This is a genomic window from Promicromonospora sp. AC04 (assembly GCF_003058225.1).
Taxonomy (GTDB): Bacteria; Actinomycetota; Actinomycetes; order Actinomycetales; family Cellulomonadaceae; genus Promicromonospora.
On sequence record NZ_QBUG01000003.1, the window covers coordinates 55941 to 113611 of the forward strand.

Annotated in this window: 50 protein-coding genes and 1 pseudogene (2 of these 51 cut by a window edge); 21 read left to right on the forward strand and 30 right to left on the reverse strand. The window is 72.2% G+C overall.

All coding sequences use genetic code 11. From position 1 onward, the window contains the following. Positions 1–835, forward strand: partial view of an acetylxylan esterase gene (locus C8K30_RS09405; protein ID WP_108492654.1) — the 3' portion only. The gene continues 224 nt to the left of window position 1, outside the view; 835 of the gene's 1059 nt are visible here — the last part of the coding sequence; its start codon lies beyond the left edge, outside the window; it ends in the stop codon at positions 833–835. 89 nt (positions 836–924) lie between these two features. Here the strand turns inward: C8K30_RS09405 and hisC are convergent, their stop codons facing one another. After that, positions 925–2013, reverse strand: coding sequence for a histidinol-phosphate transaminase (hisC, locus tag C8K30_RS09410; RefSeq protein WP_108492655.1), 1089 nt, complete (start codon positions 2011–2013; stop codon positions 925–927). A gap of 14 nt (positions 2014–2027) precedes the next feature. Between hisC and C8K30_RS09415 the strand changes: the two genes are divergently transcribed. Further along, positions 2028–2435: a phage holin family protein gene (locus tag C8K30_RS09415; protein WP_108492656.1), complete on the forward strand. Its 408-nt coding sequence runs from the start codon at positions 2028–2030 to the stop codon at positions 2433–2435. A 64-nt stretch (positions 2436–2499) separates the two neighbouring features. On the opposite strand, the gene C8K30_RS09420 is transcribed toward C8K30_RS09415, so the two are convergent. Continuing rightward, entirely contained in the window at positions 2500–4056 is a 1557-nt protein-coding gene (locus tag C8K30_RS09420) for a hypothetical protein (protein WP_108492657.1), read from the reverse strand. Then, on the reverse strand, positions 4053–4295 hold the full coding sequence (locus C8K30_RS09425; protein WP_108492658.1) for a hypothetical protein: 243 nt from the start codon (positions 4293–4295) through the stop codon (positions 4053–4055). Before C8K30_RS09425 ends, C8K30_RS09420 begins: the two co-directional genes overlap by 4 nt. Before the next feature lie 229 nt (positions 4296–4524). Between C8K30_RS09425 and purB the strand changes: the two genes are divergently transcribed. From purB to C8K30_RS09445, 4 genes are all read left to right on the forward strand, one after another. Next, entirely contained in the window at positions 4525–6021 is a 1497-nt protein-coding gene (gene purB / locus C8K30_RS09430) for an adenylosuccinate lyase (RefSeq protein WP_108492659.1), read from the forward strand. Positions 6022–6077: 56 nt separating this feature from the next. Continuing rightward, positions 6078–7442 carry an amidohydrolase gene (locus C8K30_RS09435; RefSeq protein ID WP_108492660.1) on the forward strand — a complete coding sequence of 455 codons (1365 nt, stop codon included), beginning with the start codon at positions 6078–6080 and terminating at the stop codon, positions 7440–7442. 181 nt (positions 7443–7623) lie between these two features. Then, complete coding sequence (locus C8K30_RS09440) at positions 7624–9000, forward strand: acetamidase/formamidase family protein (RefSeq protein WP_199230424.1); 1377 nt, start codon at positions 7624–7626, stop codon at positions 8998–9000. A gap of 44 nt (positions 9001–9044) precedes the next feature. Then, positions 9045–9428 carry a hypothetical protein gene (locus C8K30_RS09445; RefSeq protein ID WP_108492661.1) on the forward strand — a complete coding sequence of 128 codons (384 nt, stop codon included), beginning with the start codon at positions 9045–9047 and terminating at the stop codon, positions 9426–9428. Between the two features lie 53 nt (positions 9429–9481). Here C8K30_RS09445 and C8K30_RS09450 read toward each other — a convergent pair whose 3' ends face one another. After that, positions 9482–11791: a YhgE/Pip domain-containing protein gene (locus C8K30_RS09450; RefSeq protein WP_108492662.1), complete on the reverse strand. Its 2310-nt coding sequence runs from the start codon at positions 11789–11791 to the stop codon at positions 9482–9484. After that, entirely contained in the window at positions 11788–14619 is a 2832-nt protein-coding gene (locus C8K30_RS09455; RefSeq protein WP_108492663.1) for an MMPL family transporter, read from the reverse strand. The genes C8K30_RS09450 and C8K30_RS09455 overlap by 4 nt, the downstream gene beginning before the upstream one ends. Positions 14620–14746: 127 nt before the next feature. Between C8K30_RS09455 and C8K30_RS09460 the strand changes: the two genes are divergently transcribed. Next, positions 14747–15442, forward strand: coding sequence for a TetR/AcrR family transcriptional regulator (locus tag C8K30_RS09460; RefSeq protein WP_108492664.1), 696 nt, complete (start codon positions 14747–14749; stop codon positions 15440–15442). A 54-nt stretch (positions 15443–15496) separates the two neighbouring features. On the opposite strand, the gene C8K30_RS09465 is transcribed toward C8K30_RS09460, so the two are convergent. Both C8K30_RS09465 and pgm read right to left on the reverse strand, forming a co-directional pair. After that, positions 15497–16465, reverse strand: a complete 969-nt coding sequence (locus tag C8K30_RS09465; RefSeq protein ID WP_108492665.1) for a glycoside hydrolase family 6 protein — start codon at positions 16463–16465, stop codon at positions 15497–15499. Positions 16466–16640: 175 nt separating this feature from the next. Then, the gene (gene pgm / locus C8K30_RS09470) at positions 16641–18332 is read right to left on the reverse strand and encodes a phosphoglucomutase (alpha-D-glucose-1,6-bisphosphate-dependent) (RefSeq protein ID WP_108492666.1); all 1692 of its coding nucleotides are present in this window, start codon (positions 18330–18332) and stop codon (positions 16641–16643) included. A gap of 75 nt (positions 18333–18407) precedes the next feature. Between pgm and C8K30_RS09475 the strand changes: the two genes are divergently transcribed. After that, on the forward strand, positions 18408–18743 hold the full coding sequence (locus C8K30_RS09475) for a rhodanese-like domain-containing protein (RefSeq protein WP_108492667.1): 336 nt from the start codon (positions 18408–18410) through the stop codon (positions 18741–18743). Positions 18744–18757: 14 nt separating this feature from the next. Here the strand turns inward: C8K30_RS09475 and C8K30_RS09480 are convergent, their stop codons facing one another. Together C8K30_RS09480 and C8K30_RS09485 are read right to left on the reverse strand one after the other, a co-directional pair. Beyond that, on the reverse strand, positions 18758–20425 hold the full coding sequence (locus C8K30_RS09480) for a glycoside hydrolase family 10 protein (protein ID WP_233257078.1): 1668 nt from the start codon (positions 20423–20425) through the stop codon (positions 18758–18760). Between the two features lie 278 nt (positions 20426–20703). Beyond that, on the reverse strand, positions 20704–21012 hold the full coding sequence (locus tag C8K30_RS09485) for a GNAT family N-acetyltransferase (protein ID WP_233257079.1): 309 nt from the start codon (positions 21010–21012) through the stop codon (positions 20704–20706). A gap of 130 nt (positions 21013–21142) precedes the next feature. On the opposite strand from C8K30_RS09485, the gene C8K30_RS09490 reads away from it, so the two are divergent. Then, positions 21143–22378, forward strand: a complete 1236-nt coding sequence (locus tag C8K30_RS09490) for an MFS transporter (RefSeq protein WP_108492669.1) — start codon at positions 21143–21145, stop codon at positions 22376–22378. Here C8K30_RS09490 and C8K30_RS09495 read toward each other — a convergent pair. From C8K30_RS09495 to C8K30_RS09510, 4 genes are all read right to left on the reverse strand, one after another. After that, entirely contained in the window at positions 22375–23685 is a 1311-nt protein-coding gene (locus C8K30_RS09495) for an MFS transporter (protein WP_108492670.1), read from the reverse strand. The two genes, C8K30_RS09490 and C8K30_RS09495, sit on opposite strands and share 4 nt — an antisense overlap. 290 nt (positions 23686–23975) lie before the next feature. Next, entirely contained in the window at positions 23976–25148 is a 1173-nt protein-coding gene (locus C8K30_RS09500; RefSeq protein WP_108492671.1) for a hypothetical protein, read from the reverse strand. 81 nt (positions 25149–25229) lie between these two features. Beyond that, positions 25230–26666 (reverse strand): hypothetical protein, encoded by a 1437-nt coding sequence (locus C8K30_RS09505; RefSeq protein WP_108492672.1) that lies wholly within the window; start codon positions 26664–26666, stop codon positions 25230–25232. A gap of 245 nt (positions 26667–26911) precedes the next feature. Then, a complete protein-coding gene (locus C8K30_RS09510) occupies positions 26912–28057 on the reverse strand; it encodes a VIT1/CCC1 family protein (RefSeq protein ID WP_233257127.1) in 1146 nt (381 codons plus the stop codon). 261 nt (positions 28058–28318) lie between these two features. Between C8K30_RS09510 and C8K30_RS09515 the strand changes: the two genes are divergently transcribed. Beyond that, on the forward strand, positions 28319–28927 hold the full coding sequence (locus C8K30_RS09515; protein WP_199230425.1) for a ribonuclease H: 609 nt from the start codon (positions 28319–28321) through the stop codon (positions 28925–28927). Between the two features lie 57 nt (positions 28928–28984). Here the strand turns inward: C8K30_RS09515 and C8K30_RS09520 are convergent, their stop codons facing one another. The 6 genes and pseudogenes from C8K30_RS09520 to C8K30_RS09535 all read right to left on the reverse strand — a co-directional run bounded on the left by C8K30_RS09520 (position 28985) and on the right by C8K30_RS09535 (position 35173). Then, positions 28985–30469 (reverse strand): adenylosuccinate lyase family protein, encoded by a 1485-nt coding sequence (locus C8K30_RS09520; RefSeq protein ID WP_233257080.1) that lies wholly within the window; start codon positions 30467–30469, stop codon positions 28985–28987. A 553-nt stretch (positions 30470–31022) separates the two neighbouring features. Then, positions 31023–31163 (reverse strand): hypothetical protein, encoded by a 141-nt coding sequence (locus C8K30_RS30670; RefSeq protein WP_158280971.1) that lies wholly within the window; start codon positions 31161–31163, stop codon positions 31023–31025. A gap of 167 nt (positions 31164–31330) precedes the next feature. After that, complete coding sequence (locus tag C8K30_RS09525) at positions 31331–32269, reverse strand: intradiol ring-cleavage dioxygenase (RefSeq protein WP_233257081.1); 939 nt, start codon at positions 32267–32269, stop codon at positions 31331–31333. Beyond that, a complete protein-coding gene (locus C8K30_RS31785; RefSeq protein ID WP_369939817.1) occupies positions 32262–32678 on the reverse strand; it encodes a hypothetical protein in 417 nt (138 codons plus the stop codon). The genes C8K30_RS09525 and C8K30_RS31785 overlap by 8 nt, the downstream gene beginning before the upstream one ends. A 302-nt stretch (positions 32679–32980) precedes the next feature. Continuing rightward, positions 32981–34147: pseudogene (locus C8K30_RS31790) on the reverse strand (FAD-dependent oxidoreductase); the annotation flags it as partial. 33 nt (positions 34148–34180) lie between these two features. Then, complete coding sequence (locus C8K30_RS09535) at positions 34181–35173, reverse strand: helix-turn-helix domain-containing protein (RefSeq protein ID WP_158280972.1); 993 nt, start codon at positions 35171–35173, stop codon at positions 34181–34183. A 178-nt stretch (positions 35174–35351) separates the two neighbouring features. Here C8K30_RS09535 and C8K30_RS09540 point away from each other — a divergent pair, with 178 nt between their 5' ends. After that, positions 35352–36074: a histidine phosphatase family protein gene (locus C8K30_RS09540; RefSeq protein ID WP_108492677.1), complete on the forward strand. Its 723-nt coding sequence runs from the start codon at positions 35352–35354 to the stop codon at positions 36072–36074. A 47-nt stretch (positions 36075–36121) separates the two neighbouring features. Continuing rightward, positions 36122–36613 carry a PH domain-containing protein gene (locus tag C8K30_RS09545; protein ID WP_108492678.1) on the forward strand — a complete coding sequence of 164 codons (492 nt, stop codon included), beginning with the start codon at positions 36122–36124 and terminating at the stop codon, positions 36611–36613. A 76-nt stretch (positions 36614–36689) separates the two neighbouring features. On the opposite strand, the gene C8K30_RS09550 is transcribed toward C8K30_RS09545, so the two are convergent. Further along, positions 36690–37481, reverse strand: coding sequence for a MerR family transcriptional regulator (locus C8K30_RS09550; RefSeq protein WP_108492679.1), 792 nt, complete (start codon positions 37479–37481; stop codon positions 36690–36692). A 45-nt stretch (positions 37482–37526) separates the two neighbouring features. Here C8K30_RS09550 and C8K30_RS09555 point away from each other — a divergent pair, with 45 nt between their 5' ends. Further along, a complete protein-coding gene (locus tag C8K30_RS09555) occupies positions 37527–37988 on the forward strand; it encodes a DUF6194 family protein (protein ID WP_233257082.1) in 462 nt (153 codons plus the stop codon). 275 nt (positions 37989–38263) lie between these two features. Here C8K30_RS09555 and C8K30_RS09560 read toward each other — a convergent pair whose 3' ends face one another. Further along, positions 38264–38836, reverse strand: a complete 573-nt coding sequence (locus C8K30_RS09560; protein WP_108492680.1) for a TetR/AcrR family transcriptional regulator — start codon at positions 38834–38836, stop codon at positions 38264–38266. A gap of 85 nt (positions 38837–38921) precedes the next feature. Here C8K30_RS09560 and C8K30_RS09565 point away from each other — a divergent pair, with 85 nt between their 5' ends. Next, positions 38922–39869 carry a ketopantoate reductase family protein gene (locus C8K30_RS09565; protein ID WP_108492681.1) on the forward strand — a complete coding sequence of 316 codons (948 nt, stop codon included), beginning with the start codon at positions 38922–38924 and terminating at the stop codon, positions 39867–39869. A gap of 9 nt (positions 39870–39878) precedes the next feature. On the opposite strand, the gene C8K30_RS09570 is transcribed toward C8K30_RS09565, so the two are convergent. After that, complete coding sequence (locus tag C8K30_RS09570) at positions 39879–40616, reverse strand: MOSC domain-containing protein (protein ID WP_108492682.1); 738 nt, start codon at positions 40614–40616, stop codon at positions 39879–39881. Between the two features lie 36 nt (positions 40617–40652). After that, positions 40653–41891, reverse strand: a complete 1239-nt coding sequence (locus C8K30_RS09575; protein WP_233257083.1) for a metallophosphoesterase family protein — start codon at positions 41889–41891, stop codon at positions 40653–40655. Between the two features lie 212 nt (positions 41892–42103). Here C8K30_RS09575 and C8K30_RS09580 point away from each other — a divergent pair, with 212 nt between their 5' ends. The 4 genes from C8K30_RS09580 to C8K30_RS30930 all read left to right on the forward strand — a co-directional run bounded on the left by C8K30_RS09580 (position 42104) and on the right by C8K30_RS30930 (position 46477). Next, on the forward strand, positions 42104–43477 hold the full coding sequence (locus C8K30_RS09580) for an NAD(P)/FAD-dependent oxidoreductase (protein ID WP_233257084.1): 1374 nt from the start codon (positions 42104–42106) through the stop codon (positions 43475–43477). Positions 43478–43630: 153 nt separating this feature from the next. Then, complete coding sequence (locus C8K30_RS09585; RefSeq protein WP_233257085.1) at positions 43631–44692, forward strand: glycoside hydrolase family 5 protein; 1062 nt, start codon at positions 43631–43633, stop codon at positions 44690–44692. Positions 44693–44731: 39 nt separating this feature from the next. Continuing rightward, positions 44732–45136: a helix-turn-helix transcriptional regulator gene (locus C8K30_RS09590; protein WP_108492684.1), complete on the forward strand. Its 405-nt coding sequence runs from the start codon at positions 44732–44734 to the stop codon at positions 45134–45136. 48 nt (positions 45137–45184) lie between these two features. After that, the gene (locus tag C8K30_RS30930) at positions 45185–46477 is read left to right on the forward strand and encodes a low molecular weight phosphatase family protein (protein ID WP_199230426.1); all 1293 of its coding nucleotides are present in this window, start codon (positions 45185–45187) and stop codon (positions 46475–46477) included. Here the strand turns inward: C8K30_RS30930 and C8K30_RS09600 are convergent. Next, complete coding sequence (locus C8K30_RS09600; RefSeq protein ID WP_108492685.1) at positions 46459–47637, reverse strand: hypothetical protein; 1179 nt, start codon at positions 47635–47637, stop codon at positions 46459–46461. The genes C8K30_RS30930 and C8K30_RS09600 overlap by 19 nt on opposite strands. A 196-nt stretch (positions 47638–47833) precedes the next feature. Here C8K30_RS09600 and C8K30_RS09605 point away from each other — a divergent pair, with 196 nt between their 5' ends. After that, positions 47834–48607 (forward strand): VOC family protein, encoded by a 774-nt coding sequence (locus C8K30_RS09605; protein WP_108492686.1) that lies wholly within the window; start codon positions 47834–47836, stop codon positions 48605–48607. A gap of 3 nt (positions 48608–48610) precedes the next feature. Here C8K30_RS09605 and C8K30_RS09610 read toward each other — a convergent pair whose 3' ends face one another. Then, positions 48611–49273, reverse strand: a complete 663-nt coding sequence (locus tag C8K30_RS09610) for a uridine kinase (RefSeq protein ID WP_108492687.1) — start codon at positions 49271–49273, stop codon at positions 48611–48613. 196 nt (positions 49274–49469) lie between these two features. Here C8K30_RS09610 and C8K30_RS09615 point away from each other — a divergent pair, with 196 nt between their 5' ends. Next, complete coding sequence (locus C8K30_RS09615; protein ID WP_146197403.1) at positions 49470–50270, forward strand: hypothetical protein; 801 nt, start codon at positions 49470–49472, stop codon at positions 50268–50270. Here the strand turns inward: C8K30_RS09615 and C8K30_RS09620 are convergent. From C8K30_RS09620 to C8K30_RS09635, 4 genes are read right to left on the reverse strand one after another with little or no spacing between them, the layout of a single operon-like run. Continuing rightward, positions 50245–50736 (reverse strand): CoA-binding protein, encoded by a 492-nt coding sequence (locus C8K30_RS09620; protein WP_108492689.1) that lies wholly within the window; start codon positions 50734–50736, stop codon positions 50245–50247. The two genes, C8K30_RS09615 and C8K30_RS09620, sit on opposite strands and share 26 nt — an antisense overlap. Beyond that, positions 50733–52130, reverse strand: a complete 1398-nt coding sequence (locus C8K30_RS09625) for an O-acetylhomoserine aminocarboxypropyltransferase/cysteine synthase family protein (RefSeq protein ID WP_108492690.1) — start codon at positions 52128–52130, stop codon at positions 50733–50735. Before C8K30_RS09625 ends, C8K30_RS09620 begins: the two co-directional genes overlap by 4 nt. Further along, entirely contained in the window at positions 52127–52333 is a 207-nt protein-coding gene (locus C8K30_RS09630; protein ID WP_108492691.1) for a hypothetical protein, read from the reverse strand. The genes C8K30_RS09625 and C8K30_RS09630 overlap by 4 nt, the downstream gene beginning before the upstream one ends. Then, positions 52330–53142 (reverse strand): ABC transporter permease, encoded by an 813-nt coding sequence (locus C8K30_RS09635; RefSeq protein WP_233257086.1) that lies wholly within the window; start codon positions 53140–53142, stop codon positions 52330–52332. Before C8K30_RS09635 ends, C8K30_RS09630 begins: the two co-directional genes overlap by 4 nt. Before the next feature lie 266 nt (positions 53143–53408). On the opposite strand from C8K30_RS09635, the gene C8K30_RS09640 reads away from it, so the two are divergent. Next, complete coding sequence (locus tag C8K30_RS09640) at positions 53409–56855, forward strand: S41 family peptidase (protein ID WP_108492692.1); 3447 nt, start codon at positions 53409–53411, stop codon at positions 56853–56855. A gap of 86 nt (positions 56856–56941) precedes the next feature. On the opposite strand, the gene C8K30_RS09645 is transcribed toward C8K30_RS09640, so the two are convergent. After that, on the reverse strand, positions 56942–57671 hold the 3' portion of the coding sequence (locus C8K30_RS09645) for a class I SAM-dependent methyltransferase (RefSeq protein WP_108492693.1). Its footprint extends 140 nt past the window's final position; 730 of the gene's 870 nt are visible here — the last part of the coding sequence; its start codon lies off the right edge, out of view — the gene reads right to left on this strand; the stop codon is at positions 56942–56944.

The following is a 57671-nucleotide window of genomic DNA, read 5'->3' on the forward strand; positions in this document are numbered from 1 at the left end:
CACGGGCGCCGGCGGGCTGCGGCTGCGCGGCTGGCTCGCCCTCCCGTCCGACGGCGCGGCCCGGGTCGGCGTCGTGCGCAGCCACGGGTACGGCGGCCGGGACGAGCCGGGCTTCGACCGCGTGCCCGACGACGCCGCCGTCGTCTTTCCCGTCGCGCGCGGGCTCGGGGCGCTCAACGTCGGCGTCGGCGCCCCGGACACGGCGGCCGAGCACGTGGTGCACGGCATCGGCTCGGTGGAGACGTACGCGCTGGGCCGCTGCGCCGTCGACCTGTGGCACGCGGCCGACGCCCTCGTCGAGGTCGCCGGCGACCTGCCGCTCTACTACGTGGGCGAGAGCTTCGGCGGGATCGGGGCGCTGGCCGTGCCGTGGGACCGACGGTTCGTCGGCGCGACCTTCGTGGTGCCCAGCTTCGGGCAGTACGACGTGCGGCTCGGCGTGGAGTGCACGGGCAGCGGCGAGGCCGTGCGCCGGTACGTCGCGGAGCACCCCGAGGCCAGGGACGTGCTGCGCTACTTCGACACGTCGACGGCGGCCGGGTACCTCCGCATCCCCGTGCGCTGCGAGTGCGCGCTCTGGGACACGGCGGTGCCGCCGCCCGGGCAGTTCGCCGTGGCGAACGCGGTGGCTGTTTCGGCACGGGCCGGTTCGTCCGGAGCAGGGGTGGCCGGGGCTGCTTCGTCCGGAGCGGGCGCATCCGGGTACGGGGTCGGCGCCACGCTGGAGCTGCAGGACCTGCCGGCCGGGCACGCGGAGTACCCGGGCAAGGACGACGACAACGCTCGGGCCGCCGCGGCGACCCGGGCGCACATCGCGCGCTGCCTGGAGCGCTGACCAGCGCGCGGCCGGGATGCGGCCGGGATCAGGCCGCGCTGATCAGCTGAGCTGCCGGTGGCTCGACCAGGTGATCGGGTGACCGAATCTCAGCGCCAGGCCGAGGCGACCGCCAGGAACGCGTCGTTCGCCTCGGGGTCGCCGATGCTCACGCGGATGCCGTCACCGGCGAACGGGCGCACCAGGACGCCGGCCGTCTTCGCGGCGGCGGCGCGCTCCGTCGTCGCCTCCCCCAGGCCGAACCAGACGAAGTTCGCCTGCGTCTCCGGGAGATCCCAGCCCTGGTCGCGCAGGGCGCCGGTGACCCGGGTGCGCTCCGCGACCAGTGCCTCCACGCGTGCCATGAGCTCGTCCTGCGCCGTGGGCGCCAGCGACGCCAGAGCGGCGACCTGCGCCACGTGCGAGACGCCGAACGGCGTGGACACCGCGCGGACGCCCGCGGCCAGGCGCGGTTCGGCGACCGCGTAGCCGACCCGCAGCCCGGCCAGCCCGTACGCCTTGGACAGGGTGCGCAGCAGCACCACGTTCGCGTGCCGCCGCAGCAGGTCGACGCCGTCGGGCACCCGGGGGTCGCGGACGAACTCGAGGTATGCCTCGTCCACCACGACGAGCACGTCCTTGGGCACTGCCGCGAGGAACGTCTCGAGCTCGTCGGCGTGTACCGCGGGGCCTGTCGGGTTGTTCGGCGTGCAGACCAGCACCACGCGGGTGGCGGGCGTGACGGCGGCCGCCATCGCCGGCAGGTCGAGCCGGCCCGTGTGCTCCTGGACCGGTACCGTTACCGCCTTGCCGCCGGCCACCGCCACCGCTATCGGGTACGCCTCGAAGGACCGCCACGGGAACACGACCTCGTCCCCGTGCTCGACGACCGCCTGCAGCACGTGCGCCAGCACCGCCACCGAACCGTTGCCGACCACCACGTTCTCCGGCGCCACCCCGGTGTGCGCGGCGAGCGTCTCGACGAGCTCACTCGCGTACATGTCCGGATACCGGTTGACCTCGGTCGCAGCCCGCGCTATCGCGTCCAGCACGGACGGCAGCGGCGGATAAGGGTTCTCGTTCGACGACAGCTTCCAGGCTTGTGCGCCGGCGGCGACCCGCGCCCCCGGAACGTAGGCGGGGAGTGCCGACACGGCGGCGCGGAGCGGTACGAATGCGTCTTCCACGAGGGTCAGCATGCCACGATGACTGGATGAAGCTTGTGGTTCGCATCCTCATCACCGCACTCGCGATCGGGCTGTCGGCCCTGATCCTCGGCTCCCACATGGACGTCGTGAGCAACGGCACCGCGCTCGGCACGACTCTCGCCGTGCTGGTGGTGGCTGTCGTCTACGGCCTGGTCCACATGATCGTGAAGCCGATCGTCCAGCTCATCTCGCTCCCGCTCTACATCCTGACGCTCGGCCTGGTGGGACTGTTGATCAACGCGCTGATGCTGTGGATCACCACGCTCATCACGAACCAGACCTGGTTCTCCGACACCCCCAACTGGGGTCTGGAGGTGAACGGCGGCTTCTGGTGGTACCTGCTGGCGGCGCTCGTGATCTCGCTCGTGCAGACCATCCTGCTGGCGCTGCTGCCCCAGAGGGTCTCGGACTGAGCCCGATCGCGGGCTGAGGCCCGGCCCGAACCCGATCGCGGGCTGAGGCCGGGCCCGAACCCGGTCACGGGCCGGCCCGTTCGGCCCGGTAGAACACGGTGCTCGCGGCCTTCCCGTCCAGCCGCGACCCGATCCGGTCGGCCACCTCGGTCACCCGCGGGTCGCCCGACCCGATCGCGAGGTCCAGCGTGCGGACGTGTGTGGTGAGCGAGTGCGCCAGCGACACGTTCTCCGACGCCGTGCGGTCGCCCGCGTAGGTCGAGTCCCGCAGCGACCGGACCACCGTGACGCGGTCGCGGGTGCGCGGGTTCTCCGCCGCGGACCGGCCGTCGGTGTGCGCGACCACCTCCTCCGGCGTCTCCAGGTGCAGCACCGGGACGCCGGGCGGCGTGGCGAGCAGGCCCGTCGGCGACCCGGCAGTGACCAGCCCGCCCACCCGGTAGCGCTCCGCGAAGCCCGCCCGCGACACCAGGGCGGCGGCCGCGATCCCGCCCAGGCTGTGCCCGACGATGGTGACGGGCTCGTCGGGCCCGCCGCCGGAGTCCGCGAGCGCACGCTCGATCGCCTCCGTCCCGCCGTCTGCCTGGCCCGCGACCAGCTCGAGGTCGGTCCGGCCGTCCAAGGGATGGTCCGCGGGCAGCGCCGACTGGGTACCGGGGACCAGCACGGTCCAGGACACCGCGCCGTCGGCTCCGGTCACCCGCTGGACCGCGATGGTGGCCTCGGGTGCGCCACCCTTGCCGGGGTACAGGTCGTCGATCCTTGCCAGTGCCTCCTGCACGGACCACGCTCCCGTATCGGACCATGCCGGGACGGCGCCGTACGCGAAGTCCTCGGGGCCGAGGCGCGTGACCCGGAGCCCGCTGTCGTCGTTCCCGAGCACCGGGGTCTCGCGGGCGACGTGCGCGAGCACACCGGCTCCTCCGGCAACGCCCGGGCGGCCGTTGCCGAGCCCGGGCTGGGCCAGCCCGATGCCGCTCCCCAGGCCGGCGAACGCCTCGTCCGAGAACGGGGCCAGGCCGCGCGTCGCGTAGGCCCCCACCCGCCTGGTGACCGCCGCCGACGCGCCGCCGGTGAGCACTCCACCGGCCAGGCGCACGGCCACCTCCGCACCGCCCGCGACACCGGCCCCCACGAGGCCTGCCCAGCCCAGGCTGCCGAACGCCGCCCCGACGCCGAACGTCCCTGCGGTGACGAGCGCGCCGATCGCCCGCTCCGCGGTCGACTCCGCCTCCTCGTACAGGCCGGCGGCTCGCAGCAGGCGCCAGCCCAGCAGGTCGCACAGGTCGGCGTGGGCAGCGAGGTTTCGCGCCGCCTCGTGCGCGGCCTCCTCCAGCGCCCGGGCCGCCGGGGCGAGCAGGGCACCGGCCCAGCCGAGGCCGCCGTCCGGCAGCCAGGACGTTCCGGCGGCTCCGGCGATCCCGGGCAGGACGACGTCCCCGCTCGCCGCCAGGACCTGCGCCGCGGCAGCGCGCAGGTCGTCGGCGGCGCCCGCCACCCGGGCGGCCGCACGGCGCACCGAGTCCGACTCGACAGCGGTGGCCCCTGCTCCCCCGAACACCGTGACGGTGTCCGCCGGGGCACGCGGGCCGTCCGGCGGCGTGATCCCGAACGGCGTCATCGCGGTAGGCCCGCAACACGGATGAGATCGGCCCGCCGCATCGCCTCCTTCAGCAGCAACAGGTCCTGCGCGACGGCGAGCGCCGCCTCCGCCACCTCCTCTCGGTACAGCCGAGCCGCGGGTGCCTCCCAGTCCACCTCGACGGCGGCCTGCAGCTGGTTCACTGCCCGGATCAGGAGCTCCACCGCCGCCGCGAACGCGGCCGTCGGGTCCCCTGGCGGCACACGTGTGCCGTTCATGGGGTCTTCCTCACTGCTCGTTCGGCTGTGTCCATCTCTCGCGTTCCTCTCCCCTGTCCCTCGTTCCCACGACGCTAGACATGGACCGGGCACCACCGTCGGCCACGAATGCCCGCCTGTGCACAAGTCGTCGAGAAGGCCGGCTGTGGTCGGGCTCGCACCCGCGGAATGGCGTCGCAAGGGTCTGTGCCGTTTCTCGACGAATCTTCGACGGGACTCCCGTGGGAGAATGGAGCACGTGCCTGAGACCACCGCCCCTGCTGCCAGCTCTGCCGGCTCCGTCACCCGCGTCGCACTCGCGGAGGTGAGCCCGGCCATCGCGCTCGGCCCGCTGGACGGCCGGTACCGCAAGGCCGTCGCCCCACTCGTGGACCACCTGAGCGAGGCCGCGCTGAACCGTGAGCGCATCCACGTCGAGGTGGAGTGGCTCATCACGCTGTGCAACGGCGCGCCCGGCATCGAGGCGCCAGTGGTCCCCGGCGCCCCCACTCTGTCGCCGCAGGAGATCGACTACCTCCGCGCGATCCCCGCGACGTTCGGCGCGGACGAGATCGCCGAGCTGGCCGAGATCGAGCGCGAGACCGTGCACGACGTCAAGGCAGTCGAGTACTTCATCAAGCGCCGCATCGCCGCCGCCCCTGAGGCCCTGGGCACTACCAGCCTTCCCGCGGCGAGCGAGCTGGTGCACTTCGCCTGCACCAGCGAGGACATCAACAACCTGTCGTACGCGCTGATGGTGCGGGGTGCGGTCCGCGACGTCTGGCTCCCGGCCGCGACCGCCGTCGTCGACCAGCTCGCCGGCATGGCGCGCGAGCACGCCGCGGCGCCGCTGCTCAGCCGCACGCACGGCCAGCCCGCGACGCCGTCGACCCTGGGCAAGGAGCTCGCGGTGCTGGCGCACCGCCTGCGGCGTCAGCTCCGGCGCGTCGAGGGAGCCGAGTTCCTGGGCAAGCTGAACGGCGCCACCGGCACCTACGGCGCGCACACGGTCGCCGTCCCCGGGGCCGACTGGCCCGCGGTCTCGAAGGCATTCGTCGAGGGTCTCGGGCTGGACTGGAACCCGCTGACCACGCAGATCGAGTCGCACGACTGGCAGGCCGAGGTCTACGCCGACATCGCCCGCTTCAACCGGATCCTGCACAACCTCGCGACGGACGTGTGGACCTACATCTCGCTCGGCTTCTTCACGCAGATCCCGGTCGAGGGCGCCACCGGCTCGTCCACGATGCCGCACAAGGTGAACCCCATCCGGTTCGAGAACGCCGAGGCCAACCTCGAGATCTCGTGCTCGCTCCTGGACACGCTCTCGGCGACGCTCGTCACCAGCCGCCTGCAGCGCGACCTCACCGACTCGACGACGCAGCGGAACATCGGCCCGGCGTTCGGGCACAGCCTGCTCGCGATCGACAACGTGGCGCGCGGCCTGGACCGGCTCGCCGTGAACGAGACCCTGCTGCGCGAGGACCTCGACGCCAACTGGGAGGTGCTGGGCGAGCCCGTCCAGTCCGCGATGCGCGCGGCGTCCGTCGCGGGCGTGCCCGGCATGGAGAACCCGTACGAGCGCCTCAAGGACCTTACGCGCGGCCAGCGGGTGGACGGCGCGCGCATGCGCGAGTTCGTCGCGGGCCTCGGTCTGCCCGACGACGTCGCCGCTCGCCTCGCGGCCCTGACCCCCGCGACCTACACGGGGCTGGCCGAGCAGCTGGTGAAGGACTACCTGGACTGACGCCCGGATATCTGCCACCCACCCGGCCCCAGGGCGCGGGCGCACTACTCCATACGATGGAGCGCATGAATCGCTCCGCCCCGCCCAGCACCGCGTACCTCGACCATCTGGTCGCCGAGACCGAGGGCCGGCGGAAAGCCGTGGCCGGGCCGGCATCCGCGGCTGACGGCGGGAGCGCTTCGGCGGACGCCGGCGGGGCGCCCGCCGCGCTGCACTCCGCCGTCGAGCGAGCGGCGGAACGGCTCGAACCCGAGCTCGCGGAGATCGTCCGGCGGCTGCACGAGCACCCCGAGCCTGCGTTCGAGGAGCACCGCAGCGCCGCGACGCTGGTCGAGGTGCTCGCGCGGCACGGCGTCGAGGCGGAGCTGGGCGTCCACGGGGTGCCGACCGCGTTCCAGGCAGAGGTCGGCGACCCCGCCGGGCCCACCATCGCGATCTGCGCGGAGTACGACGCGCTGCCCGGCATCGGCCACGCCTGCGGCCACAACGTCATCGCGGCGGCCGGCGTCGGCGCGTTCCTCGCCCTGCACCAGGTCATGACCTCCGGCGCCGCCCCCGCGGGCCGCGTCGTCCTGCTCGGCACACCCGCCGAGGAAGGGCACACCGGCAAGGAGGTCCTCGCCCGCAACGGGGCGCTCGAGGGCATCGACGCGGCGATCATGGTGCACCCGTACGGGCTCGACGTCGCCGACCAGGTCTGGCTCGGCCGCCGTCTCCTGACCTGGACGTTCACCGGGCGACCGGCGCACGCCTCCGCCCAGCCGTACATGGGCCGCAACGCCCTGGACGCAGCCAGCCTGGCCTACCAGGGCATCGGCCTGCTGCGGCAGCAGATGCCGCCGGTCGACCGCGTGCACGCGACGATCGCCGAGGGCGGCACGCGGCCGAGCATCATCACGGAGCGCGCCGTCGTGCACCTGTACGCGCGGTCCAAGTACGCGGACACGCTGCGCGACCTCTCGCGCCGCCTCGACGACATCGCGCAGGGCGCGGCCCTCATGACCGGCACCGACGTCGAGATCGCCTGGGACGACGGCGCCCACCCGAGCCTCCCGGTACGCACCAACCGGACGCTCACCGACCGGTGGGTCCTGGCCCAGCGCCGACGTGGCCGCGACCCGCTGCCCGCCGGAGTGCTCTCGGAGACGCTCGCGGCGTCCACCGACTTCGGCAACATCTCGTTCCGCATCCCCGGCATCCATCCGTTGGTGCAGGTGTCGGACCCGGACGTCGCGCTGCACACCGCGGAGTTCGCGGCAGCCGCGGCGACGCCCGCGGCGGTGTCCGCCGCCGTCGACGGCGCGGCCGGGCTCGCGGCGACGGCCCTGGACTACCTGTACGACGCCGGGCTGCGCGCCGCCGTCCATGAGGAGTTCGCCGCGGAGGGCGGCGCGGTCGACGTGGTGCGCTACTTCGACTGAAGGACGGCGGTCGAGCTCGTCGAGACCCGTCCGCCGTCGGGCCGCAGCGCCCGCGCTGTGCCCAACGATCCGGACACCGTAACGGCGGGCACACACGGGTGAAATATCCAGTTCCTAGCGTCGGGGCCGTGCGGTGCCCGACCGCGCGCGATCTCGAACGTCATCGAAGGAGCGTGGACCCGTGACTCTTCCCGGACACCGAACCGGACGCGCGACGACAGCGGCCCTGGTCTCAGCACTGGGCCGACGCCGGTTCCTGCAGGCGGCGCTCGGCGTGGGGGCGGGGTCGGCGCTGGCGGCCGGGTCCGCGGTTCCTGCCGCGGGCGCGGCGTCGGCCGCGGCCCGGGGAGCCGGAGCCACGCGCGGCTCCGGGAGGTTCTCCGGCGTCCTGCAGCCCGGCCGCGGACGGATCCCGGGCGACGTCTACCTGGGCTCGGACGTCGACGACGTCCTGTGGGGGTACGTCCCGTCCGTGCACGCCGACGCCGTAGCGCGGGTGCGCTCGGGGCAGACCGTCACCATCGACTCCGTGTCCCACGAGGGCATCCTCGAGGACCAGGGCCGCGACCCGGTCGCCTGGTTCGCCGAGCACGGCGTCCGACGCCGAGAGGTGCTCGACGACGCCGCCGCGATCGCCGCCGGGTACTCCCGGACGGCGCGGAACTTCGACGTCGACGGTCCGCACGTCGTGACCGGTCCCGTGTTCGTGGAGGGCGCCGAACCCGGCGACGTGCTGAAGATCGAGACGCTCGAAGCCACGCCGCGTGTGCCGTACGGCGTCGTCTCGTCGCGGCACGGCAAGGGCTCGCTGGCCGTCACGGCCACCGGCGCCCCCGCGGGGATCACGCTCGGCGAGGTGATGCCACCCGTCGAGACCGACGGCCGCGAGTCCGGCGTCCCGACCGAGTACGGGAATGTGTCCGTGTTCGCCGAGGTACGGGGCGACCACGCGACGCTGGGTTCCGGCCGGGGCCGGGTGCGGTTCCCGCTGCGGACGTTCTTCGGGATGATGGGCGTCGCCTTCGCCGAGACGACCAACCTGACCGCGCCCGAGGCCAACTCGATCCCGCCGACGCTGGGCGGCGGCAACATCGACATCAGCCACCTGGGCGCAGGTTCCACCTTCTACCTTCCGGTCAGCGCCGAGGGCGCGCTCTTCTACGTCGGGGACCCGCACATGGCGATGGGCGACGGCGAGGTCGCGCTCACCGCGATGGAGGGCTCGCTGCGCGGGACCTTCCGGCTCACCGTCTGCAAGCCCGGCTCCGGGGACGCGCCGTCGGTCGCGTACTCGTACCCATTCGCCGAGACCAGGGACGCATGGATCCCGATCGGGCTGTCCGACCCGGACGGATCGGTGGACGGGCAGCTCAGCGATCTTGATGTCGCGATGCGCCGGGCCGTTGTCAACGCGCTCGACTTTCTCCAGCACGACCACGGCCTGGACCGGGCGGTCGCCTACGCCTACCTGTCGGCGGCGGCCGACTTCGCCATCTCGCAGGTCGTCGACCGGACGGTCGGCGTGCACGGCCTGATCCGGAAGTCCGACCTGGGCTGAGAAAGAGCGGGCCCCGAGGCGGCCGGCGACCTTATGGTCGGGCCATGACGATGCCAGAGATCGCCCCGGTCGACACCTGGCTCGCCGTCACGCGGGAGGACGGCGAGACCGTTGGCTACCTCGAACCCGTGACCGACGACTACGCCGACGTGATCCCGCGCAACCGCCTCGGCCACGCCGTCGGCGATGTGCACGACTATCACGCGGCCGAGGAGCTCGTGCTCGATCGCGGCCTGCGCGAGCTCGCGGAGCACTGGCTGCTCGACGGCGAGGGCGCCGAGCTCACGGTCATCGAGCTCTCCCCGGCAGGCATCGTGCTGCGCGACGCGTTCCTGTCCAAGGCTCTGGCCCCCACGAAGCGGGTGGACGTCCCGTGGCCGGACACGGCGGGACGCCTGCGCCGGGTCCGGCCTGACCAGGCCATGTGAGATCGGTCCGCCGCCCGCCGATCCCAACGGCTTCGTCCGGGCTGCGGCCTGGGTCAGGCGGTGCGGAGGAGCTCCGCTACCCGGACGGTGCGTTGGCGTGCCACCGTGATCGTCGTGATGGCCAGGCCCGCGATGCTCCACAGTGCGAGCGCGGCGATCGCCATCCCGACGCCGCCCGTGCCGGGCTCGATGAGCCGCACGAGGCCGACGAGGCTCGGACCCACCGGGAGGAACCCGGCCAGGCCTTCCAGCACAGTCGGCACCGTCGACACCACGCCCGTCGCGATGACGAGCACCGCCACCAGCAGGCTGATTCCCCGGCCGACGTGCCCGAGCGCGGCGGCCAGCGCCTGGTTGACCGCGACGAAGGCGACCGAGACCAGCGCGCCGAAGGCCATGGTCGCCGCCCAGCCTCCGGCGTCGAGGCCCTCGACACCGGCCAGGACCGCACCCGTGGCGAGACCGGTGACCAGGCCGATCGCGGCCGGGACGGCGAACGTCCCGAGCACGAGCCTGAGCGCCCCGCGCGTCGACCCGCGAGCGTGCAGCGGCACCGGCGAGAACACGATCATCACCGCGAGCGCGCCGAGCCAGAGCGCCAGCACCGCGAACATCGGGCCCGTCGTGCCGGTGTTGAGGTCGGTGACGTCGCCGTCCGTCGCGACCGGGTCGGCCACGACGGAGGCCAGGGACTGCCGCTCCTGCTCCGTGTACGTCGGGATCTCCTTGGTGGCCTGGCCCAGTCCGTCGGAGAGGTCGGTCGCACCGCCGGCCAGCTCGCCGACGCCGTCGGCCAGGCCGTCCACGCCGGTGGCGAGCTGGCTCGCACCGGTCTCCAGCCGGCCCGCGCCGGCAGCGAGCTCTGTCGCACCTGAGGCGATGCCACCGGCACCGCCGGAGAGCTCACGAGCGCCGGACGCGAGACCGGAGGCGCCGCCCGCAAGCTGCGCCGACCCGTCAGCCAGGCCGGAAGCGCCGGACGCAACCTGTGTCGCACCGTCCTCGAGCTGGCCGAGCCCGGAGGACAGCTGCCGGCTGCCCGTCGAGAGCTTTTTCGCACCACTCGAGAGTCCATCGGCGCCACCGGCAAGCTTGTCCGCACCCGCCGAGAGCTCGGAAGCTCCCGCAGCGAGGCCGTAGAGGCTCTTGTCGCTGTTCTTGTCAGACATCGCATTGAGGCCGTACTCGACGGTGCCGGCATCAACCGGGAGGTCGCTGTGCTCGGCCATCGCGGCACACAGGTCCGGGACCTGGATCGCCAGCGCCGGGTTCGCGCAGACCTTTGCCGCCTCGGTGAACAGGGCAACGGCCCCCTTCGATGCGTCGGCCGCGCTACCGGCAAGCCGCTGTGCACCGTCAGCGGCAGTCGTCGCGCCCGCCGCAAGCTTGCTGGACCCAGTGGCAAGACCGGCAGCTCCGCTGGAGAGCTCGGAGACCCCATCGGCGAGCTGCCCGGCGCCGTCGGCCAGTCCCGCAGCACCGTCAGCGCTCTGCCCGACGCCTTCGGCGACCTGATCGGCGCCGTCCGCGAGTCCCGAGGCACCCGAGGCCAGCCCCGCGACGCCGGTCGACACCTGGTCGGCGCCCGCTGCCCACTCGTCCGCGCCCGACGCCCACTGCCCAACGCCGCCGGCCAGGCCGGTCACGCCGTCGCCGATCCCGGCAACGCCATCAGAGGTCTGGTACGCGCCGTCGGCCAGCTCCTGCGCGCCCTTGCCCGCCTCGGTGGCGCCGTCGGCGAGCTGGTCTGCGCCGTCGGCGGCCTTGCCCAGCTCCTCCGACAGCGTGGAGAAGCCCACGAGCACGTTGTCCACGTAGGTCTCGGTGAGGGTGCTGCCGAGCACGCCGGTGGCGGTCTGGGCGACGATCTGCGCGAGGGCGTCGTCGAGCACACGACCGTCGGGGGCCGTGGCCACGTCGATCGTCGCCTGCTCCGCCTTCTCCGGGTCGTCGCCGCTGAACGACGTCGCCGCCGCCGAGAAGCCCTCCGGGATGGTGATGACTGCCGCGTAGGTGCCGTCGGCCAGGCCGTCGGCCGCGCTCGACGCGTCGGAGATCTCCCAGTCGTAGCTCGCGTCGGACGCCGGGACGGCTGCCGCCTCACCGGCCTCGGCGTCGGCCGTCTCGCCGCCGCTCACGAGGCCCGCCGCGAGCTGGCGGCCGAGCGGCACGGTCTGGCCGTCGATCTCCACCGGCTCGTCGAGGTTCACGATCGCGGCCTTGACGGTGTCGAGCCGGTCCTGCGGGTTCCACAAGGCCGAGATGAGCAGCCCCAGGATCATCAGGGGCAGGAGCGCCACCGCAACGGCGCGCCACGGGTTACGGAAAGGTTCGGGCCGGAGCCACCTCGTTGCGGAAGTCATGCCCGCACCTCCTGCTCGATCACTTCAGTGTTCTGGTCAAGGTGGGCGCCACCCGTGGATCTCTCGCCGGCGCCCGGCGTCACGTCCAGCACCGGTGTGCCGGACGGCGCCAGGTCGGTCGCGGCCGAGCCCGTCGAGCCGAGCAGCACCGCGATGCCGGCCGTCTGTGCGCCGGCGACGGCCTGCGCGAGCTCGGCCCGCGCCGCCAGGTCGCCCACCGTCTCGGTGGCGTCCACCACGAGCACGCTCGGCCTGTCGCTCAAGGCCCGGCGGACCGCCTCGGCGGGATGCCCGCCCTCGGCCGCCGAGTCGACCACCGCCACCTTGTGCCGCACGGACGACGCGCGCTCGGGCAGCACCAGCCCGGCGGTCTTCGCCACGCCGCCCGTCACCTTGAGCCGCCCGGCGACGGCCAGCAGGAACGCGCTGACCGGTGCCGTGGCGTCGCCGCGGACGAGCAGCGTGCCGCCGTCGGGCACCCGGACGCTCACCGGGCCGACGATCAGGCCGGACCGGCCGCTCACCTCCAGGTCTCCGGCTGCCACCGCGTCGGTCGCCCCCGGCTCGGGCCAGTCCGCGAGCGACAGCTCGCGGGTCAGACCCTCGCCCTCGACGTCGAACGAGGGCAGCAGCGCATCGAGCCACTTCGGCATGTACCAGGCCTTCTCGCCCAGCAGCGCTAGCACCGCCGGGACAAAGATCATGCGCACCACGAACGCGTCCACGGCCACACCCACGGCGAGGCCGAGCGCGATCGGCTTGAGGTTCATGTCGCCGTGCGGCACGAACGCCACGAAGACCGCGATCATGATGATGGCCGCGGCGGTGACCACCTTGGCGGACCCCTGGAACCCGGTGGTGATTGCATGCTTGGCGCTGCCGCCGTGCACGTAGTCCTCGCGCATACGGGACACCAGGAACACCTCGTAGTCCATCGCGAGGCCGAACAGGATTCCCATCAGCACGATCGGCATGAAGCTGATGACCGGCCCCGTGCGGGTCACATTGAGCGCCTCGGCGAAGACGCCGTGCTCGAACACCAGTGAGACCACGCCGAACGCCGCGCCGACGGAGAACAGGTAGCCCACCGTTGCCTTGATCGGCACCGCGATCGAGCGGAACACCATGGTCAGCAGGATCAGCGACAGGCCAACGACAACCAGGGCGAACGGCAGCAGCGCGGCACCGAGCTTGTCCGACACGTCGATGCCGACGGCGGTGAAGCCGGTGACGGAGAGGTCCACGCCGTACTCGTCGAGGAAGTGGTCGTGCTGCGCGCGGATCTCGCGCACCAGGTCCTCGGTCTGGGCGGACGTCGGGCCGCCCTCGGGGACCACCTGGATGATGCCGGTGTCCGCTGTCGGGTTCGGCGTCGCGAGCGGTACGTCGGCCACGCCCGGCAGGTCCGCGATCTCGGCACCGATCTGGTCCATGAGCGCCACCGGGTCGGTGCTGGTCACGATGGACCCGGTAACGATCAGCGGCCCGTTGAAGCCGTCCCCGAAGTGCTCCGAGACGAGGTCGTACGTGACACGCGCGGGGTCCTCCTTCGCCATCACTCCGGCGTCGGGGAGCGCGAGGCGCAGGTCGAGCGCTGGGTAGCTCAGCGCACCCATGGCGGCGATGACCAGCACGACGGTCAGTGCCGGGACCTTGGTCACCACCCGCACCCACCTGGCGAAGAACCGGTTCGGCTTCTGCTCGGGCGAGGCCACGGCGGCGGCCCGCGAGCGGGTCACCTCGGGGTCCTCGCCGGCGGCCGCAGCGGCAACCTCGGCCGCCGCGCGCCGGGCCTTGCGCGACGGCTTGGGCCGCAGCCGCTCCCCCGCGAACCCGAGCAGCGCGGGCAGCAGGGTGAGCGACACCAGCACGGTGACACCCACCGTCACGGCCGCGGCGACGCCCATGATCGTGAGGAACGGGATCCCGGCCACGCCGAGCCCGACCAGCGCGATCATCACGGTGAGACCCGCAAAGACGACGGCGGAGCCGGCAGTTGCGGTCGCCCGCGCGATCGACTCGTTCACGGCGAGGCCCTTGCCGAGCTGTTCTCGGTGCCGGGACACGATGAACAGGGCGTAGTCGATACCGACCGCCAGGCCGAGCATCACCGCCAGCATCGGCGTCGTCGAGTTGACCGGGCCGAGCGCGGTGGCGGCGAAGAGCAGCCCCATCGACGCACCGACGCCGAGCAGCGCGTTGAGCAGCGGCAGGCCCGCGGCCACGAGGGAACCGAGGGTCAGGACCAGCACCACGAGCGCGACCAGCAGGCCGACGCCCTCGGTGAGCGTCATCTCGGGGAACTTCGAGGAGAAGAGCTGGCCGCCCAGGTGCGCCTCGGCACCGGCGGGCAGTGCCTGCGCGAGCGCGTCGGTCTCGACGCCCAGCGCGTCCTTGGTCTCGTCGGTGATGGACCCCTGGTCACCGTCGAGCTGGATCGTGAGGAGCGTGGCGCGCTCGTCGTCGGACACCGAGGCCGGCATCTGCTCGTCGTACGGCGAGGTGACCACCTCGACCTGCGAGACGTCGCCGAGCGCCTCGACGCCGTCGGTGATGGCCGAGCGCATCGGCTCGTCCTTGATGGACCCGCCCTCGGGCGCGACCACTATCACCTGCGCCGAAGCGCCACTGACCTGCGGGAATGTCGCCGCCAGGCGATCAAGCGCCTCCTGGGACTCGGTGCCGGGGATGGACACCTGGTTGTCGAGACCTTGCTGCAGCAGGCCGGCCGCACCGCCAACGAGGACGAGCGCCACGATCCAGCCGGCCACGACGAGCCGGCGGGCACGGACGGCCCAGCGGCCGAGCGAGTAGAGAACGGAGGACACGCACACTCCTGGACGAGGCGGGGTACGACGACGGGACGTTCGATGCACCACTGTATCCGATACGCTGGTGCATCCAATACAGGCCTGCATTGATAGACTTGGCCTCTTGACCGCCCAAGGAGTTTCCGTGACCACTGAGCCCGCCACCGACGTCGGCTCCAGGTCGTCCGTCGAGCGTGCGCTCACCACGGCCCTGACCCCGCGCCGCGAAAAGACCCGCGAGCGCCTGCTCGACGCCGCGTTCACCGTCTTCGCGCACCACGGCATCCATGGCGCGTCCATCGAGGCCGTCTGCGAGGCCGCCGGGTTCACCCGCGGTGCCTTCTACTCGAACTTCAGCAGCAAGGAGGAGCTGTTTCTCGCGCTCGCTGAACGCGCGATGCGCCGGCAGCTCGCCTCGCTGGAGTCCATCGGCGAGGAGCTGGAGCCGGACCTCGTCCAGGACGGCGCCGTGGACTATGAGGCGATCCGCAGCGTCCTCTCCGTGGTGATCACGGATCCTGGGGACGCCCGGCAGTGGGCGCTGATGCGCGCCGAGCTGGAGCTCCTCGCGATGCGTGACCCCGCCGTCGGCCGGCCGTTCCTCGCCCAGGAGGAGACGCTCCGCGCCGAGCTCGGCGCCGCGATCCGCCGGATCCTCGCCAGCTGCGGCCTGCAGTTCGCCGTTGACGAGCGCACCGCGGTCGACCTGTTGCTCTCTGTCTACGAGTCGTCGGCCCGGGCCGCCGTGGTCGCGAAACCCACGCCGGAGGACGGCGATGCCTCGCCGGACACCGCCGTCCTGAGCCGGCTGATCAAGCTCCTGATGATCCCGGTCGACTGACGCGGCGCGGCCCCGCTCCGGCTCGGCCCACCCGGTCAGGTCACCGACCTCGAGTCACCAGCTCGCGTTGGCCGCCAGCTCCAGCGCGATCTCCTGCCACCACGCGCCCGCCGCGGGGCCGCCGTTGCACGCGCCGTCAGACTCGCCGGGCAGCTTGACCCACAGCAGCGCGTCGAGCGACGTCGCGTCGTCCACGAACCGCGGCCGCTCGCCCAGCGCACGACCGCGCGGGTTGCACCACTCGCCGTTGGACCCGTTGCCGTTGCGGGACGTGTCGATCACGTACGGACGTCCGCCCACCTGTGCCGACACCTGCTCCGCGTAGGCCTGCGTGTCCGCCGTCGTCTGGTAGTTCGACGTGTTGAGCGCGAACCCGACGGCGTCCGAGAAGCCGATCAGCTGCAGCCGCCGCGCGGCCTCGCTCGCGCTGAGCCACCCCGAGTGCCCGGCGTCGACGTAGACGCGCGCGCCGGCGTCGGTCAGCGAAGCCGCCGCGTACCGCAGGTATCCGACGCGGTCGCCCTGGCCGTCGCAGTCGCCGAGCTGGGCCAGCGCGTCCGGTTCGAGGATCACCGTCGGGCTGCCCACGATGCCCGACGCCACCGTGTCCACCCACCGCGCGTACTCGCTCTCGGGAACGCCGCCGCCGGAATGGTTGCCGCAGTCGCGGCCCGGGATCGCGTACACCGTCAGGACGCCGGCCTGTCCCGCGGCGGCCGCGCGGCCCGTGTAGTCGGCGACCTGCTGCCGGGTCTGCTCGGCATCCGCCCAGTCGCCCACCCAGTACGCCTGCGGCGTCAGGGCGATCTTCGCCAGCAGGTCCTTGTCAGCGCCGCTCGCGGCCTCCCAGGCGGCGTACGCCTGAGTGGTGGGGTCGATGTACAGGGCCGACGCCGCGGGCGCCGCCTCCAGGCTGGTCACTCCTGCCGTGGCGCTCTGCGACACCGCGACGGCGCCGGTGGTCATGAGTGCGAGGGCTGCGGCCAGGGCCGCCGTTCGGGTACGACGTCGTACGCGAGGCATGGCGCTCTCCGTTCAGTCGGGTTCACCTCGCCCGGACCGGCCGAGGTGTACTCGCGTGACGCTAGAAAACACGCCGGTGCCGGGGAACCGAGCGAATCGTTTAACCCCCTGGTCGTGGGCGCGATCGTGGCGCCCAGGACGGACGCGCGGTCGCCAGGATCGCGCCCACGACCGATCAGCCGAGCGCCTCGCCGACGAGCTTCTTCGCGGCGTCCTGCACCTGCGTGAGGTGCTCCGCCGAGACGAACGACTCCGCATAGATCTTGTAGACGTCCTCGGTGCCGCTCGGCCGCGCGGCGAACCACGCGTCCGCCGTCGTGACCTTGAGCCCGCCGATCTTCGCGCCGTTCCCGGGCGCCTCGGTGAGCTTCGCCCTGATGCCCTGCCCGGCGAGCGTGGTGGACGTGACGTCCGACGGCGACAGCGCGCCGAGCCGGGCCTTCTGCTCACGCGTGGCGGGGGCGTCGACCCGGGCGTACCAGCTCTCGCCGTAGCGCTCGACCTGGGCCGCGTGGTGCTCCGACGGCGACTTGCCCGTTGCCGCGAGGATCTCCGAGGCGAGCAGCGCGAGCAGGAGCCCGTCCTTGTCGGTGGACCAGACGCGGCCGTCCTTCCGCAGGAACGACGCACCCGCCGACTCCTCGCCGCCGAACCCGACCTCGCCCGAGAGCAGGCCCGGGACGAACCACTTGAAGCCGACCGGCACCTCCACGAGCCGGCGGTTCAGGCCGCCGGCCACCCGGTCGATGAGCGCGGACGACACGAGCGTCTTGCCGATCGCGGCGCCGGTGGGCCAGCTCGGCCGGTTCCCGCCGTAGAGGTACTCGATCGCCACCGCGAGGAAGTGGTTGGGGTTCATCAGGCCGTCGGCCGTGACGATGCCGTGCCGGTCGGAGTCGGCGTCGTTGCCGGTCGCGATGTCGAAGGGCACCGGCTCGCCGGCCGGGGCGCCCGTCATCCGCTGCACCAGCGACGCCATCGCGTACGGCGAGCTGCAGTCCATGCGGATCTTGCCGTCCCAGTCCAGCGTCATGAACGCCCAGCGCGGGTCGACCCGCGGGTTCACGACGGTGAGGTCGAGGTCGTACCGCTCGGCGATCGCGCCCCAGTACTCGACCGACGCCCCGCCCAGCGGGTCGGCGCCGATGCGCACCCCGGACGTGCGGATGACATCCAGGTCGAGCACGTTCGCGAGGTCGTCCACGTAGGTCGACAGGAAGTCGTGGCGGTGCGTGGTCTCGGCCGCGAGCGCCTCGCCGAGCTGCGCCCGCTTCACCTGTCCGACGCCGGTGCGCAGGATCTGGTTGGCCCGGTCCGCGATCCATCCGGTCGCGTCGGAGTCGGCGGGGCCGCCGTGCGGCGGGTTGTACTTGAAGCCGCCGTCGCGCGGCGGGTTGTGCGACGGCGTCACCACTATCCCGTCGGCGAGGCCGGACCCGGGCGCGCCCAGGCCGGGTGTCCCCTCGGCGAACCGCGTCTGGTTGTGCAGCAGGATCGACTGGCTGACGGCGGGTGTCGGTGTCCACGAGTCGCGCGCGTCGACCATGACGTCGACGTCGGCCGCGGCGAGCACCTCCAGCGCCGTCTGCCAGGCCGGGAGGGACAGTGCGTGCGTGTCCCGGCCGATGAACAGCGGGCCGTCCGTGCCCTGACCACGGCGATATTCCACTATCGCTGCGGTGATCGCGACGATGTGGGCCTCGTTGAAGGCATGGTCCAGGCTCGACCCACGGTGGCCGGACGTGCCGAACGCGACCTGCTGGGCAGGGTCGTCCGGGTCCGGGGAGAGGTCGTAGTAGGCGCCGACCACCCGGTCGACGTCGATGAGGTCGCTGGGCTGGGCAGGAGTTCCGGCACGCGCATCCATGCAGCCGATACTGCCAGGTGCCGGGCAGGTCCGTCGCCGTCAGGGCCGCCGCGTCACCGTCGTAGGCTGGGCGGCATGTTCCCGCCGATGCTGCCCGAGGTCCCCTCGGTCCACCCCAGCGAGCTCGACTCGACCGCCCCCGTCCCCGCCGGGTCCACCCTGCTGGACGTGCGCGAGCAGGACGAGTGGGACTCCGGCCACGCCCCTGGCGCGGTGCACATCCCGCTGGGCGACCTGCCCGCGCGGTACGGCGAGCTCGACGCCGACTCGAAGATCCTGGTCATGTGCCACTCCGGCGCCCGCTCGGCGCGGGCCACGCAGTGGCTCAACGACGCCGTCGGCTTCGAGGCGACGAACGTCGACGGCGGCATCGTCGCCTGGGCGGGCGCTGGGCTGCCCGTCGAACGGTGACGCCTGGGTGACGGCTACTCGGTGGCGCGCGGCTGGCTCGGGTCGGTCTCGTTCCAGACCCGGTCCAGCGCGGTGACGGCGTAGGTGTAGTCCGTGCCGGGCGCGGCCGAGGTGTCGAGCCACGACTGGACCCGCCCGCCCGCCGAGCGGAACGTCCCCACGAGGTTCGCCGGGTCGTTCGTGTCCACGGCGTCGGCGGCACCCGCCACGCGGTACACCGCGAACGACGTCGCCCTGGCGTCCCTGGTGCCGATGTCGGCCAGGTGGATCCTGACGCCGTCAGGCACCCTGCGCGCCTTCGCGAGGACCGGGGTGACCACTGGCGCCGCCGGCAGGTGCGGCATCGGCGGGATCAGGGCGGGGTACTGGTAGTGGTCCGCGACGACCTTCGACATGGCGCCCTGCGGATCGGCGGGCACGTGCTTCGCCGAGTAGTAGACGTTGCCGTGGATCGGGCCGACGTCGTGGCTGACCTCGCGGCAGAGGTCGAGGTGGTTGGTGAGCTCTTCCGGGTCGGTGAAGACCCCGCTCGTCACCTTGTACAGGGCCTCGCCGACGTAGAGCTGCGTGCCGGACTGCGCGGCGACCTCGGCCCACCACGGTACGAGGGCCGCGTAGTCGGCGACAGCGAGCCCGATCTGCCAGTAGATCTGCGGGTTGATGTAGTCGAGCCAGCCCTCCAGCACCCACTTGCGGGTGTCGGCGAACTGGTCGTCGTACGACTCCGAGCCGGCGGTCTCCGAGCCCAGCGGGTCGGTGGTGGAGTTGCGCCAGATGCCGAACGGGCTGATCCCGAACTTCACCCAGGGCTTGGCCTCCTTGATGCGGCCGCTCATCGTCTCGACGAAGCGGTCCACGTTCCCCCGGCGCCAGTCCTCGATCGTGTCGAAGCCCGCGCCGTACTGCTCGTACGTCCCGGCGTCGGGCAGCACCTGGCCGGCGACCGGGTACGGGTAGAAGTAGTCGTCGAAGTGCACGCCGTCGATGTCGTAGTTCTCGACCGCGTGCAGGATCGCCCGCTGGATGTGCTCCTGCGCCTCGGGGATGCCCGGGTCGAAGTAGAGCTTGCCGCCGTACGCCCAGACCCAGTCCGGGTGCTGCCGCGCGGGGTGGTCGGCGACGAGCTGCGCCGGGTCGGTCTGCATCGAGACGCGGTACGGGTTGAACCAGGCGTGCAGCTCGATGTTGCGCTTGTGCGCCTCGGCGACCATGAACGCGAGCGGGTCGTAACCCGGGTCCTGCCCCTGCGTGCCCGTCAGGTACTGCGACCACGGCTCGTACGGGCTCTCGTAGAACGCGTCGGCCGTTGGCCGGACCTGGACGAACACGGCGTTCAGCCGGTTCTCCTCCGCCACGTCGAGCCAGCGCAGGAACTCGGACTTCTGGGCGTCGGCGTCGAGGCCGCTCGCCGAGGGCCAGTCGATGTTGACCACGGAGGCGATCCACATGGCGCGCAGCTCGCGCTTGAGGGTCAGGTCCGACGACGGCTCCGGCGTGGCGTTTCCCGTCATTGCCGGAGCCCCGAGCGCCGTGGCGGGGTCGAGGGCCGCGATCGTGACGCTGATCGCCGCGGCTGCCGTACCCGCCGTCGCCATCGTGAGGAACTCACGGCGACCGATACCCGACATCAACCCCGACAACTTGGCCGGCGGAAGCGACTTCGTCCGCGCGTAGGCGGGCATGGGTGTCGCCTCATGGCGGGCGGGTTGCCTCACGTGCTTGACCTCCGGTGCTGGCTGCTGGGGGTTGGTGCCGTGGTGCTCGATGATGTGGTTTTGCTAGGTTGGCCGGCGTCGATCGGCACACTGAGGTGACGAACAATGCCACCGGGCGACGCCGTGGGGAAACTCTCGCACATGTCGCGTCCGATGTGAAGTTTGCAGTGTGGTCGAGATTGTGAAACTTACTTTCACGCACGGCGCACGGCCCTTCCGGGAGCCCAGCAGCCCTCGCGAAGCGCTCAGTCCACCGCGGGCACGCGCAGCAGGTCGTCGTACTCTGGCGCGTGCTTGCGCACGTAGGAGCGGATGTAGGGGCACATCGGCACGATCTTGTCGCCCGCCTCGCGCACCATGCCGAGGGCCGACTTCGCGAGGTGCGCCGCCAGTCCGCGACCCTCGTACTCGTCGAACACCCTCGTGTGCACGAAGGTCACGACGCCCGATTCCTTCTCGTAGGCGGCGAAGCCCGCCAGCGCGCCGTCGACACGCACCTCGAAGCGGGACTTCTCGGGGTCGTCGGTCACCGTCACCTGGTTCTCTCCGGTCATGGGGACAATCGTGAGCCCTCGGGGCCGCCGTCTGCCACCCCCTCCCCCACCTGTCCTTCGCCGAGCCGGGGTGACCCAGGTCATCAGAAACAGCAGGGCCAGTGTCAGTGGTCGGTGCGACACTCGATCCGTGCCCAAGACCGCCACTTCACCCCGCTCCAACCCGTACGCGACGGTGCTCCGCACACCCGGTGCGCTCAAGTTCTCCGCGGCCGGTGCACTGGCCCGTCTCCCGATGTCGATGGTCGGGATCGGCGCCGTGCTCATGGTGCAGGGCCTGTACGACAGCTACGCCATGGCGGGCCGGGTCGCGGCGGTGCTGGGGCTGGCGCAGGCGTTCCTCGCCCCGCAGATCGCGCGCTGGGTGGACCGGCGCGGCCAGCGGACGGTGCTGCTGCCGACGCTTGCCGTGTCCGTCGTCGGCCTGGGCGGCCTGATCACCGCGGCAGTGCTCGGCGCACCCGAGTGGGTGCTGTGGCTGTTCGCCGCTGTCGCCGGCGGAAGCCAGGGCTCCTACGGCTCCATGGTCCGCGCGCGCTGGAACCACGCGCTCGACGACCCGCGCCACCTGCACACCGCATACTCGCTGGAGTCCTCGATCGACGAGCTGGTCTACATCGTTGGCCCGGTGCTCGCCACCACGCTCGCGACTGCCGTCGCGGCGCCGTCGGCCCTGGTGCTCGCCGGGGTGGCGACCTTGGTGGGCGGCCTCCTGTTCGTGGTGCAGCGTGCCACCGAGCCGCCTTTCGTGGTGCCCGACGCCGGGGCGCGGCACCGCCCGGTCGTCCTCGTCCCCGGTATGCCGGTGGTGGTGCTCGTCTTCGTGGCGATGGGCGTCATCTTCGGCTCCACGGAGGTCTCCACCGTGGCGTTCGCGGAGGAGCAGGGCAGCAAGGGCTTGTCGGGTGTGGTGCTCGCGGTGTTCGCGCTCGGCTCGTTGCTCTCCGGCCTCACCTACGGGGCCCGGCACTTCACCAGCCCGGCGTCGCGCCGGTTCGTGACCGGGATGGCCGCGCTCGGACTGGGCGTGTCCCTGTTCCTCCTGGCCCAGTCGCTCTGGGCGCTGGCGGCCGTGATGTTCGTGGCCGGGTTCGCGATCGCGCCGACCATCATCACCGGCAACGGCCTGGTCCATGACATGGTCGGCAAGCACCAGCTCACCGAGGCCCTGGCGTGGGTGGCAACCTCGATCGGCATCGGTACCTCGATCGGCGCGTCGATCGCCGGGGCTCGCGTGGACGCCGCCGGCGCCGACGCGGGGTTCCTGGTCGCCGTCGTCGCGGGCTGGTTCGCCGCACTGCTGACCGTGGCGGCGAGCCGCACGCTCAGACGGCAGTCCGCGGCAGCCCGAGCCGGGGGGCGCTAGGGCTCCGGGTGCCGCGCGTCGTACCGCCAGAACCGCGGCGTCAGCCGGACGATCACCCAGAGCAGCGCCACGCACGTGAGCCCGCCTGCGACGGCCGCCCAGCCCTCGCCGAACCACGTCGCCTCGGTGCCGAGGACCATCTCGCCGAGGCGCGGCCCACCGGCCACCACCACGATGAACACGCCCTGCAGCCGCCCGCGCATGTGGTCCGGCGTCGCGGTCTGGAGGATGCTCTGCCGGAACACGGACGAGATGCTGTCGGTGCCTCCGGCGAACGCGAGCGCGATCCCGGCCGCGACGACGGCCCAGACGATCGCCGAGTCCGGTGAGCCTCGCCCCACCAGCACGAGGACCAGCCCGAAGGCGGCGATCGACAGGCCCCAGGCGGTGATCGCCCAGATGATGACCTGGCCCTGCTTGTGCATGCGGGTCAGCCCGCCGGAGAACACGCTCGCAAGGATGCCGCCGATCGCGAAGGCCGCGGCGAGGACACCCGTCGTCGTCTCGCCGCCGCCCAGGTAGATGACACCCGCGGCGGGCCACAGCACACGCGGGAAGGCGAGGACCATGGCGCAGATGTCGACGAGGAAAGTGGTGCGCACATTGGGCTGGGTGGCGAGGTAGCGCAGGCCGTCCAGGACGGACCGCAGCCCGGCGGCGCCCACTCTGCCCCGGCCGTTCAGGGTGGCACCGCCGGCGGTAGTGCCCTCCGGCAGCACGGGCGGCAGCCGGAAGACGGCCCAGAGGGCCGCGAGGAACAGCACCATGTCCAGCGTGTACGCCCAGGCGTAGCCGAGCTGAGCCACGAGCACGGCACCGATCAGCGGCCCGCCGGTCAGCGCGATGTTCATCGAGAGCGTCGACAGGGCGTTCGCCGCGGGCATGAGCTCCTTCGGCAGCAACCGCGGGACGATCGCCGACCGGGCGGGGTTGTTGATCGCGAATGCCGCGCTCTGGAGGGCGACCAGCCCGTACAACAGGTACACCGACTCGAGCTCGAGCCACGCCTGCGCGGCGATGCCCGCCACGACCACCCACAGCACGGCCGACGACAGGAGAGACACCTTGCGCCGGTCGTACCGGTCCACCAGCGCCCCGCCGTACAGGCCGAGCGCGACCAGCGGGACCAGCGAGAACAGGCCCAGCACGCCCACGGCGAGCGTGGATCCGGTCAGCGCGTAGATCTGCAGGCCCACCGCGACGATCGTCACCTGCGTGCCGACGTTCGAGATCGACAGCCCGAACCACAGCCGCCGGAAGTCCGACGACACCCTCAGCGGTGTGGTGTCGGCGAGTAGTTGGCGCATGGCTCTCCGATCGTAGGCCTCGGCCCGACGATCGAGCGGCCCCGTCTCATGTGACGTGCGCCGCGAAACTGACGTGCCCCGCGAACGACAGAGCGGGCGCTCAGGTCACCCCCCGATGTCCTGAGCTCCCGCTCTGTTCTGTCCCGGTCCGAGGGCCGGGGCGCCCCCCAGCGGCGCCCCGACCTCTCGAACCTGCCGACCCGGGTCTGGTACGGCCTTCGGTCACGAACCACCTTGATGACTCATGACCGCAAACCGAGCCCGGGTCGTTGCCGCCCGTCGAATCGTGGTCAGACCACGAGTCGACGGCGACGCATGCGGAGCGCCACGATGCCCAGCCCCAGAAGGAGCGAGACCAGCGCGAGCTGCCCCGTGATCAGGGGGCCCGTCTGGGCAAGGGCGTCGCCGGGAACAACCACCGGCGCCACCTGCCCTTCGAGCCCGGTCAATGTGCCGTAGTAGCCGTTGCTGAGGCCGCCCGACAGGATCGTCCCGTCGTAGGCCGCCGTCGGAACGACCACCGCCTTGTCGCCCCAGCTGATGTCGACGCCTCCACCAGGAAGGTCTTCTTCGGAGCCCGGTCCGCCCGCGGGCTCGCCGGCGTCCGCTCGGCCGTCGGGCCCAGGGGCGCTGACGAGGGAGACACCGGAGCCAGGGTCGCCGGCGAGGTCGCTCGGAATCACGGCGCCGGGCGTTTCACCACCGGAGCTCTCGATTCCGGGAACGCCGGCTTCAGGAAGCTCGGCCCCGGGACCGGCTCGCGGGTCATCAGCTCCCGGACCATTGGTTCCCGGTCCACCGGTTCCAGGACCGTCCGTGCCCGGGCCTGCGCTCGGCCCGTCGGTTCCGGGATCTACAGGTCGGGGGTCGACGACGCCCGGGTCACCCGCGCCAGGGTCGAGAATGCCGGGGCCATCGGTGCCGGGGTCGGTACCCGGGTCTTCTGTGCCCGGGTCTTCCGTGCCCGGCTCATCGGTCCCTGGCTCCTCAGGTCCGGGCACCTCGATGTCGGCCGGCAGGACGCCCTCCAGGAGCCCGTCGACCAGGCCGTCCTCGCCCAGCGTCCCGTCGACAACCCCGACGACGTCGCCGCGCACGAGCGACCCGACAACTCCGAGTCGGCCGACGATGTCGTCGACCACGCCGTCGGTCCCGTCCGCTCCGGTCCCGTCGGTAACGTCTTCGACCGGGTCCGCGACCCCGGTGTCCGATGGCGGCACTACGTCGGCGGCGTCGCCGTCCTCGGCCGCTGCGTCGACTTCCTTGCCCGCCGGGGACCCGTCCTCGACGGCAGCATCGAGCGCGCCGCCGGTCGGGGCAGCCTCCTCGGTCGTCTCCGGGGTTCCCTGAGTGACCGGATCCACCAGACCTTCCCCGGCGGCGTACGCCGAAGAAGCGCCGACGACCATGAGGCCGCCCGCAACAAGTGCCGTGTACAGCACCCGTCGGAAGTATTTGTCCATGGGTCTCTCCTTGCCAGGCGTGGAGCCGACGGCATGCTCACCGTCGGGTGGTTCCGCGCACGGAGGCGCGGCCCAGCCACGTCAGGCAGGAGAGACGGGGATATCTGTGTAGCTGCTGGACAGCTTGGCGCGCGACTCGTCGGTCGACACCCGCCAGGAGCGTGCTCGGAAGACCAGGAGGGCGGAGAGCACCGCGAGGAGCTCGCCCCCCGGCACCTTCAGCTGCGGCGCACCGCCGCCCAGGAGGCCACCGGCGCCCACGGCGACCGCGTTGCCCACACTCCCGGCGAGCGGGAGGCCCGCGCCGAGGAGGCCAGGACCGCCCGCGTGGACGACACCGGCCGTCGCGACGCTCAGCGCCCGCGCGGTGTCCGCAGCGGTCGCCCCGAAGGGGGCGCCCGCCTGCATCAGGTCGAGCATCGCGTGCTGGACCCCGGCTGAGGTCCAGACCACGACACCCGCGACGTCACCGGAGTCCTGCAGCGGCCCCGGGTACGTCGGCTCAGTGTGCCCCTCGGCCTGTCCGGCCGGGATCACGGTAGTGGTCTCGCCCGGCGCGGAAGGCTCGGCAGGCGGGAGCTCCGGGTCCAGCAGACCGGGCACGGGGGCGAGCGGCTCCACGATCGGGCTCAGCGGCTCGACGACCGGAGCGAGCGCATCACCCACGGGAGCGACGACCTCGCCGACCGGCACCAGGATGGGCGCCAGGACGTCCGTGACCGGAGCGGTCGCCGGCTCGAGCGCCTGCAGGACCGGGTCGGTGACACCGCCCACGATGTCGGTCACCGGGGAGACCACGCCGACGACGGGGGTCAGCAGACCACTGGTCACCGGGGCCAGCGGCTCGGTCACCGCACCGACGACCGGAGCCAGCGGCGAGACGACCTCCCCGACGAGGCCCGTCACCGGAGCGAGCTGCTCACCGAGCGGCTCGGTCACCGGCGCGACGGCCTTGCCCACCTGCTCGGCGACGGGCTTGAGGATCGGGTCGGAGACCTGCTCGACGACCTCCGTGGCCTGCGCCACGGGCTCCTCGGTGACATCCGCGATGATCGCGCCGACTGGTTCCGTCACCGCCGTCCGGACCGGCTTCGTCACCGGCTCGAGCAAGCCCTCGGAGACCGCCTCGACCGCGCCCTCGACGGTCTTCGTGCTGGGCTCGGCTACCTGCGCGGCCGGCACGGGAGCCGCCTTCGCGTCAGGCTCGGCCGCCTGCACGGCCGGCTCCGAGGCGACGGCCGGCTCCGAGGCGACGGCCTGCGGCTCGGCCGCGGGTCCGGCAGCTGCCTCGTCTGCTGCCACCCCGAGCGCGCCCGTGGCCTTCGCGACGGTCTCGACCGTCGCCTCCACCGTGTCGCTGACGACCGAGCCGAGCGACCCGCGGTCGGCAGCACTCGAGGGAGCCGCGAGGGTGACGCCGAGCGCGAGGCCCGCGGCGCCGAGCGCGAAGGTTCCGACGACGCGCGCGACAACGCGACGGAGGGTGTCCCCCGTGCTCGTCATCGCGTCCTTCGACATCGGTCTCCCGCTCTCCGGTCCGAGACGGACCGCTCAGCAGACATGCATACACATTAAATCTGCGTGGCGTTACGAGGATCGGCAACTGCATACCTGCGGTTTGCGGATCGAGAATTTTGTGCTTGGGAACCAGGGTATGTCGGAAGAGGCGCTATATCTCGGCCATCTCGTGGCAATGAGCACTATTAGCCCGACGCCGAAGACCTGCGGGTGAACTTGTTCCAGGTCGGGCCAGGCGGACCAGGTCAGCCGACCGTGGCCCCGAAGACGAGCCCGAGAACATAGGTGACAGCCGCCGCGCCGAAGCCGATGGCAAGCTGGCGCAGCGCCCTGGTGAGCGGAGAGGTCCCCGACAGCAGGCCGACGACGGCGCCCGTCACCAGCAGCGCGAGACCGACGAGCACCGTCGCGACGACGACTGCCACGAGCCCGTCGAGACCGAACAGGTAGGGCAGCACCGGGACGATGGCCCCGGACGCGAAGAAACAGAAGGAGGAGACTGCCGCGCCCCACGCGGTTCCGTGCGCCTCCAGGTCGTCGGCGTCGGCTCCGCTCGCCGCACCGCCGTCGAGGTCGGACCCCGAGGACCGCTCCCTGGCGAGCGAGTCCTCCAGGAGCGAACCGCGGTCCGAGGTCGTGACCGCGAGCCGGGCGAGCACGGCGTCGGCGCGCGCCGTCGCCTCCTCGATGCTCATCCCCCGCGCTCGGTACACGAGCGCGAGCTCGTTCGCGTCGACGTCGAGGTTCGGCAGGGCGGCGTCCGCGTCGGGCGACGGCGACGACGCCTCGAGCAGCTCCCGCTGCGAACGCACCGACACGAACTCGCCCGCGCCCATCGAGAGCGCACCCGCGAGGAGACCGGCGAGCCCGGTCAGCAGCACGGTGCTCGTCGCGACGCCGGAGGCGCCGATGCCGAGCACGAGTGCGAGGTTGGACACGAGCCCGTCGTTCGCGCCGAACACCGCGGCGCGGAACGTGCCCGACAGCCGGTTCCGCCCCCGGGTGGCCAGCGCGCGCACCACCTCTTCATGGATCTGCTCGTCGGCCGCCATGGTGACGGTGGCGTCGGCGTCGTGCGCGTACGACGACCTGGCCTCGGCCCGCTGGGCGAGCGCCAGCACGAAGACGCCGCCGAAGCGGCGCGCGAGGAACCCGAGGCCGCGGGTCCGCAGGTCGCCCCGCACGGGCGCGCCGACGTCGGGCCCGAGGAGGCCCAGCCAGTGCGACTCGTGCCGCTTCTCCGCACGCGCGAGCGCGAGCAGGATCTCGCGCTCCTCGCCCGTACGCCGGCCCGCGAGGTCCCGGTAGACGGCGGCCTCGGCTCGCTCGTCGGCGAGCAGCCGCCGCCACCGCCGGATGTCGGAGGGGGTCCGAGGGCGGGACGGGTGCAGCTCCTGCGCGCGCTCGGCAGGCGTGGGTGTGCTGCCGGGCGAGCGACGGGCGGGGTCGGACGGAACGTGAGGCACATCGTCATCATGCACACGGATCGCCGAGCGTGGGTTTCGTGGGTCCTGGGCCCAGGGTTCGCTGTGCCGAACTCTCGATCCGGGCTCGGCCGCGAACAGCCTTGCCGTCGGCCCAGCTCCCGGCGCGACTCACAAGGCGCCCGCTCCCCGGCCTGCCGTCCGGATTCTCGGGCAGAAGGATGCACAATGGACGCCGTGATCATCGTCAGCACGCACGGGTCGGCCGCGCCCGGCGGCGCGATCGGATGGGCGTGGATCAACCACGCGGGCGGGCAGTTCGACTCGGGCGGCGCGGCCCAGGGGAACGACCAGGTCGCCGCACTCTCCGCCCTGCTCCGCGCGATCGAGGCGCACCCCGGCAAGGAGCCGCTGCTCGTGGAGTCCGGTTCGCAGTACGCCATCCGGTCCGTGTCCGAGTGGTCCGAGGGATGGAAGCGCAACGGCTGGCGCTCCCCGTCCGGTGAACCCGTACCGAATCTCGACCTGGTGCAGGGCGTCGATCGCGCCGTCGCGGAGCGCACCGGCCCGGTCCGGTTCCACTGGGTGCGCGGTCACGTGGGCAACCCGTACAACGAGCGGGTCGACCAGCTCGCCGGCTTCGCCGCCGACGAGTGGGCCGCGGGACGCGGCGGCGTCGGCGAGATGCTCGTCCCCGACGCCGGGATGATCCCCGACGCCGAGCTGCGGGGCGGCAGCCTCACCACGGAGGCGCGCGACAGCGTGGCGCCCCTCACGCCTCCGGCCCCGGTCGGGACCGGGGCCGGGCGGACGTGGGAGTCGGGAACCCTCTTCTAAGGGCCGTTCGCAGCTGGGGGCTCTCGCCGCCCAGCCGGGCCCGCGGGGCGTCGGCGGCTACAGGCCGACGAGCAGCAGCTCGTCCGCCGTCTGCGCGGCCGGGGCGATCCGACCGGGGGCGACCGGGTCGGCGTCGCCGGCGCTGTCGTCCCCGCTGACCGTGTCGTCGGCCGTCTCGCGGACGAAGAGCGGCACGGGCTTCGCCGTGCGGGCACTGAAGTCGAGCCGGTCGGCGACGGCGCGGGCGTGCTGCGCCATGTCGTGCGCGATGGTGACGCTCTCGCCGAGGTACGCGCTCGGGTCGATCAGGCGACGGATCTCGTCGCGGTCGAAGTAGGCGCTGACCGTCGCGTTCCGCACGAGCAGGTCGAGGAACTGCGCGTCGCCGACGGCCGACTCCTGCGCAACCTCGTACACGACCTCGTGCGCCTTCTGCCGGCCGATGCGCTCGCCCAGCTCCATCATGAGCGACTCCGAGCCGATGAGGCCCTCGCTCAGGGACAGGTTGGCGCGCATCCGCTGCTCGTCCAGCTCGAGGCCGTCGAGGATCACGTCGAGGCGGGTCAGGATGTCGCCGGCGAGCACGGTGGCGCGCTTGACGGTCTCCTCCAGGAGGTCGGTCATGCCGCCGTTGGCCTCGTGGTCGTGCTGCATGGACTCGAGCGCGGGCGCGGCGAGCGCGCGCAGCTGGGCGCTCATCGACAGGAGGTCGAGGGCGAGCTGCGGGTTGCGCTTGTGCGGCATGGTCGAGCTGCCGACGGTGCCGTCCGGGATCGGCTCGAACGCCTCGCCGAACTCCGGCTGCATCATCGAGTAGATGTCCTTGCCGATCTTGCCGGCGGTCCCGGCGACCTGGCCGAGGACGAGCACGAGCTCGACGATGCCGTCGTTGATCGCGCGCGACGGGACCGGCATGGTGCCGAGCCCGAGGTGGTTGGCGACCCGGCGCTCGACCTCGCGCCCGGCGGGGCCGAACGACGCGAACGTGCCGACGGCGCCGCCCATGAGGACCCGGAACAGCCTGTCCTCGAGGCGTTCGAGCCGGTCGGTGTGGGCCGTGAGCTCGTCGATCCAGACGGCGACCTTGAAGCCGAACGTGACCGGCACCGCGTGCTGGCTGTGCGTGCGGCCCGCCATCGGCACCGCGGCGGACGCCTCCGCCTGCTTCGACATGCCGCGCAGCACCTTGGCGAGCAGGTCCTTGACGGCGCGGTGCGCGTCGCGCAGCACCAGGACGTCGGCGGTCTGCGTGATGTTCTGCGTGGTGGCGCCCCAGTGCACCCACCCGCCGTACTCCCGCCCGACCACGCGGGCGAACTCCTCGATGAGCGGCATCAGGGGGTGGCTGGCCGACACGGTCTCGGCCGCCACGCGGGCGAGGTCCAGCTTCTCGATCTGGGCCGCCCGAGCGATCGTCTCGCCCGCCGGCTCCGGGATCAGGCCCACCTCGGCCTCGGCCAGCGCCAGCGCGGCCTCGACGTCGAGCCTCGCCTGGAATCGGTTCTCGACGCTGTAGAGGCACGCGATCCCGGCGTCGGGCACGCGTCCGTCAGTGAAGTGTCGAATCGATTCGCCATTCATCCCTGGTTTCCCCACTCAGTTCTTGTGTCGTACGTGACTGGACGTGCTCTGGCCACCTCGTCCCCGTCTCGGGGTGGGGCGGCCGGCGAGTTCCTTCTCCACGTCGTACCCGACTACCGCGAGACCTAGCCCGCTGGTTTGCCGTGCCGAACCCGCTGTGCCCAAATGCGCTTGCATCGACTTGCTGCACCGAATTGTGGAAGAAGATGCGTCAGCCAGCCTAGCGGAAATGTTTCCACAATGTAACGAGCGTGAGGTCCATCACACACGTTGCTCCCTGGATGCCGCCCCAGACCTGGCCTTTTGCAGCCGATCGAACGGCAGTGGGTGAACTTTGAGAACACCGACGGCCGTCTCGCATCGCGGAACGGCCGCGCTCGTTCGCCAGCCGGCGTCTGCCCGGGATACGCAGAGAGCCCGGCCGCATCCGCCACTGGATGGCGTGCGACCGGGCCCTGCTGTCGGTGCGGGCACCCGCTACAGGTACCGGCTGTTCGGCGCGAGCGTGGTGCGGTCAGCCCGCAGGCGCTTCGTCGGCCGGGGCGTCGCGTTCCTCGCGTTGCGACGCGTATGTGTCGCTGACGCTCCGATGCAGGAGCGTGATCCGGCGAGGGTTGGCGATGGAGTGGTACTGGGCGTCGTCGGCGTCCGTCATGATCCTCCTCCGGTGCAGGCGTACGAGCTACGGTGCACGTGGTTCTCCGCTGGTGTGCGGGTCTCCCATTTTCGTTGATACCGAGTCGCGCCGTCGACCGAAGAGCCTGTGACGTCGGCCTCACCGCACCGTCGCAACTTTGTCGCGGGCGCGATCGTTGGTGTGGCTCAGTCGCCCGGGGCCAGCACGACGTCGAACCGCGTGCGGGCCCAGGTGCCCTCGACCACGCGGCCGTCCGGCGTCGGCGTGCCCGCCGGCAGCTCCTCGAAGTCCATGACCAGCGAGTCCTTGACCCCGAACACGGAGTCCGCGGCGAGCAGCTCGTCGCCGCGCACGAAGATGTGGGTCACGAGCGTGCGCAGCCCGGGCGCGGTCACCATGAAGTGCAGGTGCGCGGCGCGCATGGGCGACCGGCCCGACGCCGCGAGCAGCGCGCCCACGGGCCCGTCGTGCGGGATCGGGTACGGGGTCGGCGTGACCCCCCAGAAGCAGTAGCCGCCGTCGTCCTCCGAGAAGAGGTGGGCGCGGCCAGTGGTGCGGTCGTCGCCGTACTGGACGTCGTAGAAGCCGTCCTCGTCGGCCTCCCACACCTCGATGCGCGCGCCCGGCACGGGCTTGCCCGACGTATCGGTGACCGTGCCCTCCACCCAGCACGGCTGGCCGGGGGCGCCGCCCGCGATGTCGCCGCCGTTGTTGATGCGCGGGGCGTCGTCCACGAAGAACGGGCCGAACACGGTGGCTTCCGTCGCGTTCGCGTACGCCTCGTTGTTGATGGCGATCGTCTGCATGGACGCGCCGAGCACGTCGGACAGCAGGATGAACTCCTGGCGCTTGTCATCGGTGATGTGGCCCGCGGCGGTGAGGAACTCGATGCCCTGGTTCCACTCGTCCTCGGTGAGGCGCACCTCGCGCAGGAACGCGTGCAGGTGCCGGGTCAGGGCCTGCAGGACGGTCTTCAGCCGCTCGTCGTCGGCGCCATCGAACGACGCCGCCACGCGGTCGGTGAGCTCCTGCTCGCGGGCGGCCTGTTCGGGCGTCGTCGGCCCACCGGTCTCGCTCGTGCGGGTCTCACCCGTGCCGTGCTCGCTCACGCTGGTCTCACTCATCGTGGTCGCTCCGGCCGAGGACCGACCTCAGCGCGTCGCCCAGCGCCCGTGCCGGGTCGTCGGCGAGCGCCTGCGCCCGCCACGCCACGTGCGAGTCCGGGCGGACCAGGATCGCGCCCGACTCCTCGACGCCGCGCATCTTGGCCCAGTCGTAGTAGGTGTCGATGACCTCCCGGCCCGGCCCGATGACCACCGCTTCGAGCGGCACGCCGAGCTCCTCGGCCACCTTCGCGGCGGCGTCGGCCCATGCCTCGCCCGCGATGCCGGTGACCAGCGTGAACTGCCCGTACGGGGTGAGGTCGTGGGTCGAGCGCTTGTGGCCGTCGACGTCGGCCACCCAGACGTGCGGGAACCGCGCGCCCGGGACGGTGGACTGCTTGTAGTAGAGCTCGGGGTCGCGCTCGTCCACAGGCTGGGGAGAACCGTCGGGACGATCGCCGCCGACTCGTAGAACTGGCCCATGTCCACGCCGTGCGCGTTGAACTCGTAGTGCTTGAGGTCCATCGCCTCCACGAGCGCCGCGCGCTTGGCCGCGCCGGCCGGGGTGTTCGCCTTGCGCTCGTCGATCGCGGCCTGCATCGCCTCCGGCGTCTCGGCGTCCAGGACCCCGAGCACCTCCATGAAGCGGAACTCGCCGCCCGACTTGTTGGCGCGCAGCACGATCTGCTCCGCGACCGGCGCGCGCTCGGTCGAGTACGTGTCCAGGAGCGACGGCGCGGCCTGCCCGCCCAGCACCGCGGCGATCTTCCAGGCCAGGTTGTACGAGTCCTGGACCGACGTGTTGGAGCCCAGGCCGTTGCTCGGCGGGTGCCGGTGCACGGCATCGCCCGCACAGAAGACGCGGCCGGACTGCAGGTGCGTGGCGTACATCTGGTTGTTGCCCCACAGCGAGTAGCCGGTGATCTCCACGTCCAGGTCGTCGACGCCCACGAGCTGGCGCACGATCTCGGCCGCGGCGTCGTCGTCGAGCTGCGGCGGCTCGCCCGCGATGTCGTAGCCCCAGACGATGAGCCACTCGTTCCACGGCCGGACCATGCGGACCAGGCCGGCGCCGATGCCGCCCACGTTCGAGCCCGGCTGCAGCACCCAGTACAGGACGGACGGGCGGTGGCCCACGAGGTGCGTGAGGTCGGCCTTGAACGTGATGTTCATGGAGCCGGCGATGTCCATCGCGCCCTCCATGGGCAGGCCGATGTCGGCGGCCACCTGGGAGCGGGCGCCGTCGCCGCCGATCAGGTACTTCGACCGGATCGTGTACTCGGTGCCGGTGACGCGGTCGAGCACTCGGGTGCTGACGCCGTCGGCGTCCTGCGTGTGGCTCAGGTACTCCGTGGAGAACCGCGACTGGGTACCCCGCTGCGTCGCGTTCTTCACCAGGATCGGCTCGAGGTAGGTCTGCGGGATGTCCACCGTGAGCGACGGCGAGGCGAGCCGCGCGTCGCCCTCCCGGGCAGGGTGCGTCTCCCAGGTGAGGATGCGGCCGATCTCCTCGCCCGCGATCGTCGTGCAGAACACCGTGTCGCCGACCAGCTCGTGCGGCGTGGCGTCCGCGAGCACCTGGTCCTCGATGCCCAGGTCGCGGAAGATCTCCATGGTCCGCTGGTTCGTGATGTGCGCGCGGGGCGTGTTCGCCGTCCAGCGGTACTTGGTGATCATGATGTTGCCGATCCCCAGGCTGGACAGGAACAGGGCCGCGGACGCGCCCGCGGGCCCTGAGCCCACGACCAGCACGTCGGTCTCGACGACTGTGTCGCTGCCGGTTGTGCTGCTCGTGCTGGGGCCGGTGCTGGGGAGTGCGGTCTCGGTCAGACCGTCGTCGAACTCAGGCATGCGCACGAGGGTGGCGCAGGCCCCGCGCGCCGGGAAAGGGCACGCCATGAAAGTCGGCGGAAAGTCTCAAGGCATCGTGTCTCAAGTGCGTGCGGAGAACGCGTACCGGCGGGCCTCCGACGGCGACATGCCCGCCTGCTCCCGGAACACGCGCGAGAACTGCGCGGCCGACGAGAACCCGCAGCGCAGGCCGATCGCCTCGACGGTCTGCGCCGCGTAGGCCGACCTGCGCAGCATGCGGCCCGCCAGCTCCACGCGTCGCCGGGCGACGAACCGCGGCACGCTCGTGCCGCGCTCGGCGAACACGCGCGAGAGCTGCCGCTCGCTCAGGCCGATCGCAGCGGCGATCCGGCGCGCGGACAGCGTGGGGTCGCGCAGCCACCGCCGCACGTACTGCTCGGCCGCGGCGAAGTGCGTGCCGGCGGCCTGCGCCTCGGACGTCGGCGGCTGTGCCAGCGCGGCCGCGACCAGGTCGAGTGCGGCGCTCTCGTCGGCCGCGCCGTCGCCCCGGGGTCCCACCGCGCGCGCGACCAGGGCGGCCAGGGCCGCCGCATAGGTGTTGCCGCCCGACGCCGAGGCCGCGCCCGGTGTGCCGAAGTCGATGACGCGGGCGGTGCGCGGCACGGTGCCGCCGACCGAGCGAAACACCTCGTACGGGACCTTGATCGCGAGCTCCTCCAGACCCTGGGAGAACCCGCGCAGGAACGGCCGGTCGGCGTCGCACACCAGGAGCTGGCCGGGGCGCAGCATCCGCACACCGTCGTCGTGGTAGAAGACCGCCTCGCCCACGAGCGTGAAGTACAGGGCCACCGATTCGGTGGGGCGGGTGCGGACCGTGCGTGCGGTGCGCTCGACGGCGTGCGGGTTGGCCTCGACGTGTGCCAGGTGCAGCCGGTCCAGCTGGAGGTTCGCCTCGGACGCCTCGAGCGCCGCCCCCTCGGGCATGCGGCACTGCAACGCCACCAGGGCGTCGGCGTTGTGCTCCTCCCACAGCTCGATCCGCCGCGCTGCGGGCAGGCCGCGCGTGGAGAAGCGGTGGACGGCGCCGTGCGACGCCGGTGTGGCACGGGTCACGGTGCTCAGGGTAGGTGCAGGGTGCGGCGTGCACCAGGACTCCTTGCGATAGGCCCGCGTGTTGGCCCCGGCGTGTTTGGGCAGGTCAGGGAGCGACAGCACGGGAGGACGCCCCGCGGGCGCGAGCGAGCAGCTTTCAGGGGGTGCGCTCCGCCGTCGGGCGCGGGATGCTCCAGCCATGCCCGAGGAGACGACGCCCGCGACTCAGCACACCTCTCAGCCCGATCCGCGGAGCGGCGCTCAGCCGCCCGCCCTGAAGCCCCCGCGCGACCCGCAGCTCGTGCTGCTGCGGCACGGCGAGACCGAGTGGAGCGCCAGCGGGCAGCACACGGGACGCACCGACATCCCGCTCACCGCGGCGGGCGAGGCGCAGGCCCGCTCCGCCGGGGCGACTCTCGCCGACTACGAGTTCGCCGCCGTCTACACGTCCCCGCTGACCCGGGCGCGGCGGACGGCGGAGCTCGCAGGGCATCCCGACGCCGTCGTCGACGATGACCTCGCCGAGTGGGACTACGGGCCCGTCGACGGCCGCACCTCGCACGACGTCTCCGAGATCCTGGGGCGCGAGTTCCAGATCTTCGACGACGGCGTCCGCGTGCTGCCGCCGTCGGCCCAGCACGGCGGGGGCCGGGTGGGCGAGACCCTGGAGCAGGTCGCCGAGCGGGCGGCGCGGGTCGTCGCTCGGGCGGAGCAGGCGCTCGGCGGTCAGGCCGGGTCGGGTGGCGGACGCGACGTGCTGCTCGTCGCGCACGGCCACCTGCTGCGCGTGCTCGCCACGGTCTGGCTCGGTGCGGACCCGCGCCTCGCGGCCCGGTTCGAGCTGGGCACCGCCGCCGTCTGCCTGTTGGGCTACGGGCACAGCCTGCGCACGATCGAGGGATGGAACCTGGCCGCGCAGTAACGGGCAAGGAGTAGATCCCGTTGGCGCAGTAGGGCAGTATTCGCGGCATGAGGGAAGAGCACCTCGCCGAAGGCGAGACCATCGTGATGCAGCTCCGCACCCACCCGAAGAAGGTCGTCAAGCCGATCCTCCTGCTGGTGCTGCTGATCGCGATCCTCGTCGCAGTGTGGGTGCTGCCGCTGCCGGTCGACGAGATCGTGCTCTGGTTCGCGACGCTCGTGCTCGTGGTGCTCGGCCTGGTCGCCGCCGCGGGGCCGTTCCTGCGCTGGCGGACCACCCGCTACATCATCACCAACCAGCGCGTCGCGCTGCGCACCGGCATCCTGACGCAGACCGGCCGGGACATCCCGCTGTACCGGATCAACAACGTCACGTTCGAGAAGCAGCTCAGCGACCGGTTCTTCGGTTGCGGCACCCTCGTGATCTCCGACGGCACGGACCAGCCGGGCATGGTGCTCGACGACGTGCCCGACGTCGAGCAGGTGCAGCGCACCCTCCAGGACCTGGTCCGCCAGGGCAAACAGCTGAGCGACGACTAAGTCTCGCCCCCTCGTACCCCGTTGAGTGCTGGATTTTCGCCCCGAAACACAGCCGTGGAGGGCGAAGATCCAGCACTCACGTGATCGGGTCGATGATCACGGCGAGGTCCGCGCCCGCGCGGAGCAGGGCGATCGTGCGGGCGGCGATCTGGTCGAGGCGCCCGTCCAGGATCTGTCGGGCCTCGGTGATTCCTTCGGAGATGCCCTCGAGGCGGTGGAGCGTCGCGACGACGTCTTGCACCGCGGGAATGCCGTACCCGCTGCTGCGCAGCGCAGTCACTATGCGCGCCTCGCGGACGGCGGCCGGCCCGTACTGGCGGGCGCGCAGGGTCGTCACCCGCTGCGGGACCGCGAGCCCCTCCTGCTCCCAGAAGCGGAGCGTTGACGTGCGCACGCCCAGCGCTCCGGCGAGCTCGGTGATGGTCATCGTGTCGGCGCCCGCGCTGCCTGCGGCCGTGGCGCCGTCGTCCGCGCCACCGCCGTCGGGCACTGCCGCCTCGGCCTGGATGGCGCTCAGCGCCTCCTGCGCACGGAGCGCCTCGTCACGCTCGCGCGCCAGCCGGACGTGCACGACGCCGATCGCGGCAGCGGCGTCGGCGAGGCTGCCGGCCCTCGGCTCGGCGAACAGCTCGGCGAGCAAACGCCGCGCCTCGACCGGTCCGGCCGCGACCGCGAGCCCCCGGTAGGCGCGCAGCGCCCGGACGTGCGCCGGCCCGTAGGTCCGGTAGCCGTTGGCCGCGCGGACGGCGGGCGGGATGACGCCCAGCCGCTCCAGGTCCCGGACCTGCTGCACGGAGTACCCGGACTCCCGCGCGACGTCAGCCGTGCGGAGCGGCCGGTGGTAGTCCCGCGTCTGTCTCTCTCGCATCGGTCGCCCAACCCCACATAAGCACTTGAAGGTGATCCTTGAACCATGAGCAGCAACCTGAGTATCGACCAGATCATCGGCGCCGTGCGGGACCTCGAGGGCGCCCTCGTCGTCGCGCCCGCCGTCGGCGACGCCGAGTTTCCGGAGCTGGCCTGGGGCGACGCCTTCTTCTACTACGCGCCCGACGGCCAGATGCCCCGGAACGTCCAGCCGTACGGGACGATCGTCACCAAGAACTACCCGGACGACGCGGCCTCGGACCTCGACCCGGCGGGCCGCTGGCGCGTGAACATCCACGTCGACCGCGCCACGTTCCAGGCGTTGACCGACCCGGCGTCGATCGACCCGGCCACGCCCGACGTCGTGCAGCCGCACCCGGTCTACGGGTCGGCCGGCTGGATCGCCGTCGTAAACCCGGGGCGCGAGACGGGCGACACCGTGCTCCGGCTCCTGCGCGAGGCCCACGAAGCCGCCCGCGCCCGCTTCGACCGCCGAAGGCCGGCGTAGCGGAAAGGCTGCGGCCCGGGAAATGACCATGCGGTTGCTCCCGCATCCGGCGTCAGATCCGGGAGCAACCGCATGGTCAACTGCCGGGTCTCACTCGTACGGCCAGGGCCCGTCCGGCGAATGGCCTGGTCACTGCTGGCCCTGCTGGACCAGGTGAGCGTCAAGCGCGACGCCTGCGGCGGCGGGCGCCCGCCCGTCGGTCAGACCGAAGCCGACGCGCCTTGTCCCCGACTCCCGGCGATCGCCATCAGGTCGGGGAGCGTCTCACCAGACGGTCATCGACCTGAGTGTCTTCGAAGGCCGGCGAGGACGAGGGTGATGACGCCGTCCGCGTCGGTTCGGTAGGCCGGGTGGTCGTAGGCAGCGGAGATGCCGTGGAGGGTCATCATGACGGCGCCGGCGCCGACGTCGTCGCGGATGGTTCCGGTCTTGGCGGCGGCGGCCAGGAGGTCGGCGACGACCTGGCCCAGGGCTTGGGCGCCCTCCGCCAGCGCGCTCGAGCGGGTGGCCATGAGCGTCGCGAGGGTGCGGGCGAGGCCCTCGTGGGAGTGCAGGTGGTCGACGAAGCCGCGCAGGAAGGACTCCAGCGCTTCGTCGGCGGGGAGGGTGGCTTGCAGCTCGCGGGCGCGGTCGCACATCGCGGTGAGTTCTTCGCGGTAGACCGCTTCGGCCAGGGCTTCGCGGGTGGGGAAGTGGCGGTACAGCGTGCCGGTGCCCACGCCGGCCAGCTTGGCGAAGTCGTCGAAGCGCAGGTCGAAGCAGCCCTCGGCGAAGAGTTCGCGGGCCTTGGCGATCAGGGCGTCGCGGTTGCGTCGGGCATCGGCGCGTAGTGGCTTGGTATCGGTCACGCGGGCCCCCGGGTTGACAAGTGGAGATCATCTCCATATTTTGAAGTGGAGACGATCTCCAATTATAGGCGTTGCGAGGTGCCGCGTGAAGATCTTGATGTTCGGCCGGGGCGTGATCGGCGCGATGTACGGAAGGGCCCTGGAACGGGCCGGGCACCAAGTCGAGTTCTATGTCCGGCCTGGGCGGGCTGCGGCCTACGGGGACGCGATCGACCTTGATCTCCTCGACGCGCGGCGACGGCCGTGGGGAGAGCGGGTCGCCGAGAGATGGCCGGTGCGCTATCGCGAGTCGCTGGAGCCCGACCATGACTTCGATCTGATCGTGCTGAGCGTGCAGCACTACGGCTTCGCGGAGGCCGCGGCCTTCCTTGGGCCGCGCGTGGGCGGGGCCACCGTGCTCGTCTTCAACAACCTGTGGGTCGAGCCGCTGACCGCGACAGAACACCTCCCCGCCGATCAGGTGGCCTGGGGCTTTCCCGGTGCCGGCGGCGGCTTCGGCGACGACGGTGTGCTGCGCGGGGCTCTGCTGCCCGTGGCCTTCTTCGGCACTCTCGACCGACCGCCGACCGAGCGCGAGCGAGCCGTGCGCCATGTGTTTCGCGAGGCCGGGTTCAGGATCCAGGAGAACTCCGACTTCCGAGGCTGGCTGTCGATCCACTTCGTCCAGAACGCGGGCCTGCACACGCAGAGCCTGAGGCTGGGCTCCCTGTCCACGCTGGCGTCCGGCGACGTACGCGAGGCGATCCTTGCCGTCCGCGAGCTGCTCCCGCTCGTCGAGGCTCGTGGCGTCGACCTGCGGCGGCATCGGATCGACCTGCTGCCCTTCACGGCGCCCGTCTGGATAGCAGCACCGGCACTCGCCTGGATGTTCGGTCACTTCCCGCCGATGCGCGTGGTGATGCAGGCCCACGCCAACCCCGAGGAGCTGCGCGCAGTCTGCCGCGACACCCTGGCGGAAGCGCGCAGGCTGGGCGTGGAGGTGCCCCGGCTGGAAGCGGCCGAGCCCTACTTCACCGGCGAAAGAACGATCTGACCCAGGCCGCTAGTCGATGACGGCGCGGCCCGCCGCCTGCTCGCAGCGGCTGAGCATGTTGATGCTGAGCCGGATCTCGCCGGTGGCGTGCGCGTTCAGCAGCCGCTGCGCCAGCTTCTCCAGGGTGTCGGGGTCGGGTGCACCCTTCTCGTCGGCCGCTGCGGCATCCGGTCCGGCACCCGTCGTCGGGTCCTCCCCGCGCGCGACGCCGAAGCGCCCGGCGAACCAGTCCGCGACGGTCACCTCGTGCGCGGGCCGGTGCACGACGTCGACGGTGTCGCCCGCGCCGATCTCACCGTTCTCGATAACGCGCAGGAAGGTACCCGTGCGGTTCGCCTGGGTGAACCGGCGCACCCAGCGCTGCTCGCCGAGCCGCCGGCCGAAGGTCTGACAGGGCACGCGTGGTTGCGTGACCTCGAGCAGCGCCGAACCGACCTGCCACCGCTCGCCGATCACGGCGTGGTTCACGTCGAGGCCGCGGGTACGCAGGTTCTCGCCGAACAGGCCGGGAGCGACCTCCCTGCCCAGCTCGGCGGACCAGAAGTCGGCGTCCTCCTGGGCGTACGCGTAGACGGCCTGGTCCAGGCCACCATGGTTGGCGCGGTCGGCCTGGATGTCCGCGTACAGGCCGTAGGGCCGGACCTTGATCCGCCCCTCGACCGGCCGCTTGTCGATCGCCGTGACACCCACGGTGCCGGCGTCGGGGTGCAGGACGTACACACGACAGACCGCGAGGATTTCAGCCATGGGCACATGCTCTCATCCGCGCGGCCACGCTCCTCGCTACTTGCCCTGCGGCAGCGGGAGCGGCTCCATCCACTGGTCGTTGGCCGTGAGGTCGATGCCGTACTCGGCGGCGAACCGCATGCGCGTCCCGGTCAGCACGCCGTCGACCGACTCGTCGAGGTCGTAGACCCGCGCGCCGCGCAGCCGGTTCCGCTCGGCGCCCTCCAGACCGTACGTGCCGAACCCGGTGTTCCCCGCGTACCCGAGCAGCACGCCGTAGTAGTCGCCCGAGTAGGTGTTCACGTGGTCGTGGCCGCAGAACACGCCGCGGACGTCGCCCCGGTGCTGGATCGCGGAGAACATGCCGGAGTTGAACGGCCCCGGGCACTCCTCCTCGTTCCGCTCGCCGTCGATCCGGTGCCGGGCCTTGCCGCGCTCGTGGTCGGCGTCGGTCCGCCCGTCGACCGAGCCGAACCACATGAACCGGTACTCCCACAGCGGGATGTGGATGAACATGAGGGCCGGGACGACGTGCCCGGCCCGCCGCTCGATCTCGACCGACGTGTCGTAGTACCACTTGACCTGGTCCATGCGCAGCCAGTCCCACGTGGGATAGCCGTCGAAGTCCTGGCCCGCCAGCGTGTCGGGCGCGTACCGCCCCGAGTCGAGCAGCCACAGGTTGAACGCCGGCCGGCCGCCCCGGCCCTCGATCAGCAGGTTCGAGTTGCCCTGCCCGGTGACGCCGCGCGCCGTCGGGCCGTTCACGTTGTAGCGGTAGGACCGGTAGAAGGCGAGCATGTCGGCCTCGTCCACGCCGCTGTTCGGCGTCGAGTCCTCGTCGTGGTTGCCGAAGGTGATGGCCCACGGCACCGCCCGCTCCTCCATCGGCTGCACCACGTTGTTCATCGCCTGGTGCATCTCCAGCGGGGTGTCGCAGCCGCCGGTGATGTTGTCGCCGTTCAGGATCACGAGGTCCGGCCGCTCGTCGTCGAGCACCGCGCACATGAGCTCGAGCGTGCGGCGGTCGATCTTCTCGTCGTCCTGCGTGTCGTTGAACTGGACGATCTTGAACTTGCCGTCGCGCCCGAACCGCAGCTCGCGCAGCGGATGCCGGCCGAGCTCCACGGCGGCCGACGCCGGCGCGGCGGCTCCGACGGTCGCGGCCGTCGCGGCGACCGTCGCGACGCCGGCCGCGCCGAGGCTGCCCAGGGACAGGAAGGTCCGGCGGTCGACGCCACCGGTGAGGCCGTCGCCGGCCAGGTCAGTTGTCTGCTCGCTCATACCCGTCTCACTCATGCGCACGACGATCGGAGGCCCGGCTGGCGGCTGCCCAACCGGCGGGTGGATCCACGGTGACGGTCTGCTGAACGCCTGCCGCTCGATACGTGCGCAGGCCGTGGGCTCCGCTCGCTCGGGTCGCTCTGGCTCTGTTCGCTCGGGTCGGTGGTGGTGTCGCCGGTAGTGCTTACGACAAACCACGGTAACCCGGCGGTGAGAGACTTTGGCGCGTGACCGACTCTGCACCCACCCCCGTGCATCCAACCGACGGCGAGGACGAGGACTACGGCCTCGAGACCCCACTGAGCGGGCACCCCGAACCGCTGCCGCACGTGGTCGTCGTGGGCGGCGGGTTCGCCGGCATGGCCACGGTGCGGGCGCTGAAGGATGCGCCGGTCCGGATCACGCTGATCGACCGCCGCGTCTACAACACGTTCCAGCCGCTGCTGTACCAGGTGGCGACGGGCGGCCTGAACCCGGGCGACGTCACCTACTTCCTGCGCGGCCTGCGGCTGCACCAGAAGAACGTGCACGTGATCCACGAGCACCTCGTGGAGGCGGACCACGAGGCGAAGAAGATCCGCCTGCTCAACGACCACTGGGTCAGCTACGACTACCTCGTGGTGACGGCGGGCGTGACCACCAACTTCTTCGGGACGCCCGGCGCCAAGGAGTACGCGTTCCCGATGTACTCCCGGTCGCAGGCGCTCCGGATCCGCGACAACCTCTTCATCCGCCTGGAGAAGGCCGCGAAGTCCAAGCGGCTCGACGACGGGCTGCGCGTCGTCGTCGTCGGCGGCGGCGCCACCGGGGTCGAGGTCGCGGGCGCGCTCGCGGAGCTGCGCACCGCCGGCCTCGAGCCCGCCTACCCCGAGATCCACGGCGACGCGTTCGAGGTCAAGGTGGTGCAGCGGGGCGGCGAGATCCTCAAGTCGTTCGCACCCAAGCTGCGCACCTACGCCACCAAGGAGCTGGCCCGCCGCGGGGTCTCGCTGCACCTGGGCGCGGGCGTCGCAGCCGTCGAGCCCTCCGCCGTGGTGCTCACCGACGGCAAGCGGATCCACGCCGACCTCACCGTCTGGTCCGCGGGCGTGCACCCCCACGACGAGGTGGCCGACTGGGGCCTGCCGCAGGACGACGGCGGCCGCATCAAGATCGGCGACGACATGCAGGTCGAGGGCCTCCCGGGCGTCTTCGCCGCGGGCGACATCGCGATCTCGCCGTCGGACCTGCCGCAGCTGGCCCAGCCCGCGATCCAGGGCGGTCTCGTGGTGGGCAAGAACATCCGCGCCCTGCTCGAGGGCCGCCCCCTGCACAAGCTGCGCTACGTCGACAAGGGCACGATGGCGGTGATCGGCCGCCGCGCCGCGATCGCCGAGATCAACCTGCCGGGGGGCAAGCCGCTGCGGATCACCAAGGGGTCGGCGTGGCTGGTGTGGCTGTTCGTGCACATCATGTCGCTGGTCGGGCCGCGCAACCGGGTCACGACGCTCGCCGGCCTGGCCACGCGGTACGGGTTCCCGTTCCACCGGCGTCCGATCCCGATCGTGGGCGACGTCCCCACGGTACGGCCGCCCAAGGCGCACCACCCCGGCCGGGGTTAAGCGTTTCACCCCCTTGTTCGCTCGCGCCTGCGAGGAGAGCCTTCGAGCAGTGCCGAACGCCTCGAAGGGGAGGGACCCGTGGGACCCACACGCGCTCTGCGATCGAACCGCGCTCTGCCGTCCACCCGCGCCGTCAGACCTGCACGCGGAGTCGTGTCCGTCACGAGCATCGCGGCGGCCGCCGTGCTGCTCGCGCCGCTGCTGGTCCCGCTGCTCGGTCAGCCGGCCGGCGCCGCGACCCCGGCGGCTCCCGACGGCGGCAGCGCCCCGGCGGGCGACCCGGCCGCCGTCGGTATCCACGTCAGCGGCGGGCAGCTCGTCGAGAGCAACGGGTCGCCCCTGCTGCTGCGCGGCGTCAGCCACGCCCACACCTGGTACGCCTCCGAGACCCGGTCGTTCGGCGACATCGCCGACGCCGGCGCGAACTCCGTCCGCGTGGTGCTCAGCGACGGGACCCGCTGGACGCGGAACGAGCCCGCGGACGTGGCGAACGTCGTCGGCCTGTGCGAGGAGAACCAGCTGATCTGCGTGCTCGAGGACCACGACACCACCGGTTATGGCGAGGAGGCCGCCGCCAGCACCCTCGACACCGCTGCCAGCTACTGGATCTCGCTGCTCCCCACCCTCCAGGGCACCGAGGACCGCGTGCTCATCAACCTCGGCAACGAGCCCTACGGCAACAACGCGGCGGTGAACGCGAGCTGGGCGGCCGATACGTCCGCCGCGATCCGGCGCCTGCGCGACGCGGGGTTCGAGCACACGATCATCGTGGACGCGCCGTCCTGGGGCCAGGACTGGCAGGGCATCATGCGGGACTCCGCCGACGACGTCCTCGCGGCCGACCCCGACGGCAACACCGTGTTCTCCGTGCACATGTACGGCGTCTACGACTCCGCGGCGGAGATCACCGCCTACCTCGACGCCTTCACGAGCCGGGGCCTGCCGATCATCGTGGGCGAGTTCGGGCACAACCACTCCGACGGCAATCCCGACGAGGACACGATCATGTCGTACACCCGGTCGCAGGGGATCGGCTGGTTCGCCTGGTCCTGGAGCGGCAACGGTGGCGGCGTCGAATATCTCGACATGGTGACGGGCTTCGACCCCGCACAGCGGACCTCGTGGGGCACCCGGGTCATCATCGGGCCCGACGGGCTCGCGGAGACCTCGGTGCGGGCGGGCGTCTTCGACGCCGGATCCGAGCTGCCGGACTAAACACATCCAGAAACTTCGATGCGTGGCAAGATGGGGGGCATGACGACGATCGCGCTCGAGCCCACACCGGCTCGGTCGGCATCCAGCCCCACGTCCGGTCCGGCGTCCGCGGCTCCGGCGTCGGGCGCCTGCTGCGCTCCCCTCGTACGCGAGGCCACCGACCCGGCCGCGGCTGCCGACCTTGCCCGCTCCTTCAAGGCACTGAGCGACGCCACCCGGGTTCGGCTGCTCTCGATCGTCGCGGCGCACGACGGCGGCGAGGCCTGCGTGTGCGATCTCACCGAACCCGTCGGCCTGAGCCAGCCCACCGTGAGCCACCACCTGAAGATCCTGGTCGACGCCGGTCTGCTCGCCCGGGAGCAGCGCGGCAAGTGGGCCTACTACTCGGTGGTGCCCGGCTCCCTCGACAGGCTCGGTGCGCTGCTCAGCGAAGCCGCGAGGTAACCTCGCTCCTGGCGCTCGGCCACACCGCCGTCGGCCAAGGAGAACCACATGACCCCGGACGAGCTGCGCTCCGCGCAAAAACTCACGATGGCGAACCCTGAGCGGTTGCGCCTGCTGGCCCGCATGCTCACGCACCCCGCGGGCCGCTCCAGCGCCGAGGATCTGGTGTACCGCCCCGCTGTGAACGAGCTGGGTCCGGATGACGTGCAGGTCGGCGACCCGGCCGGCGACCTGCGGGCCGGTGACCTGCAGCAGGGGGTGGGCGCCGCGCTGGCCCTCGCGGACGTGGAGCAGGACCTCGAGGCGCTGGTCGCGGTGGGGCTGGTCGCCGTCGTCGGGCCGGTGCCGGCGGGTGCGCTGTCCGGCTCTTCGCCGTCCGGCCGTTCGCCGTCCGGCCGTTCGCCGTCCGGCCGTTCGCCGTCTGGCCCTTCGCCGTCTCACTCGCTGCGGTCGAACCGGCTGCTCACCGCTCGGGGGCGCTCGAACGGGCCGCTGTACCGGGTGTCGTCGCGCGGCATCGCGCGGTTCGGCTCGGCGGCCCTCGCGGCCCCGCGTCACGCGGGCGAGGCAACCCTCGACGTGCACGATCACGACGCTCTCCTCGACCGGCTGACCGAGACCCTCTCCGCCGGGTTCGCTTCGAACGCGGGCGCTGGGACCGTGGACCGGCTCGTCCGCGAGTGCTACTCGGCGCTGCGCAAGCAGGTGGGGTCGTTCGGGCACCTGCCGGCGCTCACCGCGTGGCTCGCGACCGACCGGCTCGCCGCCATGACCGAGGTGACGCACGGCTCACCGCACGACGTGCTGTTCGTCTGCGTCCACAACACGGGCCGGTCCCAGATCGCGGCAGCGGTCACGCGGCGCCTCGCGGGCGACCGCATCCGCGTGCGCACAGCGGGGTCGAGGCCGGTCGCCGAACCCGACCCGATGACCGAGACCGTCCTCGCCCGCCGCGGACTCGACGGGCTCATCGAGTTCCCGCGCGAGCTCACGGACGACATCGTGCGCGCCTCCGGCGTGATCGTGACGATGGGCTGCGGCGATGCGTGCCCCGTCTACCCGGGACGCCGCTACCTCGACTGGCCGCTGGACGACCCTGCGGGCCGGCCGGTCGAGGAGGTCGAGCTGATCGTCGACGACATCACGGCGCGGGTGCGGTCGCTGATCGCGGAGATCGACGCGATGGCGGAACGGTCAGGGGCGGGGCTGTCCGTGCACCCGTCCGACGACGGCGCGCTCCCGGCGTGGCTGCCGCGCGGCTGGTTGCCGCGCACGGCCCGGCGCCCGTGGACCGCCGTCGCGACCGCACTCGGCGCGAAGGGTCAGCGGAAGGCGCGATAGCCGGTCGGCTCGACGCCCGGTCCCCAGCTCTCGAGCGCCCAGGTCGCGGCGTCGCCCATGGCCGCCGCGAGCGCCGGGAAGTCCTGGCGCAGGTTGAGGGCTCCCCATCTCCATCGGGACACCATGAGCTGCCGGTAGGACGGCGACCGGCCCTCGGGGCCCACGAACGGACGACCCTCGAGGGTGCTCTTCCACAGCCAACCGGTCATGAGCACCAGGTAGACCGCGCACGCCTGCCGGACGGCGAGATCCCAGCCCGGCTCGGCGACGACGTCGGGTGCGCGCACCGCCAGGCCGGCCGAGAACTCGGTGAAGAGCATGTCGGTGAGGCCGGCCGGCGGGTCGAAGACGCACCAGCAGGTCGCGAAGGGGAGCACCGCGTATGCCGCGGCGAAGGCGGCGTGCTCGACGTCAGTGCCCTCCAGGTCGAGGAACCACCAGCCGTCCGGGCCGAGCACCGCATTGTCGGGGCAGGTGTCCGTGGGCGAGACGATCGCGGCCGTGCCTGGGGTGCGCAGGTGCTGGGTGGCAGCCAGCTCGGACTCGATGGCGGCCCTCGTCCCGGATCCGGCACCGCCCGCGGTCACGGCTTCGAGGAGGCGGTCGACACCGTTGCGAAGGTCAGCGTCCGCGTTCCAGGGCTCCGCGTCGGCCAGGCGTCGGCGGGCTCGGGCGACCTGGTCTCGGGAGTCACCTGTCGCGCGACCGAGCGCTCGCGCCCAGGTCCGCGCGCCCTCCCAGGCAGCGTCGTGGTCGTCGCCGAGGAGCAGATCGGCGAGTGTGGGCAGGTCGCCGAGATCGGACATGACGATCAGGCGATGGTCCCGATCCTGCGCCAGCAGGCTTGGCGTACGAGAACACAGCTCGAGTCCGGCGCTCTCGCGCACGAACCCTCCGGCGTCGGACAGGAAGTGCTTGACGATCACCGTGGCCGGGATCTGCTTGTCCGCACTGGTTCGTTCGCTGTGTTGCTCGTCGGGCTGGTCGCCGTGCTGTTCGTCGTGCAGCTCGACCCTGCAGCGGAGCACGCGCGAACGCGCGGAACCACCGAGATCGACGGGGTCGACCAGGCGGGCGCCGTCGAACGCTGCTGTGCCCGATGCTGCTGTGCCCAGTGCTGCGGCGAGAGCCTTCTCGGCGAGGGAGATGGTGTCGTGCACCGGGCCAGTGTGCCTGCGTCTCGTCGGGGGTGACCAGCGTATTCACAGGGCTGTGGACAACCTCTGTGGATAACCCGGCGTAGAGGGCATCCGCGGATCGCATCGCCTGGGCGGAGGGGTGGGGAATGTCAGTGACTGGGTGCAAGGTGGTGGTCCGGAGCACTCTCCGTGAGACGACCTCTTGAAAGGCAGAGCCATGACCGAACCAGCTTCCGCCGCCCCCGGCGCCGCACCGCCAACGTCTGGCGGAGTCGGTTCTCTGGACTCCGTGGTCCTGGACGTCCCCGACATCGTCGCCGAGGCGGAGTTCTGGAAAGCCCTGACGGGCGGCACCGCGTCGGAGGAGAACGACGACTGGATCACCATCGTGACCCCCGACCGGTGGGGCATCGCGTTCCAGCTCGCACCGGATCACATAGCGCCGCAGTGGCCGGGGCAGGAGCACCCCCAGCAGGCACACCTCGACCTGTACGTTCCGGACGTGGCGACCGCGAGCGCCCGAGCGGTGGAGCTCGGGGCGACAGTGCTGAGGGAGAACGAACGCTGGACCACCCTGGCCGACCCTGCCGGGCACCCCTTCGACCTGTGTCTCAAGGAGGAGGCCGAGGGCGTCACCGTCATGGGCACCACTATCGACTGCGCTGACGCGTCGGCGCTCGCCCAGTTCTGGTCGGGCGTGATGGGCGCCCCAGTGACCTACGACGCCGACGGGGTCGCCATGATCGGCAGCGCGAAGCCCCTGCTGTTCCAGTCCGTGGAGGACTACAACCCGCCGCGGTGGCCCGATCCCGCGTATCCGCAGCAGCTGCACCTCGATGTCGAGGTGCCCGACCTCGACGCCGGCGAGGAGGCCGTGCTCACGCTCGGCGCGACCCGCTTGCCGGGCGGGGGCGAAACCTTCAGGGTGTTCGCCGACCCGGCGGGGCACCCCTTCTGCCTGGTCCGCGAAAGCTCGCTGACGGTGAGCTGATTCTCAGGCGTGCACGAGGGCCGGGTGGTCCGGGTGGTCGAACCGGACCACCAGGTCCGGCACGCCCTCGATCTCCCGTGCGTACCTCTCGTGGGCGGGAACCGTCCACGCGTCCTCAGGCGGTGTCCGACGCCGGATCGTCGCCGGCTTGAGCGCAAGCTGCACCGAGACGTCGACGTCGAGTCCCCGACCGATCGCTAGTGCACCGTCGAGCACTACGACCGTGCCGGGTGCGGCACGGACATAGGCAGCCCGAGTGGCGCGGTCGGCGTCAGGGTCACGCAGGCTCGGTAGGTACTCCCCCTGCTCGACGACGCGCGTCAGCACCTCGCGGTTCAGCGCACCGACGTCGATCCAGCTGTCGAGCAGGCTGTCCGGGTCCTCGCGCCCTCGCTCGAGCCGGAGGGACCGCGGGCGGAGAAAGTGCCTGACACTGACGCGTGCGGTGGGTCGGCCGGCGGCTTCGAACGGTGCGACGAGGGCGTCTGCCAGCCGCTCGGGGTGCGTGGACGAGTGGCCGTCGACGAGTACCCGGACCGGAGCGGCGACGTCGGGCTGCCGCTGCCCCATCGGCTCATCGGCACGGGCCGCCGCGCGGGCAAGTACGAGGTCGACGATGCGCTCGACGAGGAGCGCCTCGCTGACCGGTTCAACGCGTGTGCTCATCGTGCAGTGACTCTAGTTGCGAAAGCGAGAGACCTTCCCGACGGCGCTTCAACGGAACGAGCGCGACCACAGGACGCCTTTTTGGCTCTTCGTCCACAGATCGCGGATCTGCCGGCCCCAGGCGCCGCCGACCGGTCCAAGATCGTGGCCAAGGCGAAAGCCGGGACAACGACCACACGGTCCGGAGGGAGGATGCATGGCGCCAAGGCAGCAGGAGCAGCGCGGTGACCGACAGGAGCTGGAGCGACGGGTGGGAGGCCGGCCGGGTACGGGGGCGCCCGTCATCGACCTGGACGCACACCGACGGGACCGCGAACGGCGTCAGGCAACCGCGGGTGCCGAGGCTATCGAGGAACCACCGGGCTGGCTGCTGCGCTCCCCCGCATACCGGGTCGTGGAGAGTCTCGCGCCCTGGGCCGGGATCGCCGACGGCGGCAGCTTCGCCGCACTGCTCGACGACCCGATCGACGCACACCTGATCCTCACGAGGTTCCCGTCGCACGCCCTTGCCCGAAGCTTCTGCGGCGGGCCGACGCTCGGGCAGGTCGGGCTCGCCATCACCCGGGAGCCGCACCAGATCAAGGCGCGCGTCTGGGTAGGCGGGTACGGAACGCCGGACGAGGGGATCAGCGTCGCGGCGGTCTACGTGCGGTTCGAAGGCGCCCCCTCGGACACTGACGCCCGAGCCGGACAGCACCCCGCGCTCTGGGCGTGGGTCACCGACCGGCTCGGATACGACGGCGAGGAGCCCCGCTGGCCCGAGCCCGACGAGGTCGTCCGGGACCGCACGGACGTGCGCGATCCCGGGGTCTGGTGGCGGGTGCGGTGGGGCCCCTCGCGCGCTCCGTTCGCACGGCAGCCCCCGGCCGGCGTCGGCTCACTACCCGTACGTCGACCGAAGGCCGTGCCGAGCCCCGAGCCCGACCGACCAGGTCGGCGGGAGCAGCGAGGTCCGCGAGATACCGGAGGTCCTAGCGGTCCGCCCGGCGGGAGCTGATCACGCCCGTGTCGAAGCCGGCCAGGTGCAGCCCGCCGTGGAACCGTGCGTGCTCGATCTTGACGCACCGGTCCATCACGACGTTCAGCCCGGCGGCCTCGGCCTTGCGCGCCACGTCCTCGTGCCACGAGCCGAGCTGCAGCCACAGCGTCTTGGCCCCCACGGCCAGCGTCTCGTCCAGCACGGAGGGCAGGTCCTCGTGCCGCCGGAAGACGTCGACGAGGTCGGGTACGACGGGCAGCTCGGCCAGGCTCGGGTACACGGGGTGCCCCAGGATCTCGGTCGCACGCGGGTTCACGAAGTACACGTCGTACGCAGAGGAGGAGAGCAGGTATGTCGCCACGAAGTAGCTCGCACGAGCCGGGTTCGCCGACGCCCCGACGATCGCTATCGACCTGGTCGAGCGGAGGATCCGCAGCCGGTCCGGGGCGCTCGGTCCCTGCCACGTTCGGGTGGTCTCGCTCATCGGTTCACTCCGGTCGCCTTGGTCAGGGCCTGGTCGAGATCCCAGAGGATGTCCTCGAGGTCCTCCAGGCCCACGGAGATGCGAATGAGGTCCTCCGGCACGCCTGCCGCCTCGAGCTGCTCACCGGAAAGCTGCTGGTGCGTGGTCGACGCCGGGTGGATCACCAGGGTGCGCGAGTCGCCGACGTTCGCCAGGTGCGATGCGAGCTGCAGCGACTCGATGAACAGCCGGCCGGCATCACGGCCGTCGAGCTGGGGCGCGTGGCCCTCGACCGGAAGTGGCTCGCCGACCGGCTCGTCCCCGTCGGCCGCCGCGCCTCCGCCGTCGGGCACCCCGCCGTCCGCCGGGACCTGCAGGCCGAACGCGAAGACCGAACCCGGCCCGAGCGGCAGGTACTTCAGCGCCCGCTCGTAGTGCGGGTGGGACGGGAGGCCGGCCCACAGCACGTAGGAGACGCGCGGGTCGGCGTCGAGCCACTCGGCGACGGCACGGGCGTTCTGGAGATGCGCGTCCAGGCGGTGCGGGAGGGTCTCGATGCCCTGCAGCAGCTGGAAGGCGGACTGCGCCGAGAGCGCGGGGCCGATGTCGCGCAGCTGCTCGGACCGCAGCTTGGTGAGGAAGCCGTACTCGCCGAAGTTCCCCCACCAGGTCACGTTCCCGTAGGACGGTACGGGCTCGGTCATCTGCGGAAACTTGCCGTTGCCCCAGTCGAACCGGCCGGACTCCACCACGACGCCGCCCAGCGTCGTGCCGTGCCCGCCGAGGAACTTCGTCACGGAGTGGATCACGATGTCCGCGCCGTGCTCGATCGGGCGCACCAGATAGGGCGTGGCGAGCGTCGCGTCGACGACCAGCGGGATGCCCGCGGCGTGGGCCACCTCGGCGAGCCCTTCGAGGTCGGCGATCTCGCCCGACGGGTTGGCCACGACCTCGGTGTAGAGGATCTTGGTCTCAGGCGTGATCGCCGCGGCATAGTCCGCGGGGTCGGTCCCGGGCACGAAGGTCGTCTCGACCCCGAACCGGCGCAGCGTCACGTCCAGCTGCGTCACCGTTCCGCCGTACAGCTGCGCGGAGGCGACCACGTGGTCCCCCGCCCCGACGAGCGCGGCGAAGGTGATGAACTCGGCCGACATGCCGGACGCCGTCGCGACCGCGCCGATGCCGCCCTCGAGCGAGGCGATGCGCTCCTCCAGGGCCGCGACCGTCGGGTTGCCGATCCGGGAGTAGATGTTGCCGTACTTCTGCAGCGCGAAAAGGTTCGCGGCGTCGTCGGTGTCCTGGAACACGAACGACGTGGTCTGGTAGATCGGCACCGCCCGTGCCCCGGTCGCCGCGTCGGGGATGCCCCCGGCGTGGAGGGCCCGCGTGCGGAACCCGAAGGTGTGCTCGGTCATCGTCCTGCCTTCCTCTCCGCGACTCCCGCTGCCAGGACGGCGCGGATGTCGTCGACGGCCCACGGGTTCTGCAGCGACGTGATGTCGCCCAGCTCCTCGCCCTGCCCCAGCGGCGCCAGGCGCCGCATGATCCTGTCAGACCGCGTCTTCGGGATGGCGTCCGGGACGGCCACATCGGGCACGGCCGCCTCCGACGTCGTCATGCCCACCTCCGCAGGAGGCGCCGCTCGGCCAGGCCGATCAGCGCGTCGGTCAGCTTGCCCAGCACCGCGAGCAGCACTATCGCCAGCAGGATGCGGTCCACGCGGCCGTTCTGCTGGGAGTCGTTGAGCAGGAATCCGAGGCCCATCGACGACGCGATGAGCTCGGCGGCCACGAGGAACAGCCACGACTGCGCGAGCGCGAGCCGGAGTCCGGCCACCAGCGAAGGCAGCACCGCGGGTAGCTGGACCACCGACAGCAGCCGCAGGCCACGCAGCCCGAACGCCCGCCCGGCCTCGACCAGGTGCGGGTCGACGTGCCGCAGTGCCGCCGAGATCGTCGTGTACACGGGGAAGAACGCGCCGATCGCGATGAGCGTGATCTTCGATTCCTCGCCGATCTTGAGCCACAGGATCAGCAGCGGCACCCACGCGAGGGACGGCACGGCGCGGATAGCGCCGAGCGTCGGCGCGAGCAGGAGGTCGCCGAGCTTGGAGAGCCCCACCAGCGAGCCGACCGCGAGACCCGCCGCCGCCCCCAGCGCGAACCCGATGAGCACGCGCTGCGTCGAGATCGCCACGTGGTGTCCGAGCTGGCCGCGCTGGACGAGGTCCACTGCCGCGTCCCACACCGCCACCGGCCCGGGCAGCTGGTACGGCGGGACGAGCCCGGCCGCCGTCGTGCCCCACCACACCGCGAGGAGCGCCACCGGAACGAGCAGCCCCAGTGCGACCCGGCCGGCTCGGCCGGCACCGGCGATCGACGGGTCGCCTGTGGATCCGGCTGTGGACGGGGCTGTGGGCAGAACCATGGGTGTCCATCCCTCGCGGTCGGTCCGTGCAGTGGGCTGGCGCTGTGCACCGACATGGCCCCGGACCATTCCGGGCGACAAGCCCGAAGGGGGCGGTCAGTCATCTTTTATCAGGCAATGTCGATGAACCTCATAGAACCGGACGATGTAAGCCCCGCACCAGACCGTTTCATGATGTGAGACCACCATGTGGACGCCTCAGCCCACACCTTGCTGCCGTCGCGACTTCCGGTGACGGTGTCAGACGCCGCGAGTACGTTGAGCCGGTGACCCAGCCCTATCTCCGCTTCCCCCACATCCACGGCGACCAGGTCGCGTTCGTGGCCGACGACGACGTCTGGCTCGCCCCGGTGTCCGGCGGCCGTGCATGGCGCTTGACCAGCGATCATGCACCCGCGAGCACACCCCGCTTCGCCCCCGACGGCAGGCGCATCGCCTACGTGTCCCACAAGGACGGCCACCCCGAGGCCTACGTCGTCGAGCTGGCAGACGGCGCCACGCGGCGTCTCACCTGGTTCGGCGGGACCACCACGATGGTCCTCGGCTGGGACGACGCCGGCCAGGTGCTCGTGTCGTCCAACGCCGGGACGCACGAACGCTCGCTGACGGTGGTCCGTGCGGTCGGGCTCGACGGCGCCGTCGAGACCCTGCGCTACGGACCCGCCTGGGGAGTGGCCGAGCACCGCGGGCCGGACGGGGCGCGTACGACGGCCCTCGTCTCGGCGGGCTACGCCACACCCGCCTACTGGAAGCGGTATCGCGGCGGCACGGTCTCGGTGCTCTGGCTCGACCGGAGCTCGGGCGACTGGCAGCGCCCCCTGCCCGACGACGAGGCCGGGATCTACGACCCGATCTGGATCGGCGACTCGCTGGTGTTCACCTCCGACCGCGCGGCGACGTTCCCCGACCACGCCGACGAGCAGGCGAACCTGTGGGTCTGGGACGGCCTGGCTACCGGCACGCACGCGGCCGAGCCCCGGCTGCTCACGACCCAGACCGAGACCGAGGGCTACGTGCGCGACGCGACGTCGGACGGCGCGCGCATCGTGTGGCACAGCCGCGGCGACCTCTGGCTGCTCGACGGCCTGGACAGCTCCCCGCGTCGTCTCGACATCACGCTCACCGGCGCCCTGCCGCAGCCCTACTCGACCGACCCGGACTCGACGGCGCGCGGCATCGACGGACTCGCCGTCGACCGGACCGGTGACGCGAGCGTCGTGGGCTGGCTCGGCACCGCGTTCTGGGTGACCCACCGCGCGGGACCCGCGCGGGCGCTGGTGGCCGACCCGTCGGTCCGCGTGCGGGAGCCCGCGCTGCTGGGCGACACGGGCCGTGCCGTCGTGGTGACCGACGCGCCGCGCAGCACTGCGCAGGGCGAGAGCAGGGAGGACGCGCTCGAGGTGCACGCCCTGCCCGACGGCGACGGCGTGGACCCGGACGCCGCACCCCAGCGCTTCGCCGGCGGCGAGCTGGGTCGGGTGCTGCACCTGGTCGCGAACCCCGCGGGCGACCAGGTCGCCGTCGTCTCGCACGACGGCCGGATCAGCCTGGTCGCGCTTCCCGTGGACGAGCCTGCCGCCACGGGCTCGGACACAGCCGCGGACGACGGCGGCCGCGCCGCCGCGCCGGGCACCGTCACGCCGATCGGACGGTCCGCGAACGGGGAGGCGGACTCCCCGACGTTCTCCCCGGACGGGCGGTACCTCGCCTGGTCCAGCCCGACCGGGTCGAAGCGCGACCATCACCAGATCCTCGTGGCCGACCTGCACGCCGAGCACCCCACCGCGGCCGCACTGACCTCGGGCCGGTTCCACGACTTCTCGCCGGCGTTCACCGACGACGGCAAGTACCTCGTGTTCCTCTCCGACCGCACGTTCGACCCGTCGTACGACTCGCACGAGTTCGCGCTGTCCTTCAGCGCCGCCACCCGGCCGTGGCTCATCCCGCTGGCCGCGACCGAGCCCGCCCCGTTCGGACCGAGCGCCAACGGCTGGCGCCTGAGCAAGCCCGACGACAAGGACGAGGGCAGCGACAAGGACGACCCCGCCGACGGCGACCAGGACGGCGGCGACGAGAAGCCTGACGTGGCCGCGTCCCCCGACATCGACCTCGACGGCGCCGAGGAGCGCGTGGTTCCGTTCCCGGTCACGTCGGGGATCTACCGCGACCTGCTCGCCGCCAAGGGCGGGGTGCTCTGGGTGCACGAGACCGACGACGCGGGCGTCCTCGGCTCCCGGCACGCCGCCGTGGAGGACGAGCCGGCGCCCAACGCGCTGCAGTTCTGGTCGTTCGAGGCGCGCAAGGTGACCGACGTCGCGGAGCGGGTGCGCTCGTACGCGGTGTCGGGCAACGGTGAGCGCGTGGTGATCGGGTCCCGATCGGGCCTCAGCGCGCAGTCGGCCACGAGCAAGCCGGGCGACGACGACCCGAGCGCCTTCGACATCAACCTGTCGCGGGTGCGCTACGAGGTGGACCTGCGCGCCCAGTGGCGCCAGATGTTCGACGAGAACGCCCGGATCATGCGTGACCACTACTGGCGCGCGGACATGAACGGCATCGACTGGGACGGCGCGGCGGCACGATGGCGGCCGCTGGTGGACCGGATCGCCACGCACGACGACCTGGAGGACCTGCTGCGGGAGACGGTCGCCGAGCTCAACACGTCGCACGCTTACGTGCGGCAGCCCTACGAGCGCGGTGACTCCTCCCGCCGGCTCGGGCTGCTCGGCGCGGACCTCGTCCGGACGGGCGAGGGCTGGCGCATCGAACGGGTGCTCCCGAGCGAGTCGTCGGACCCCGGAGCACAGTCCCCGTTGCGCGCCGCAGGGGTGGACGCGCGGCCCGGCGACCTGATCGTCGCCGTGGACGGCCGGCCGGTGGATCCGGTGGCCGGCCCGGCGGCGAGCCTGGTGGGCGCCGCCGAGATCCCCGTCGAGCTCACGCTGCGCCGGACCTCGGCCTCGGCGGACGACGCGCCGGACGGCCCGGCGACGAGCAGGGACCGCCGCGTCGTCGTCGTGCCGCTCGCCGACGAGTCCGACCTGCGTTACCAGGACTGGGTCCGGTCGCGCCGCGAGTACGTCGCCGAGAGGTCGGGCGGCCGGCTCGGATACGTGCACGTCCCGGACATGGTGAGCACCGGGTGGGCGCAGCTGCACCGCGACCTGCGGCTCGCCGCGGACCGCGAGGGCATGGTCGTGGACGTGCGGTTCAACAGCGGCGGGCACACCTCGCAGCTCGTGATCGCCCGCCTCGCCGCGCGCGTCGTGGGCTGGTCGGTGAGCCGGCACCACGACCGGCCCAGCCCCTACCCCGCGCAGGCGCCGCGCGGCCCGGTCGTGCTCGTCACCAACGAGTACGCGGGGTCGGACGGGGACATCGTGAACGCCGCGGCGCAGGCGCTCGACGTCGGGCCCGTCGTCGGGGTGCGAACCTGGGGCGGCGTGATCGGCATCGACGGCCGGTTCGACCTCGTGGACGGCACCGGTATCACCCAGCCGCGGTACAGCTACTGGCTGGACGGCAAGGGGTTCGGCGTCGAGAACCACGGCGTCGACCCGGACATCGAGGTGCGGCACACGCCGGCGGACTACTTCTCCGACGTCGACCCGCAGCTCGAAGCGGGCATGGCCGAGGCGTTCCGCCGACTGGCAGAACGCCCCGCGGCGACGCCCCCGGCGCTACCGGAACCGCTGGTCCGCCGCCGGTCCTAGCCGCGGCGGCTGCCCCGTGACGTGTCGGGCCCACGGGTCACTCGGGTGGCCCGTAGGCCCGACACCTCGGAGTCGGCTGCGGCCCGTCAGGCGCGCGTGGCCTGCACGAACGTGATCGGCCCGTAGCGGTGCTCCACGTGCGCGATCTCGCGGGCGTCGGTGAACCCGGCGTCGGTGAAGAGACGCAGCAGGCCACCCTCCAGGTTCCGGGCCGTGTGCGGGTTGGCGGCCACGGCGGAGTGGCCGCGGCCGGCACCGCCGTGCTCACCCGCGCCACCGTGCCCGCGCACCCTGCCGTACCCGCCCCTGCTGCCGGGACCGCGCGTGCGCCCGCGCCCGTGCTGGTGCCCCTCCCCACCGGCCTGCCCGGCCCCATGCGCGCCGCCGGTCGCGCCATCTGCGCCGGTCGCGCCGGTCGCGCCGTCCGTACCAGTTGCGCCGTCCGCGCCGTCCGCGCTCCCGAAGTCCACTATCGTCACCTTCCCGCCCGGCCGGAGGGCCCGGAAGGCCTCCTGCCCGAACCGGATCCGCGCCTCGTCGGGCACGTGGTGCAGCGCGAGGGAGGACACGATGTGGTCGAGCGAGCCGTCGCCGGTGGGGAGCCGGTCGGCGAACCCCTGGACGAGGGTGAGCGGGACGCGGCGTCGGGACGCCTTGCGGGCCGCGACACGTAGGGCGGCGACGTCGGGGTCCAGGCCGGTGACCCGCGCGGCCGGCTGCGCGCGCAGCACGGCGAGCGACAGGCTCGCGGTGCCGCAGCCGACGTCGAGCACTATCTCGCCGGGCGCGATGCCCGCGAGCGCCGCCGCGCGGTCG

Coding starts and splice junctions, on each gene's coding strand:
- hisC (WP_108492655.1), bottom strand. CDS start 2,013: ATGCTGACCCTCGTGGAAGACGCATTCGTACCGCTCCGCGCCGCCGTG.
- C8K30_RS09415 (WP_108492656.1), top strand. CDS start 2,028: ATGAAGCTTGTGGTTCGCATCCTCATCACCGCACTCGCGATCGGGCTG.
- C8K30_RS09420 (WP_108492657.1), bottom strand. CDS start 4,056: ATGACGCCGTTCGGGATCACGCCGCCGGACGGCCCGCGTGCCCCGGCG.
- C8K30_RS09425 (WP_108492658.1), bottom strand. CDS start 4,295: ATGAACGGCACACGTGTGCCGCCAGGGGACCCGACGGCCGCGTTCGCG.
- purB (WP_108492659.1), top strand. CDS start 4,525: ATGGAGCACGTGCCTGAGACCACCGCCCCTGCTGCCAGCTCTGCCGGC.
- C8K30_RS09435 (WP_108492660.1), top strand. CDS start 6,078: ATGGAGCGCATGAATCGCTCCGCCCCGCCCAGCACCGCGTACCTCGAC.
- C8K30_RS09445 (WP_108492661.1), top strand. CDS start 9,045: ATGACGATGCCAGAGATCGCCCCGGTCGACACCTGGCTCGCCGTCACG.
- C8K30_RS09450 (WP_108492662.1), bottom strand. CDS start 11,791: ATGACTTCCGCAACGAGGTGGCTCCGGCCCGAACCTTTCCGTAACCCG.
- C8K30_RS09465 (WP_108492665.1), bottom strand. CDS start 16,465: ATGCCTCGCGTACGACGTCGTACCCGAACGGCGGCCCTGGCCGCAGCC.
- pgm (WP_108492666.1), bottom strand. CDS start 18,332: ATGGATGCGCGTGCCGGAACTCCTGCCCAGCCCAGCGACCTCATCGAC.
- C8K30_RS09475 (WP_108492667.1), top strand. CDS start 18,408: ATGTTCCCGCCGATGCTGCCCGAGGTCCCCTCGGTCCACCCCAGCGAG.
- C8K30_RS09480 (WP_233257078.1), bottom strand. CDS start 20,425: ATGCCCGCCTACGCGCGGACGAAGTCGCTTCCGCCGGCCAAGTTGTCG.
- C8K30_RS09485 (WP_233257079.1), bottom strand. CDS start 21,012: ATGACCGGAGAGAACCAGGTGACGGTGACCGACGACCCCGAGAAGTCC.
- C8K30_RS09495 (WP_108492670.1), bottom strand. CDS start 23,685: ATGCGCCAACTACTCGCCGACACCACACCGCTGAGGGTGTCGTCGGAC.
- C8K30_RS09500 (WP_108492671.1), bottom strand. CDS start 25,148: ATGGACAAATACTTCCGACGGGTGCTGTACACGGCACTTGTTGCGGGC.
- C8K30_RS09505 (WP_108492672.1), bottom strand. CDS start 26,666: ATGTCGAAGGACGCGATGACGAGCACGGGGGACACCCTCCGTCGCGTT.
- C8K30_RS09515 (WP_199230425.1), top strand. CDS start 28,319: ATGGACGCCGTGATCATCGTCAGCACGCACGGGTCGGCCGCGCCCGGC.
- C8K30_RS30670 (WP_158280971.1), bottom strand. CDS start 31,163: ATGACGGACGCCGACGACGCCCAGTACCACTCCATCGCCAACCCTCGC.
- C8K30_RS09525 (WP_233257081.1), bottom strand. CDS start 32,269: ATGAGTGAGACCAGCGTGAGCGAGCACGGCACGGGTGAGACCCGCACG.
- C8K30_RS09540 (WP_108492677.1), top strand. CDS start 35,352: ATGCCCGAGGAGACGACGCCCGCGACTCAGCACACCTCTCAGCCCGAT.
- C8K30_RS09545 (WP_108492678.1), top strand. CDS start 36,122: ATGAGGGAAGAGCACCTCGCCGAAGGCGAGACCATCGTGATGCAGCTC.
- C8K30_RS09550 (WP_108492679.1), bottom strand. CDS start 37,481: ATGCGAGAGAGACAGACGCGGGACTACCACCGGCCGCTCCGCACGGCT.
- C8K30_RS09555 (WP_233257082.1), top strand. CDS start 37,527: ATGAGCAGCAACCTGAGTATCGACCAGATCATCGGCGCCGTGCGGGAC.
- C8K30_RS09570 (WP_108492682.1), bottom strand. CDS start 40,616: ATGGCTGAAATCCTCGCGGTCTGTCGTGTGTACGTCCTGCACCCCGAC.
- C8K30_RS09575 (WP_233257083.1), bottom strand. CDS start 41,891: ATGAGTGAGACGGGTATGAGCGAGCAGACAACTGACCTGGCCGGCGAC.
- C8K30_RS09590 (WP_108492684.1), top strand. CDS start 44,732: ATGACGACGATCGCGCTCGAGCCCACACCGGCTCGGTCGGCATCCAGC.
- C8K30_RS30930 (WP_199230426.1), top strand. CDS start 45,185: ATGACCCCGGACGAGCTGCGCTCCGCGCAAAAACTCACGATGGCGAAC.
- C8K30_RS09605 (WP_108492686.1), top strand. CDS start 47,834: ATGACCGAACCAGCTTCCGCCGCCCCCGGCGCCGCACCGCCAACGTCT.
- C8K30_RS09610 (WP_108492687.1), bottom strand. CDS start 49,273: ATGAGCACACGCGTTGAACCGGTCAGCGAGGCGCTCCTCGTCGAGCGC.
- C8K30_RS09615 (WP_146197403.1), top strand. CDS start 49,470: ATGGCGCCAAGGCAGCAGGAGCAGCGCGGTGACCGACAGGAGCTGGAG.
- C8K30_RS09620 (WP_108492689.1), bottom strand. CDS start 50,736: ATGAGCGAGACCACCCGAACGTGGCAGGGACCGAGCGCCCCGGACCGG.
- C8K30_RS09625 (WP_108492690.1), bottom strand. CDS start 52,130: ATGACCGAGCACACCTTCGGGTTCCGCACGCGGGCCCTCCACGCCGGG.
- C8K30_RS09630 (WP_108492691.1), bottom strand. CDS start 52,333: ATGACGACGTCGGAGGCGGCCGTGCCCGATGTGGCCGTCCCGGACGCC.
- C8K30_RS09635 (WP_233257086.1), bottom strand. CDS start 53,142: ATGGTTCTGCCCACAGCCCCGTCCACAGCCGGATCCACAGGCGACCCG.